This is a genomic window from Ruminococcus flavefaciens MA2007 (assembly GCF_000621845.1).
Classification (GTDB): Bacteria; Bacillota; Clostridia; order Oscillospirales; family Ruminococcaceae; genus Ruminococcus; species Ruminococcus flavefaciens_E.
The window spans coordinates 1-56521 of record NZ_JHXF01000015.1 but is presented as its reverse complement, the minus strand read 5'-3'; the positions used below and the strand labels follow the sequence as shown (position 1 = coordinate 56521).

Sequence of the window (56521 nt, the reverse complement as noted above, 5' to 3'; positions counted from 1 at the left end):
ACTGTTCTTCACCTGTTTAACGATACGCACCTCGGCGTCCTCTTCACTTTTCTCGACCTGAAGGACACTGCGTGCTGCAGCTACAACATCTATACTGCCTAATCCACGATACAGATCTTTTGCACCTTCATTTTTAGTGAAGTGACCGATAAGGACAATAGCACAGTTATATGTAGATGCCCACATACCGATACGGCGCATCAGCTTCCTCGCCTTCGAAGCTAGCTGCAGATCAGAGTCGTTGCCTATATATGATTGTATAGGATCAATGACTACAAGCCGAGGTCTCCATTCTGTAATAGCCTCTCTTATCCGTTCATCATCGAGAGTCAGTCCACTGTAAACCTCTTCATCTATAAAGGCTATATTCCTACAGTCTGCTCCCGCAGCTATTAATCTAGGTTTTATCGTATCTTTAGCTCCGTCCTCGGAACACTGATAGATAATGCGCTGCGGTGGTCCGAAAGCTCTGCCATCCGGAGTTGAACCGCCATTTGACAATTCTGCTATCAGATTCATCATCATAGAGGATTTTCCACAGCCCGGATCTCCTTGGAGAAGTGTGATTTTACCTATAGCAATATATGGATGCCATAACCATTTTACCGGTACAGCAGTTACGTCACTATACAGTGTCAATAGCTTTATTTCCACCGGAAATCGCACTCCTCTCCGCCATTATTAATACAATTATCATTATACTGTACTTAGGGATATCTTACCATGAACAACCAGTTCATAATTTCCCATTTCCTTATGAACTCATTGTTCATAAAATGGGCTAAGATGGCGCAACAGCTGGAGGAGAAATGACCACCATCTTAAATATTCCAAATTTGCTTGCTATGTGTCCTGACAGATGGTAATATATATACTGCCAATGCGGGCCTCATAGAAAGGCTGAATTTATATGGAAATAAACTATTACACTATTGGAGAAAGAATAAGACATTACAGAGAAGAAAATGGTCTCTCCCAGGAAGAACTAGCTGATATTATCGGCGTTTCATGGAGACACTTCAATTATCTCGAACATGGTGAACGCAAAACCAGTATTGATAATTTAGTCGCCATAGCCAACGCACTCAAAATATCATCTAATGAACTCCTCGTCGATTACCTTGAAACGCTCCCACAAAAGCTCGAATCAGAAGTAATCGACCTTATGAACGAATGCACTTTAAACGAAAAAACAATCCTCGTAGATATGCTTAAGCACTTAAAACAGCTCCTCTCGGAGTACGGTATCTAAAATAATAAGACTGCCCGCATAGGCAGCAGAGCATCCGCTTTGGGTGCTTCTGCTCTATAACGGGCAGTCTTATAACTTTATGTATAGCCGTCTATATTTGTAAAAAGATGCCCGCCTAGCAAGCACTATTCTTTCTTGCCTTATCATCACTGATATTCTTTGGTAGCATTAAGGCCGCTAGGCAGGCTACATATTGTTTAATTATTTATCTTCCCTTTTATCTTTCCTTTTCCATTCCCTTTTCTGTTCCCTTTTCTTTAAAGATATTAAAATCAAATATCAAAAGGTAAAAAATCGAAAAAGCACTTGATTTTTCGATAAATTTAGCCTATAATGTATATAAGGCTAATAGCCAATCTATATTTGGAGGTGCTATTATGGCAACATCAAGTATCTTCGCAAGTTTCAATATCAATGACAGAAAAACAGCTGAGGCTTTTGCAGAAGCACTTGACCAATCTGCAAAAGAGCCAAAAAGAGTGCCTACATCACCTGCTACGTCACATATTACAGACAGAGATAAGATTTTAGAATTGCTTGCACAAAGGAAGAAGAATAAAAAACATCTCCAGCTTCTCAGGTTCTTTTAATTATTATAGATTTGATCATAACCCAAACAAGCACATCACTTTTTCATTTTGAAATAAGTGATGTGCATTATTTATTAAATATTCAATTATGCGTATAATTATACCCGCCTAGCAACCTATATACTTCCTCGCCTTATCATCACTGATAATCATAGGGAGTATAGACGCTGCAAAGCGGGTAACATTTTAGGACCTTTTAAGACCTTTTAGGACCTTTTTTAGACCTTTTAGGACCTTTGTAATATTACAGCTATTAACTTAGTAACTGATTATTTCATTTCAACCTTTTCAATCTTACAGATATGTGTTCTCTCGCCTGGCTTATCATCCTTGTCATAAGTGATTCCAACAAGGATAATGTTCCGACCGTAGCCTTTGAAAGAATCGGGATAGTGACGTTTTTTTATCTGCTGAATAGCTGTTTCTGCAGTTTTTTTCCATTTCAGTTCAATCACAAGAATCGGATAGTCAGAATCATACTTTGGAAGGAATGCAACATCAGCAAAACCATCTCCAGCAGGCATCTCTTCCCACTGCACATAGTTATCTCTGTATGTGTAGTATGCAAGCTTGATTACACTGCGGAGGCTATTCTCGCTGTTATAATGTAATGAAGCAGTTTCTTCTCTATGAATTTTCTCAATCTGAGCAGCAACTGCCTCTTCGTTTCCTGCAAGCGTGTCAGCAAAAAGCTGTTCGCTTTCCTTCAGCCGATTCAGTGTTTCAGTGTGATTAACCTTACGAACAGCTTTCTGAAATTCCCTGCGGATTTCTTCGTTAGGAATACAAACTGTACTTGTATCAGCATCATACGCAAGATAGCCAAGATGAGCGAGAAGTGTCAGAACATCATCTTTTCCTCTGAATGTAGTAAGATCATTCGCAAAACCTTCCGGATCGATTTCAACTTCAATCCCTGCGATCAATTCTGCAATAGTTTTTGTCAATCCATTGTAGTCTTTACTAATGTAATCCATTAATCCTTCAGCGGCAGATGTCTCTGTCCAATAGGAAGCAAAATCATCGTTTTCAATTGCCTGCATTACCGAATTCGGATTATAAACAGAACCTACGCCCTTAAAAGAATATCCATCATACCACCGTTTCATGGTTTCAAAATCCATGTCATGCTCAGCGCAAAGCTTCTGGACTTCTTCTTCAGTAAAGCCAACATACCCAGCAAATTTTCTAGGTTTTAAAACAGTAAATTCATTGAATGCGGATACAGCTGATTGCCCCTTCTGCTTTTTGATTGGAAGAATACCAGTCATGTATGCAGCAGCAATCACTCGATCAGTAACACCAGAATTCTTGAAAATGGACCTTAAAAACTCCAAGTACTGCTCCTGAATAACAGGATTATCCTGTGCTTCTCTGATTGGCGCATCCCATTCATCAATAATAAAGATGAATTTGGTATTTGAAATAGAATACACATTAATCAGTGTAGAGGGGAAATCATCATCTACTACAGCATCAGGATATTTTGCTTTCAATTCTGCCGTCAATTTGCTAACTAAAAAGGAGCGAATGGTCTTATAATCATTACAATAAGGCTTGATGCCCGTCATGTCGATATAAATCACATCATATTTATTTATGTGTGTCTCATAAGAAATGTCCTGAGCTATTTTCAAATTGTCAAATAACTCATGCGAATCACACGAACAGTCATAATAAGCACAAAGCATCTGTGCAGCAAAGGACTTGCCGAAACGACGCGGTCTGCTGACGCAGGTCATCTTTTTAGATTTATTAATCGTGTCATTAATCAACGAAATAAGCATAGTCTTATCCACATAATTTTCATCACAGTTATTCATAAAGCTACTGTTGCCTGGATTTAAATAAGTTCCCATGATCTCACTCTCCTTTCTAACTAATGTCTTGATTTAATACTTATTATATCATCTTTAGGAGAATAATTCAAGTCATTTGAGTAATTCTTTGATAAATCGGCGGAGCTAAAGGCTAAAATAGCTGTTTTTCATATCTCCGCCGTCAATATCAGTCAATTACTCCATCTAAAGCTTTACTTTCAATCTCAGCCGTCTTTTTCCTGTGTCCCGGCTGGAAAAGCTTACTTTTCCTTACTTCCCACACTCCCAGTATCACACTAAGCGTTTTATCACTGTTTATGCGCTTGTATCCGTAGAATTGACGCAAAGTTCGCAGGTTTCCACCGCATCGCAGCTTTATTCCCAATGTGGTATCATACTCGATGACATCTCCATATACCGTTCCCTTCTTTATAAATCTCCGGTATATAAGGTCCTTAAATTCCAGCATCTCAGGCGCTGCTTCCACTTTTTCCGGTGTCAGGCGGAAGAATCCCCTGCGATAACCTTGGAGACGGTTTTCATTAACACTGCCATCTTCACATATAAAGATTGGTAGAGAATCTAGTCCATTCACTACAATTGGCTTTCCGAGCTTGTTTTCCGTAGGTAATTCTTCCAGTTCCCGTATAAAAGCCGCCAGATTTTCCTCGATCATTCCCGTGTTATATACACTTTCAAGTTCTGATTTCTGCGATTTCAGTGTCTCAAGCTTTCTCGCTATATCTCTCATAAGCTCCAGATAAGGAGTAGGATCACGTCCCTCAACTTCAGCTTTTTGCCTGCCTGCAGCCGCCTTCCTGTATACTTCTGCTGTATTCTTAAGCTCAGCATCCATCATTTCAAGCTTATGCTTTTCTGTGTCTCCCCGACTATTCTTCATAAGAATACGCTGCACACTCTTATAAAACTCAGCTTCCTTACCTTTTTCCTCATATTCTCGTTTAAGCCGGTACAGCATCTCCATAAAGCTCTGCTCAATGGAAGCCGCACACAGGTATGTTCTGTCTGAGCCCGGTATTATCTTCAGATCAACCGTTTTTGCAACCGGATTCTGAAAATAATAGCCGCTTTTCCCTTCATCATCAGTGTATCCCTTAGCAGCTGTTCGATAAGGAACACGCTCTAGACGTGTTCCATCCACCAGTGTAAGATTTGTAAACGGGAACGCTATATGTCCGTTTGTCTTGGTACATTTCTGTCTGTACCTTATCTCATCAAGCCTTTTCTCCACTCTGGATAACAGTTCCGGCTCTATAATGGCAGGATGATGGTTCTCTATAAAGTATTTTGGCGATATATCGTCATTAGGTACACATTTATGAGTCAGGAAATCCACTGTTACATTCTTCTGAAGGATAAGATTACCTGCATAGATCTCATTTCGCAGTATTCGCATAATGGCATCTGAACGCCACGGCTTCCCGATAACTGTAAGGATACCATGTGCATTAAGCCTTTTTGCTATCTCTGTTGAGGATATTCCGTCTGCGTAATTTTCATAGATATATCTGATTATGGATGCCTGTGTTGGATTAATTACCCACTCCCCGTTTTCACCGTATTCATACCCCATGGTACGATCCAGGTTATGTACAGGTTCTCCTTTCTGGAACTTCTTCTGCAGGCTCCAGCGGATATTTTCAGATATAGACCTTGATTCCTCCTGCGCTAATGCTGACATAATGGTAAGTACCAGTTCTCCCTGCGCGTTTGCTGTGTCAATATTCTCCTTCTGAAATATGACACGGACCGGTGGATTAAGTGCTTTAAGCTCTCGTATGCAGGCAAGGGCGTCTAGTGTATTTCTCGCCCATCTTGACAGACTCTTAGTCAGGATAAGGTCGAACTTATGGGCTTTTGCGTCTTCCATCATCTGGTTGAACTGTACTCTGCGCTTTCTGTTTGTACCACTTATGGCTTCATCTCCGTAAAATCCTGCGAATTCAAGGTTTTCCTGACTATTGATATAGTCGATGAAGTATTTCTTCTGATTTTCATAGGAAAGCGTCTGGCTGTCCTGCTCACTGCTCACACGGGCATAGCAGACAGCTCTGAGCTTTTCATTCTTTTTCCTATGCTCCTTTTTAGGAAGCACCTGTACATTTGATGCTGTCAGTATCTGTGAATTCATATAAATCTCTCCTTTTCGCCTATATTTCTATATCAGTCTGAGTTTCATCAAACCAGAGGACCGTAATATGTGTCGGACTATGAACCGTAATTGATATCGCCAGAGCCTTAATATGAAGGTGCAGCGTATCAAGCAGCTCCCGTTCTGTGGATAACTCCATTATCTCCACCAGTGTCTTCCGGGCATCGTAATCCTTTTCCATAAGCTCCCAGCGGCTTTCTTTTTCATCCAGTTCCACCTCAAGGGATTCTTTCTCATTTCTAAGGTTATCGGCTATTTTCTGCTTTTCTTCCAGTTTTTCCGCCATTTCGCTGATATTTATACTATCACCATTAAGCTCACTCCGCAGTCCCTGCACTTCAATATTCGCCTTAAGCCTATCACATTCTGCCTGTATATCATCATACTCAGCTTCGGCTATGGCTATCTGCTTTTTCATAATACTGCGGTCACGCTCCACATAGTCCATATCCTGCATGGTTTCAAGAAGAGCCATAAGGTCGTTGAATGTCTGGAATCTCGTAAGAACTGCTTTTCTGAACATGACATTAAGTGATTCTTCACTTATTCTTTTCGAATTACAGAGCTTTTTCCCGTTTCTCAGTGCTACTTTACAACAAAGCCAGTACACTGAGTTACCAGCGAGTCTGTGATAATTGGAACCGCAGCATGCACACTTAAGCCTGCCGGAATATGGATAAGTCATTGTTTTTTTCTCATACCCGCCCCTGCACCGTCGGCTTTTCGCCTTATTAAACATCTCTCTGGATACTATAGCAGGATGATGGTCCTGTATATATAACTGCTGCTTTTCGCCTCTGTTCTTCCGGGTTTTATGTGTTAAAAAACTCTCGGTATATGACTTGTGGGTCAGTACATCACCGCAGTATCTCTCATTTGAAACTATAAGCTGAATCTGGCTAGATGTCCATCCTGTGCCATCATTCGGTGCAGGAGCATTCTCTTCATTAAGAATACGTGCGATAGCCACCGGACCGAAGCCTTCCACATACAGTTTAAATATTCTTCGTACAGTCTCGGCCTCTTCTTCAATGATCTTTACAGTTCTGCGCTTGTAGCCGGTTTCAGTCGTCTCGTAATCTCCAAACCGGTATCCATAGAGCTCTTCATTAGGAACATCACCTCGCAGAGCAAGTTTTCCACGCCCCCAGCAGATGTTTTCTGAAATAGATCTGGACTCTTCCTGAGCCAGTGCAGCTAATGTTGTCAGTATAAATTCGCTTTTAAGATCACCTGTATCAAGATTTTCCTTTTCAAAGAAGCAGGTTACGCCGATACTCAGCAGATGTCTTACGGTTTCTATAGTATCGGCTGTGTTTCTTGAAAACCTGCTTATGGATTTGCAGATGATACGGTTGACCTTTCCCTCCTCGCAGTGCCTTAACAGTCGTTTAAGGCCGCTGCGGTTATCCTGCTTCGTACCTGATATACCATAATCAGAATACACACCAACTGAATCCCAGTCGTCATGTGAAGCCAAGAGCTTTGTAAAATACTGCTCCTGTGCCTCATAGCTGTTTTCCTGATCAAATGAGTCGGAACTGACTCGTATATAGCAGGCTACTTTCAGAAGGGCAGGCATACTTTCCTCTTTTAAATTACAGGCAAAAGAAGAAAAATCAGGTAGGTCTGAAAAATCCAGTGCTTCTGAAGAATTATACATGCGCCTTTCTCCTTTCCAAATACCTCCTGATACTTGCCTCCAACTGTTCCTTTGTTTTACGCGAAGAATTTCCTGTTAGAGGCTTCATAAGCGTCTTACGGCTTATTTTGTACTCTTCAGCTGTCATCCCTATACTGTCAAGCCATATACGCATCGCAAACTTCTCGTTTGAAAAATCGGTTTTGCTGAAGATAACAGGTCTGCCTGATATTGCTTTTTTATTAATACAGGTAATAAGGTCAATATAAGCTTGTCTATGGGTTTCATCCTTATTATCCTGCTCCGCTGTTATGATGACATTATCTTCAGTGAAAAATACTCCTTTACATCCGATTCCGTTTTTTCTCTCAAACTCTGCTACTGCCTTCAGGAAGTTCGGAACAGAGAAGGTACAGCGATCATCCTTAAGGAAATTCATAAATGAGTCAGTTACTTCAATTCTGGCTCCTGTAGACTTTTGTATCAGTACTGCCCTGATATACAGTATCTTTACAAGGTTTCTCAAGGTAACGCCGGTGTATTCCCCCATCGGCAGGTAAATACTGTTTTCATTAGGTTCTTCGTGTTCTAAAGCCCCTTGTTCAGATATCTGTTCCTCAGTAGCTGCAGGCTCTATAAGCCCTTCATCAGTCAGCATTTTCAGCATATCGAAATCTGCATCATCAGGGACAGTAAGTGTCTTGTTACATGAAATAATATATCTGTCGATCTTATACGAGGATGTTCTGCCCGGCTGGAATCTTGCCCGTATTCCTGTAAGCTGCTCCATCCTCGTTACAAGTTCCTTTCTGTCCATAACCAATATCTTGTATTCCATGATAATCTCCTTTCAGTCTTGATTTGGCTTGTTTTCGGCATATCACCGTCTCCTTTCGTGTTACATATTACCCTGTATTCCACTCAAAGTCAACGAATAATATGCCGTTATATAGCCGATTTAAAGCTTAATAATTGTCAGTATTATGTGATATTTTCGATTGAGACATATCCTGTAACATAATACCCCACTGGAGTGTTACCGCATTTATCAGGTGAATTGGTTATACGCACTCGACCATTGAAGTTAACTCCGTCATAAAGGTAGTATGTACCATTAACGGTATTAGATGGCTGATCCGCATCAGATGATGCATACAGAGGTGCGTTAATAAGTGTAATTGTAGCGCCTCTCTGCAGTTCTACGGCCTTAGTGCTTATAGGTACTCCCGCATTATCATATACGGTATATCCTACAGGACAAGCCTTCAGAGCGTTTTCAAGTACTTCAAATGCGCCTACCTGTGACTTGGCATCTTTCCATGACTTCCTTACACGATAGAGTACCTTCTTTGCTGCAGTTTTAGGTTTGGGTGCAGGAGCCGTTTCACCCATATACAACTGTACCTTAGCTTTGAATTCGTTCCAGTGCGGGAGTATATATGCCGGACACATCTTATAGCTGTTATACATAACATTGAGCTCATCGACAGAGCCTCTTTTGCCGTCACGAACGTTAAGCCAGTATGTATGGGTATAGAGATTATCTATACTGAGGTTATACATCTTAAGCAGTGCTGCAGCAAGTCTTGCACAGTTATCCTCAGACTTTTTATCGGTATCGTTATAGGCAGAAGACATAATACACTCAATAGCTATAGTACGTCTGTTACCGCTGCCGTCTCCGTCAGCTGCATGCCAGCCTGAGAGTGTTAGAGGCAGGTTCTGCCATGCACAGGTGTCGTCGCAGTAATAGTGAACACGCACGTCCTTCATATTGCCGTTTACAGTAGCTCTGGTATACTGCTCAGCAGGCGTTGTGCCTTCTATTGTAGTTATCCAGTCTGTATTATGAATGGTTATACCTATAACTTTGCCCTCCATAGAAGCGGAGGGCATTTCGATATTATTGGGATTATGGTTTGTGAGCATATACTCATTGACCGGAACTCCGTTTATAACATTATTAGAATCTGCCTTCAGAATCATTGTCATCATTATCATCCTTTCTGCCTGCTTTTTCCTGCAGGATCTCAATAGCATTTTTCAGTGCGGGTGGATATGGAATACCCATAAGACTGGTGTTTTCGATAATTGAAAGCACCTCATTAGCGCAGAAGCCTATGCAGACTGCGTCACGGACATAGTTGGTATTCAGAAGAATATCAAGTCTTACCGCTACAATAATCAGCATAAGGATACTGCACTTCTTTGCCAGTCCAAGCCATCCGGCTTTACTGCTGAGTTTGCCTGTATCAGTGTGTTTGGACCTTCCCATAGCTGCTGTTATCATGCCTGTTGCAAAGTCAATAGCCATAAAGATTATGAGAGTTGCAAGAGCTGAATCCCAGCCTCCGAACAGTGACGCGATAAATCCGCCTATTGCGCCTATAACCATACATATCGTCTCTTTCATGTTGTCACCTCCAGTATTTTTATGAGTCTGATATGCGGATGTGTATTATCAGTAACTGCCTTCCATGCAAGATAATACTCATCGGCAGATAAGTCTTCTCTTGAAAGCAGCACCGTAATATATCTGTCTTCGGATTGCAGCCATCTGAATGGTATTGATATAGCACTGCCATTTATGATCTGTTCGTGAATATATCTGGCTGTTTCTGCTGCAGAAAGCTCAGTACTCGCTTTTCGTACAAGCCACACTTCTCCGTCTTCATTGAAGCCGCATTTATAGCTGAACAGTACGTTCGACGAAGCTGACATTCTCACAGGCGTTATACACATGGTGTATATCTCAGCTCCCCAGTTGAAGTCCGGCTGGTTATATGAAATGGCATAGTCGTTTTCTTGGCTGCAGAAATTATGGTATGTATCTGCAAAGCCTGAAAGAGAGCGGTAGCCGTCAACATAGAAGGTATAAAGCTTTTCACCGTATTCAGATAGAGCTGTATTACCGGATTTAAACAGCGTTACTGAGCTATCGATTGCATGCAGATTATCTATCTGAGCCTGCAGAGAGGCAAGTGTATTCTGGATACCCTGACGTTCCTCTGTAGTATAGCTGGCGGTGATTGCATCAAGTAAGGCCTTGTTATTATGTGAATGTCCATTATCCGGCAGCTGCTCTATCATCTGCCGGACTATTGCGGTTATTTCTGATATATCAGGCGATATGCCGTCCTTACCATCGATACCGTCCCTGCCGTCCTTTCCGTCTATGCCATTTATGCCGTCACGACCGTTTGTACCATCAGTTCCGTCTCGTCCGTCTTTACCATCAATACCATCTCTGCCGTCAGCTCCATTCTTACCGTCAGCTCCGTCTTTGCCGTGCAGACTTTGCAGCCATTCAGACAGTGATCCGGTAAAGCCTTCCTGAACTGCCAGTTCATATGCAGACTGACCTGCTGTGCCAGTATTCATTTGCCTTATCTGCTGAAGCAACTGAACGTACAGGTCAGGTGTCGGCGGTATAGGAATATCATCATCGCCTGTAAATCCAGAGGAGCGAATATTAAGTGTTACAGGAACAGTGGTTGCACGGACGGTAGTATCACTTTCCGCGTCATAACCGAACAGAGACATTTTTACAGCACCTGCATGAAGCTCTGCAGGGAGATAACAGCTTGTCCCGTCATATCCGAGAACAATACTGTATGTATCGTCTCCCTGACTGAACTGCGCTACCTTATGGAACCGCTTCCAGTCGCCTTCAAAGGTGAATTTAAACTGGACATACCTGATCTGGTGGTCTGCAAGCACTTCACGTTCAAGAACTTCTATACTCTGGTTCCTTACAAGGAATTTCCACATCAGTTATGTACCTCCCTCCATTCTCTGCTTTCAAAGTCGTATTCCATATATCCGTCGATACACTGTATCTTTTTAAGGCCTTTGTTTCCTGTATTACCGCTATGGCCATCCCAGCCGCTTGATTTGCGTATTGCAGCCCATGCCTCAAGGCTTCCTTCGTATGTAATAAGTTCAAGATTATCACAGTAGTTGAAGCTGCCTGCAGATATTTCCTCTACAGTTGCGGCAATAGTGAACTCCCGAAGTGCAGTACATGAAGCAAACATTCTGTCTCCTATGATTCTGCCTTCATAACGGACGGTTTCAAGAGCCTGACAGCCGCTGAACACTTCAATACTCACATTTGTTACAGTAGCAGGGACAAGAAGAGCTGTTATAGCTGTACCGCTGAATGCATACCTGCCAAGTTCTGAGATATCTGGCGGCAGTGTAAGAGCTGTCAGACCATTAAGCACATGATGCTCAACATACTCGTCTATATGCGGCATAAAGCCGTTTCTGCCTATACGTGTCAGGCTGTTAGGCAGGGATACATTTTTGAGTTCATCACAGAATGTAAAGGCAAAGGTACCGACAGAAGTAATACCATCAGAGATAACAACCGACTTTATATCATTACGATTAAAAAACGGCGATAAATTGGCATCCGGATTATTATCACTTTCATAATCATACATATCACCTGAACCGCTGAGCAGCAATGTTCCGCCTGAGAATAAAGCATAATGTACATCATCGCCGCATTTACCATACCCGACTATATCTCCTGAGAAGTTATTTACCTTGGCATTAAGCTCGATTACTGTATTTTCAAGCGCATTTATTTTTCCGTTGTATCCTTGCATTTCTGCTATGAGCTGCGCTATCTGAGCCTGCATATCTGTAACCTTGCATTTACCCAGTATGCACCTGCAGTAACCGCACACATTGTTATCGTCACGATAATCCAGAATATCCTGCGCCGTTAATGCTATAGCTTCTGGAGCTATCCTTACAGCATACAGCAATAACCTTGTCTTATTCCGTTCTGCATCAAAATTAGGTAGGGCAGGTAATTCTGCAGGTGTTCCCGGTACTACCTCAAGAGATACAGCTCTGACAGATTCAGAAATATCACACAGAATAGAAACAGCCACAAATCGCGGAAGGGACTCATCCTGATACTGACTCAGGTCAATGGTATATTCTGCGTCATTAATGAAGTAATGACCGTCTATCCATGCCTTTCCTGTACCTAAAGCTACCTTCAGGCCTGACGCAGGCGTCAGACTGAAGTTACTGCCGTAGGTGTCAAGTATGCCATTGCAGATAATACTTGACAGATATGCTGTAAAGTCCTCTGCTGTATATGTTCTGTCAAAGCCATTTGAATTAAAGAATCCGCTGTAAAAAGCCATTATTGTTCCTCCTTTTTGAATGTAGGTGTGAGGCTACGACCATTGCAGTCAAAGCACTCTATCATACCTATTAATTGTATTTTCGGCTTAATCATACCGAAACGTTTATGCTGCACGGTCACATAGTCGCCGACAGCATAATCCTTGTTATACTGATACTGCGAATTATTAGCAGCTATTTCGGATTCTGATACCGTTTTAGGCTGTACCAGCTGTTCCGAGCCTCTTGTTTTAAGCAGTTCAATATATTTATCTTCAGGTATAGGCACTGTTTCTCCATCAACATCTTCTGTTTCAGAGATATCATCCGCATCCACATACACCTCATATCGGGAAAGATATGAAGGCTCGTCACCGTTATAGTAAGTGGTCCGTTTACGTTCATCGCCCTTGCCCTGACCGAAGATATATGCGAAATTGCGTTCAACAGAAGCATCCTCTGCATAGCTGAATGACAGAAGATTGCTGTATGTATCGGAGAAGATAATATGAGGATTATTCTCCTGCATTATGCTGCGGTCGCTGCCTTCAGATAGGTCAAATACCATGCGGTACAGCTCTCCGGTATCCTTCACAAGCCGGATATTTGCTGTTCCTCCGATCTTCTCACAGATCGTATACACCCATTCCATAAGATTGGCGTATGATACCTGCAGTGTAGCCGCCTGCTCCCAACAAGTACCTGAGACTGTTCCAAGTGATAGTCCCGGAATACGTCGATTATTATTCTGTATCACATTAAGTGTAACCGAAGATCGTACGATTTCGCTGTATGCCGTCGTCTTCGTTATACTTAGTGTTGGATGAATGATTCGCCGTTCAAGCAGGCACATTAGGAAACGTCCGCGTACTGTAAGGTAGTCGCCGTTCTCGGTATCCGTGTCTATCTGCACCGACTCAATGATGCCGAAGTGCTCTTTATCATCATCGCGCCCTACAATGCGTCCAGTCCTGAAGATGCTTATATTCAATGGACTTGCTGCTATATATACCTCAAAGCTGCCACATTTATAGTATTCAACGTCCCATATAAGAGAGGAAAAGCTGTCGCATATGGCTTCAAGGGTAATAACGAGTGAATCGCCATCGGGTTGCATATTGTAAATCTCAATCTGCATGCTACACCCCCAGATAAGCATTTGTGTGGATAATTCTTACTTTCAGGTTTTCAAGTCCTGTTCCTTGGAGAAAGAAACGATTGTTTCCTTCACGCAGAGTAAGCCATGTCGAGCCTGAAACAAGCCTGTTGATGATATTACTCTTAACACCACCGCGATCAAGAGTTACGGTCTTATTGCCCGTCTTGGTTGTGACTGTGATAACATCGCCTGCTAGGATATCGCCTGTGATCTGCAAGTACTCATCCGTGTCTGCGTTATACAGTGTGGGAGACCGTGCGTCTGCAGTAGCTTCAATAACCAGCGTAAAGCCGGTCTCATCGCCTTCGTTGACAATATTCATAGTATTATCCCTGTTGTATTTACCCAGCACAAAAGGCTGAGGATTTGTTTCAGAAGGAAACGAAAAGGTAAATGCACCGACAATATGGCTGTATTGAGCTATGACCGGCTTTGTTGAGTACCAATAAATATCGGGGCAGAGAACGGAGATCTGTCCCGTTGTAAGCTGTTCAAAATTACTGACCTCGCATGTCTCGACGTAGCCTTCGGTATACACTTCAATGCCTGCGGTTTTATAGTAGATCTTTATATATCTAGAAGGCTTTACTACGTTGTATAGCTGGTGACGACGAGCTTCTATATCAATACCACGCATCTCAAAGTGAATTACTACATTCCGCTTCTCAATGAAGGCATTGTTCAGGTGGCTGCCGTCCATGCCTGCGTAGGATGAGGTGCTGATAGTTCCGGGCGGAGGCGACAAGCCCTCTATCTGAGAGGTCATATATTGGTTGGCGGTCGTTGTCATGTCGATGCGATCGCCGTTGGCATTTTCAAGAATAAGTGTAAAAAACATGGTTGCATCACCTTTACTTTTTAGGTTTGAGTGTGGTATAATAGAAAAAACGGAGCGCGGGCTCTCTGCGCTAAATCGGAATTTGAAGGAGTATCACTATGTGGTTTTTATTAGCGCTTGGTTCGGCAATCTTTGCCGCACTGACATCAATATTGGCAAAGATAGGAATTGAAGGTGTCGGATCGAATCTGGCTACTGCGATCCGTACGATGGTTGTTGTTATCATGGCATGGGGAATGGTATTTATTACTCATCAGCAAGCCGGAATAAAAGACATTAGCCAGAAATGTTGGGTTTTCCTGATTCTGTCCGGCCTTGCTACTGGTGCCTCATGGCTTTGCTATTACAAGGCCTTGCAGATGGGAGACGCTTCAAAAGTCGTCCCGATTGATAAGTTGTCCGTTGTCATTACGCTGATACTGGCGTTTGTTTTTCTGCATGAAGAATTTACTTTTAAGTCAGTGATAGGGTGTATCCTGATTGGAGCCGGAACATTGCTGATGGTTCTGTGATACAAATTCTGATTTACCGCAGTAATGGGGCTGGAAAATCCCCCATCACACATTCAGCGCATTGCGCGTCATACGATAAATCTCCAGCCGTGACAGCGATTTCGGACTATTGTTTGTCTGATTCACTGTGCGGCTGTTGTCGTTGTTGTAGTAGTTATTGACCACACCGCCGCTGCCGCCGTTCATCATCGCACCGGAGATGCCGTCCATATCGACATTCAGCCCGGACTGCATCGTCAGCGTCATGGCATCAGCCACACCGGATACAGCCGCCTCGACATACTTCTTGCTCTTATTGATGCCCTTTGCCAGCCCCTTCATGAAGTCCGGCATCCAGCTCTCAAAGTCAGTAAGAGGACCTTCATCCGGTACTGAGAAATGCAGGAAGGACTTTATCTTATCGGCAACACTCTTAACTGCGTCACCAACTTTGCCTATACAGCTCTTGATACCGTCAACAATACCGTTGATTATATCTGCGCCCCACTGCCAAGCCTCTTTTCCAAGGTTCTTAACAAAGTCTACAGCTTTGTTGAAACCGTTAACGATGGTATCCTTGATACCGCCAATAGTTGAAGATATTGCCGATTTGATACTGTTCCATATATTGGAGACAGTATTTTTTATTGCATTCATGATGTTTGTGACCGTGTCTTTTATTGCATTCCATACATTCGAGATAACTGACTTGATTGTATTTACAATTCCGGATATAAAGTCGCTAATAGCATTCCAGACTGTAGTAACAACAGCCTTTATCGTATCAAGTGTATTTTTTATATGATCTACAATGAAGTTCCACGCACTTGATATGGCATTTGAGATCGCATCGACTACAGTGGATATAACTGTAGATATCGCATTCCATACCGTTTCTACCGTATTTTTAATTGTTTCGAATACAATTGTAAATACAGCTTTTATCATTTCGAGCTTCTCGGATATATTATCATGAATCCAGTCCATGACGCTGCTGATAACTGAGTGGATAGCGTCAAATACTGCTCCTACGGTGTTCTTTATGGCATCAAATACGATTGTAAAAACAGCCTTGATAATCTCCAGCTTTTCAGTTATATGTTGGTGAATCCAATCCATAACAGCGCTTACAATGGTATGAATTACGTTGAACACAGTTTCAACTACAGTCTTTATCGCGTTAAGGATTGGAGAAACAACGCTGTAAATGGAGTTCCATACCTTGCTTATGACATCCTTTATCGCATTGAGAACTGTACTGATGACAGAGTGAATAGCATTCCAGACAGTAGTTATAACGAGCTTAATGAACTCGACTTTCTCCTTGACCTTGTTACTGATAGCTGTCCAGATATTTACAAAGAAATTCTTTATGGCTGTAAGGACATTTACCACAACATCCTTGATTTTACTGAGTGCTCCACCGAATATCTTGTCGAGCGTATTGAAAACGTTCTTTATGGTAGATACTATGAAGTCCCAGATACCTGTAAATATCCCCTTTATACCTTCCCAGACTCTGCTCCAGTCGCCGGTAAAGATACCGATGAATATATCAAGTATGCTGAGAATGGTGTCTGTTATGAATTTGAATACATCGGCAATTTCTTTAAATACGCCTTCAAACAGAGGTTTCAGGAACTTACATAGTCCGTCCCAGATTGCTTTAATTACCTCGGATATGTTTTTGAAGTTAAATCCCAGTGCATTAAGTCTGTCAACTATACCTTGTGTGAAGTTATGGAATGTATCCTTTATCTGAGTCCATATTGCAGTTATGTTGTTTCTGAATTCTTCATTTGTTTTCCATAGGTGAGTAAATGCGGCGACTAACGTACCTATCACCGCTACAACAGATATTACTGGAGCACTGATACCGCCTATGGCAGCACCAAATGTTGAAAAAGCTGTTTTGGCACCTGCTATAATAGTGGGGATATTTGAAACAAACTGCATCAGCTTACCGACGGTACCTATAGTTTTACCGACGACAATCAGAAGCGGTCCCAGTGCAGCTGCGATAAGTGCGACCTTAACAATGGTTTCCTTTGTCGCAGGCGACAGCCCGTTGAATTTATCGATAAGCCCCTGAATCTTGCTGACGATTGCACGGATTGCAGGCATCAGGATTTCACCGAAGGAAATGGCAAGCTCCTGTAGCTGTGATTTCAGTATGGTAAGCTGTCCTCCAAGGTTATCCTGCATAACTGCAGCCATCTTTTCCGTGACACCGTTATAGCCGTCAATCTCATCGGAACAGGTGCTGATCGCACCTTCCAGCTTCTGAATATCCGAAGGTGCAGCTTTCATGAGTGCAAGGAAACCGGACATCGCATTCTTTCCGACCAGAGCCTGCGCTGCCGATGCCTGTTCCGATTCAGACATCTGTGCAAAAGCCACACGGCAGTCCGCCAGGATGTCATTCAATTCACGCATCGAACCGTCGGTATTGGTAGTTGCAATTTCGATTTCACCGAAAGACTCACCGCAGAACTTGACTTCTCCTGCGAGAGCGTTCATCATGGATCGGAGAGCCGTACCTGCCTGAGAACCCTTTATACCGCTGTTTGCCATCAGGCCGATTGCCTCTGCTGTATCCTCGCAGGAGAATCCCAACGCACCAGCAACTGGCGCACAGTATTTGAAGGTTTCGCCCATCATAGACACATTGGTATTAGCGTTGGACGATGCCGCAGCCAGCACATCAGCAAAATGACCGCTGTCGGCAGCAGATAAGCCGAAAGCGGTCAGAGCGTCTGTTACAATATCCGAGGTTATCGCCAAGTCCTCACCGGAAGCAGCAGCGAGATTCATGATGCCCTCGATACCCTCCAGCATATCTCCGGTTTTCCAGCCCGCCATCGCCATATAGTTCATGGCATCGGCAGCCTCGGAAGCGGAAAACTTGGTCTTTGCGCCCATCTCACGAGCCTTATCCCGGAGTGCGTCAAGTTCATCACCAGTCGCACCGGATACAGCAGCGACCTTCGACATAGCAGAATCGAAATCCGCAGCCGTCTTCACAGCAGCAGTTCCGGCAGCCATGACGGGAACGGTCACATGAGTGGTCAGTGTCGTTCCGACATCGGCGATTTTGTCACCGGCTTTTTCAAGCATTTCTCCCGCCTGACCGAGCTTTGCAAGCGCAGTGCTGGAAGCCTCCGCTTCACGCTGGAGGTTCTGCAGTTCCTGTTCTGTCTCGATGATCTCACGCTGCAGGGCATCGTACTGCTCCTGTGAGATGTCGCCGTTGGCGAGAGCCTGATTTGCTTGCTCTGCTGCTGTTTTCAGGGTTTCCAGCTTTTCTTTGGTAGCCTTCACCGCATCAGCGAGGAGCTTATGCTTCTGCGACAGCAGTTCCGTATTGGTCGGGTCGAGCTTCAGCAGCTTTTCCACATCTTTGAGCTGCGTCTGCGTGTTTTTGATATTCTTATTGACACCTTCCAGCGCCTTCGACAGCTTGGTGGTATCGCCGCCGATCTCAACGGTGATGCCCTTGATTCTGTTTGCCATACGGTTTCACCTCCTCATTGGGGCATGAAAAAAGCAGCCCCGAAGGACTGCTCAGTGTATATTCAGTTACTAAGCTAAATCAGAATTTATATTATTGAAACCATATAGGTCCAACGATAAATATCCCCCAAAAGAAAACAGTAACCAGAACAAACATTTCGGAAACACACCAGTAGATTATTTTTGACTTTTTTACAGTAAGGGGACGAATAAAGTAGACAACAATGACCGATAGTTGTAAAAGAATAAATAGTATGGTTTCCTCTACTGTCGGAGATATGAAAAAATCAGCGCTTCCTTTCGCAGCCCCCTTAAACACAAGCCAAAGATTCACAACTAAAAAAGCTATAAATGAAAGTATCAGCTTAACATTTGTTTTTTTCATATCCTACCCCTCCACAAATTCCGATTTAGCGAAGGAAGCTTCATGTTTCCTTCACAACAGAATTATAACACAGAAGGAAGAAAAAGTCAATCAGAAAGCATCGAAGTCCGCCTGTCTAGCGACCTCCGACCAGCTTGGTAGTATCGCCGCCAATCTCAACGGTGATGCCCTTGATTCTGTTTGCCATGCAGTTTCACCTACTCCTCCGTGAGGGCATGAAAAAAGCAGCCCCGAAGGACTGCTCAGTGTATATTCAGTTAATGAACTAAATCAGAATTCAAATCTACAATTAACACGGATAAGTTTCTTTCAGATATTCTATCAGCATTTCGGGAATGTACTGATAATGATGGGATTCATACAGCTTGTATGTCAGGTCTGCATTATGTGACTCAAGACGCTCTTTCAGCTTTGCAGCGCCTTCCAGCGTTGTATCATCTCCCTCACGATAATTGTCGGCATAATCGGGATCTTCCTGCGAACCTGCACACAGGAATACGGTTTTGCTCAGCGTTTCGTTTCTGACATAATAGTCGTAATCATTCATATATATGTCATTGCTGATGCCTTCATATTCATTATAATGCTTTAGCCCCCACAGTGCAGGGCTGCCGATGATGTAATGTCCGAAGGGCTGATTCTCGTACTGATCTGAATTGAACAGTGCATAGTGTGTGAATACGCCTCCGTCCGAATGACCGTACAGCGTGGAATTTCCGCAGTCGATGTTGTAATTCTCGCAGAGATACGGCATCAGGTTGTCGGTGATAAAATCCAGCAGCTCACTGCGATTGATGACAAGATCCTCATAGCGCAGTTCCCCGTCAGGGTCGGTGACATCGTAGCTGTAATACAGGCTGACAAGGATCACCGGTGCAGCCTCTTTGTTTTCTATACATTTTCTCAGTGCGGGACAGTTGCCGAAGCGCCAGATACCATCCGTCAGGAAGAATACAGGATAGGTCTTATGATTGTCATAATCAGGTGGGAGCGTCACATGGACAGTGAATGACCTTTGCAGTTCTTCATCGTAAATGTAAATCTCGTCAACTGAATCCTTGATCTCCTCTACTTCTTCGCGATTGTATTCCCAATCGCTTCTGTAATTGTGAAAATAGCTCCATAGATAAAGAGATTCATCGCTCCTGTCGACCGAGCCCTCGGGGAGTTCCTCGTAATCGCCTGAGCGAAGCGCATCGTAAGCAAGCTGCATAAAACAGATATCAAGGTCTGTTTGCTCTTCGGTGAAGCCCTGCTTGGCATCTTGCTCCCGGATATAGTCCAGATACTCCTCAAACGAAGCAAATGAAAGGTCTTTGACCTGCCACTCGCCGTTTTCGTCTATAGTGGAAGTCGTAAACTTATATAAACCGCCGTCCTCAAATACATCTGCCTCAGGGACAGAATTTGCAACGATATAGCCGTCTACAATTGGTGGGAGCGGATACCGCAGGCCCTCTCCAGTTTCTTCAGCCTTTTGTATCTTTTTCATTGCTTCTTTATATTCGTCATCGGTCATCTCATCGCGGTTCTCATTGATCGAGGAGCGCCAGTTTTCAAGGTCTATCGTCTGAAACTCGATACTGACCTTGTGTTCGGCATTCGGGTCTGAACTGAGTTTTGGCGGCTCGTCCAGCAGAGTGAGAGCGTGTTTTGTCACTGTGTCAAGTTCTTTCTCTGTCATTTTATTCGTGAGCTTTGTGGGCGATAATGACTGTGTTTGTATTGGTTCAGCAGTACTGTTTTCTGTCTGCGCCGTGGTGGGACTGCTATCGGCTTGTGAAGTGCTTTCCTGCTTGCCTGCGCAGGCAGTCATGGATAAGGTCATTGCAAGGATCAAAAGAAGTGTGACTGTTTTTTTCATTATTATATTTCCTTCTTCACTAAATTCCATTTTTGCAGTGAAAGAATCATACATTCACCATACCAAAATTATAGCACATCAGGGAGCAAAAGTCAATCAGAACGCATCAAAGTCCGCCTGTCCAGCGACCTCCGACCAGCCATCATATTAGTCGTTTTCCTTTTCGGTGAACACATCATTCACGACTCCGATTGTGAGCAGACAGATCGTCTGCAGCGGGATTAAAACTCTGTTTTCTGAATAAGTCACAAAATTTGCTTGCAAATGCTTGCATTTGCAAATAATATGTGGTATAATAGCATCAAAGGAGTGTGATCATTATGGCAAACACAACTGCTGTATATGCACGTATTGATACAGGCTTAAAAGAAAACGCCGAGGCTATTCTTGCACAACTTGGAATTACGCCTTCCAGTGTAATTCAGATGTTGTACAGCCAAATTGTTCTGCAAAATGGTATTCCGTTCGATCTTCATCTTCCAACACCACAGCCTACAGCTATCGGAGGCATGACACAAGCCGAACTTGACGCTGAACTTGCAAAGGGAATTGAATCCATAAAAAGCGGAAAAACCTATTCCACCGAAGAAATTGATAATGAGCTTGCAGAGGAATTCGGTATATGACAGAGTATACAATCGAATATTCACCTGCTGCAAGAATTGATTTAAAAGGAATCTACTCATACATTGCTTTTCATTTGAAAGAACGTACTACAGCAAGGAATATAATAAACAGAATTCGTAAAGAAATCAAAGATCTAGACGTGTCACCTGATAGATATCCCTCTGTGGAATGGGAACCATGGAGTTCAATGGGAATGCGAAGGTTTTCTGTCGGTAATTATGAGATATTTTATCTTGTCAATCATGATAAAACCATTGTTACCGTAATTCGTATCTTTTACGGCGGTAGAAATATTCAAAATATGATTGATACCAATAAGGATTAAAACGCATCCATATCGCTTTGAGAAGCCACCTCATGCCAACCCTCATAATCATCATTTTCACGCTCGGTGAACATATCGTTGATTAAACCTATCGTAAGCATATCCAGCTCGGTCATTGTTAGGCCGAGCTGTTTGCATCTCAAGAGAAACAACGGCGTTGTCATCGGGCGGTCAGTTTTGCGATGTTTTTTTTAGACTCTGCCTGTGTCTCCACGTTAAGCCCCCACAGTTCAATGAGCTGCGGCAGCACCTCGTAAATGGAGAACGTGTTGAACTTCTCCAGCCAGTCATCGGGATTGTCCGGGACGTTCTCCGGATCAGCGTGTTTCGCCATGATGTATGCAATGTTCTCGAATACCTCAAGGCTCTCGATGTCGAGGTTAGAGCCTTCCTCGTCGCCTTCCTGAACAGAGATCTGAAGCGCAGCAAAATCCTTGTAGATATCCCTGCGGAACTTGATGCGGTAAAGGCGAGGCACGGCGGCACTCGCCTTGAACGGAACTTCGATACCGTCAACGGTAATCGTCTTTTTGATAGCCATTCTGTACCTCCTTACTCAGCCGTGCTGCCGCCGGACTTAGTTGTTGTGGAACGTGTGCCGGTGCTGTTATTGGTTGCAGCAGTCGGCATATAAACCGCATTGTACCAGTTGTCGTAGGTCGTCTGGTCAGTGCTTTCGCAGGTCTTGGACTTCACCAGACCGTTCGGCAGCGCCGATGCCTTGAGGGAGAGCTTTTCCGTCTTGACGGACTTGCTCTCCTCGGTAGTCTCGCCCTCAGTCGCAGGACGGGAAGCCGAGCAGCAGTAAAGCACATGGCGGATGTGGTTCTTGTCCCCGTCGAACTCGAACATGATTGCGAACTGCGATGTTTCCGCATCGTTGCGCTCCACCAGAACGCCCTTTGCATCAAGCTGTTCGCCGAGAATCGCTGTTGCAAAGTCGGTGGTGATGAGTGCGACCTCCAGATCGCCGTCGTAGCCTGCGTTGTTGTTGATGACATAATAAACGCTGTTGTCAGCGTAGAAATTCTCGTTTTCGCCGTTCGCGTCAATGCTCAGGGAAACTGCACCGGGCAGACGTACAGGCGTTGCGAAGGTCGGAACACCATCATCGCTCCATGCTGTGATCTTTGCCCAATGCACCTTGTTCAGACCGAATTTTACCTTATTCTTCTGCAGTGCCATTGTTATACCTCCATTTCGTAAAGCACCTCGTAGAGCTTCTCGCTCTCGATGTAGCTTTCAGTTTTCGTGTAATAGATATTGTGCTGCGTCAGCACTTCCTCCACACGGCTTTCCGTATCGGGCGACTTTTCATCCGTATACAGTTCAATATCAAGTTGCTTGGAACTGTGATACATCAGGTTATCCGCGCCGAAGGTGTCCTCGCCGGGTGAGAGAAAAATAACAAAGGGCGGTTTCGGATACTCGCCCTCTGCAAAATGATGATAGGCGAATGGCAGCTCAATCTCCTGCATCATTTCATTGATTTCTTCATAGGTCATTTTTTCCCTTTCAGTAATTGATTTTTCTCCTTTAATCGTATATAATGAAAAAAAGGAGCTGATTATAATGAGTGTTGGACATGGTGCATTTTGCAAAAAGCTATATGAGAATGATGAATACGTAACATATGCCTATTCATCATTTAACTATAATAACAAAAAATATCTTAATGACGAGCGTATATGCGATGGAAAAATAATTATCTCAAAGAAAGTTTTTTCTGATAGTTGGGGCGTTCCGAATGATTCTTTTGCCGAACTTTATGACAAGGGTGATATTGTCATAGAAAATTGTTCTAATACGTGGTTGAAGTGCTCAATTGGCTATGATGTTATGGCAGTCCACCTTTGGTGTAAACTTCTCAGACAAATTCAGAAATTACAATGCTTTCCTGATAAATGCAATTATGAGGTATAAGCCATAATCATGACAGCGCCTCCTCGATTAGCTGCGTGAGCATTTCCTCGCCGTGCGCTTCCGCAGGGGCAATATGCGGTTTGCCGGATACACGTCCGCCGTTGCGCTTTGCATGACCTTTTTCAAGCAGGTGCGCAAGCTGGTAGCGGTCTTTCGAGTGAACGGTCATTTCGAGTGTATGACTGTTCTCCTTCGTTTTCTTGGTCGTCCAGCTCTTGCGGTACTTGCCGCTGCGCTTCGGAGCATTTGCAGATATTTCCTTTTTAACGTTTTCAGCTGTCTTTTTGACAGCCTTTTTCATTTCCGTATCAGCAAGATCTGCGTATTCAGCCAGACCTTTCATAATTACATCTGCCATGTCGTCAATAGAAGTCATCCTGTTCACCAGCCCTTCGTGTGCCTGCCGTTATTTTCATATAGTTCATAGACTTGTAATTCGGCAGTATACTGTCAATGTTATATGATAGCCCACGGAACTGAAGCCTGTGCGTTGTCGGATTAATCCGCATAGTATCAGCGGTTTGCCGCACTATGAATTCTATTGAGTAGATTTCCTTTGTGACACCGGCTTCTGTCGTTTCAGTTGATGACTTTGGAGTAACGGCTGCCCAGCAGGAGAAAGCCTCCTCCCACTGAGCCTTGTGATTGCCGATACTGTCAGTTTTCGTATGATGCTCGAGGAAGGATATCCTCTGATTAAGCATTCCTATTTCCATCATATAATGCCCTCCCTCTGTGCAAATAAAAGCGCCCTCAGTGTAAGAGTCAGCTTATGGTAATCTGCAGTATTGCGGTTTTCGTAGAGGTATGATACAGTATACAGCATAGCCTGCCGTGAGGTTCCCTCATTTACCGCAAGTGCAGCATCATCCATTCTGCCCACATCTTTCACAAGGCGCTTTGCCGTATCTATAAGCGATATGATGAGCTTGTCATCTTCGCAGTGGTCTACACGGAGATAATTCTTGGTTTCAGCAAGTGTTATCATGCCTTCATAGTCAGCACCTTTACAGCTTCAGGAAGTATAAGCTTGCCGTCAACTCGCTGTGAAGCAAGGAAGCCTATCTGTCCGTTCATGGCAAAAAGCTCGTTAAGTCGTTTCATGCTGCGTCCCTGACGGTCTGCTATCCAGTAATAGCTGAAGTCTCCGAATGCGATAGCCTTACTGCCTGCTTCTATTGTAGGTGCGTAAACGGAAGTTACATAGGGGCGATTGAGTATAGTATCGGGAATACCGTTGGAAACACTGGGCTGCCAGATATAGTTGCCGGTGTTGTCCTTGATTTTACGGAGAGCCTTGACGGTCTGCTCGTTGAGAAGCCAGATAGCCTTCTTACGGTATGGACTCTTGATAGAATAAAACAGCTCTATCATGTCATCAAAGCTGATTGTAGCTCCGCTTGAGGTTGCACCTTCCTGAGCGCCTCCAGAAGCCGCGAAAATGCCCGTAGGCTTGCCGACACCGTCGCCAGCGACAAATGCTTCCTCTTCCTTTGCACCGATTCTACGGGCGAATTCCTTTGCAATATAGGCGGGTAGGTCAAAAACGGAGTCGTTGAGAAGTTCCTCGGAGATCTTGATAGCCGTGCCGACCTTGTAAGCAGAGAGTGAGAGCTGACCGAAGGAGTCATCGGAGAGAGTATATGCCTCTTCCTCCTCCATCCATACCGCTTCACCCTTTGATGTTACAACCGGTATCTTTCTATCACCGCTTGAAGTCTGTATTCTTGTGGCAAGTGGACGGAATACGTTTTCCTCCTCAAGGGCTTCAATGAGCTTTTTCTCAAACTCATCCGGTACGAGATAGCCGCCCTCGGTATCTTCACCTACCTGCAGGTCGTTGCGGACGTCGATCCAGTTACGGTTACGGACACTGTTCCAGAATGCCTTGCTGTATTCCTCAGTGCCTGTAGAGTGCTTGGGAGTATCAGTGATATGAGCTCCGGGAGTTCCAACAACTGGTGTTGTAGTAGCAGCTGAAAGCTCCTGTCCGATACGCTCGGCTCTTTCCATACGCTCGATTTCCTTACCGAGGTCAACTATTGTCTGTTCCAGTGTATCATATGTTTTACTGTTCTCCTCTGAGAGAAGTCCGCTTGCGTTACGCTTTGAATCAAGGAAATCACGGGCTGTATCCCATGCCTTTGCTCTTTTTTCTCTGAGTTCCTGAATAGTCATTACACATTCCTCCTTAGTGTTTCAACAGAGACAATCTCTTGTCCAGCTGGTCGATTGGTGTACCTGTAACAGGTGTATATGATGCTGAGATCTTCTTCATAAGCTTGTCCATAGCAGAAGCAGCTGAATATGACATAGCAGCAATATCGTCAGTTTTACGTCGCTTGAACTTACCACCGTCCTCGTCAGGTTCTTCACTTTCATCCTCATCAGGTGTATTTTCATCCGGATCTTCTTCAGCCGGAGAGTCATCTGCAGCATCATCTTTAAAAAGGATGCCGTCAACAAGTCCCATGCTGAGAGCCTTTTTTGCATTGAGCCATGTCTCTTCGTCCATCATATGGGCTATCCTGGCACGTGACTGATGAGACTTCTCTTCGTAGGCGTTTATAATGCTTTCCTTAACCTCGTCAAGAAGTCGTATAGCCTGTTCCATATCGGATTTATTACCGACGGCTATAGTAGCGGGATTATGTATCATAAGCATACCAGTTGGAGCTATAAGTGTTTCATCTCCTGCCATAGCAACCACAGAAGCGGCGCTTGCCGCAATACCGTCTATTTTTACGGTTACCTTACCCTTATGATTGCGAAGCATGGTGTATATCTGCGAAGCTGCAAAAACATCTCCGCCGGGAGAGTTTATCCATACGGTAAAGTCTCCGTTTATCTTAGAAAGCTCGTTTCTGAATAATGCGGGAGTTATCTCATCTCCGAACCATGTATCCTCCGAGATAGGCCCGTTGAAAATGAGCTCTGATTCGTTGGTTTCTTCATTTTTAACCCAGTTCCAGAATTTGTTATTCATCAGTATTTTCCTCCTTTTGTGCGTATGCTGCGCCTGCGTCCTGTAATTTTGTGAAGCTGCCGTTACAGAGATAAAGATCTCCGCCCAGTTCTGCGGGAATAGCATTCATGTCCTCAAGCTCTCGGATATCATTTGCAGACATCCAGCCGTTCTGACGTGCAGTAGCATAACCCTGCATACGGCTCGCATAGTCGCCTCGCAGCAGTCCCTCAACGTTGAACTTAATAAAATAGCGCCCCTTCTCCGAATCGGAAAGAAGCGCTTTCTGCATTCCCTGTTCCCAGCGGACCAACCACGGGTCCAGTGTATACTTAACGAATTCTAGTGACAAGTGCTCAATGTTGCTGAATGTAGCATGGTCAAGGTCTCCTATCATATGCAGCGGTACGCGATACAGTCTCGCAATCTCCTCAATCTGAAATTTTCGGGTTTCAAGGAACTGTGCATCATTATTCGGAATGGAGATAGGTGTGTATTTCATGCCCTCCTCAAGAACAGCAACTTTATGAGCGTTACCATTTCCATAAGCTCTGTGCCAGGCTTCCCTGATACGTTCCGGATTTTTGATAGTACCCGGATACTCCAGCACCGCCGAAGGTGCTGCGCCGTTTGCAAAGAATGATGCCCCGTATTCATCACAGGCAACTGCAAGACCGATAGCATTCTTCGCCATTGCAATGGGACTGTATCCGACCAGACCGTCAAAGCCGAGTCCGGGAATATGCAGCACCTGTTCCATCGGCAGAATGATCTCGCCCTGCTGCTTGAAATTTGGGTTGTGTTCGTCATATCGGCTATAGCGGTAAATGAGCCTGCCACGATCATCTCGGTCAACACGCACCTTATCCGGTATCAGCGGATACAGCCCGATAACATCACCTCTGCCGTTCCGGATGATCTGGGCATAGGCGTTGCCGTAGATCAGCAGATGTGCCATCAGCGTTTCCCGGAATACGAACGATGTCATTTCCGGATTTGGCTGGTCGTGCAGCAAAATATACAGCGGGTGCTTCGGCACTCGCTCTTTTCCGCTATTGGTATATTGATAAACGTGCAGGGGCAGCTGCGCGATTGCTTCCGACAAAACTCTCACGCAGGCGTAAACTGCGATGATCTGCATAGCCGTGCGGTCGTTGACTCGCTTGCCTGCGTGTGTCCGTCCGAAGAAATAACTGTAGGACGGGCTGTCGTAGCTGTCCTTCGGCTTGTCCCTCGACCGAAACAGTCCGCTGAAAATGCCCATGTGCATCAGCTCCTTTCGGTTGACTTTTTTTATGGGCTTTGGTATAATTATAATGTAGATTTATACTTAGATTTTACTGGAGGAAACCTCTTTATGTTGAAAAATGTATTCGACTCTGATGAACTAATTGTGTGCCGCCCAAATCCAGAGCTTTTGGAACAAATCACAAGACATAATCAAAAGATCGAAAAGATAGAAAAAAATACAAAGTGGATCGCTATTGCCTTTGTCGTTTTCATGGCAATTCTATGGATCGGCGGCGATCTTGCAGGTTGGAATTCAGGCTTAATCTTTTTATTCGGATTGCTTACAATATTCGGATTTCCACTTGTCTGGGCAATATGCGCGATATGGATCAGCAGGCCGTCTGTAAAGCGACGCTCAGAAGAAATGTGTACAAAGGCTGTATCCGAAATGAATATTCCCGATGACAGTGACGAAATAGAACTGTTATTTCCAAAGCCATTACAGGATGATTTCTACCGGAAAAAGGATCATCCGTTTACGAATGGTATGTACCTCACTTACACTGACAATGAGGCATTATATTTTGTTGATGTTACCGGAACAGTAAGGATACCATACTCACTTATGAGCCCATGGACAGAGTCGGATAACAAGGCTAAAACTCGTCATTGGATACGCAGTGGATCTCCGTCATCATATTCAAAAATCGGAGTTAAGAAGAAAAGCAGCCTCTTTTCTCTGATACCCGTTATAGGTAGTTTTATACTGGATCACTACTTGATACCGTATTCATATTCTGTTATTCGCACTGTAAATGCGGAGTATGTGTTATGTATTCCTTCATATGAATTAAACAATCTCCCGAAACTTTAATTGATCATCACACCCCGTTATCGGTGTTGTTTATGTTGCGCTTTTAATTAACTTTATCTATTGGCTTATGATCTATAATGAAGAGAAAAAAACTATTGAGTCAGACAACATTCTCAAAAATACAAAATCAAATTATAAGCTGGATAATGAATATGTAAGCTTAACCGTGACCGATAACAGGTTTCAATAACTTCAGATTTACCTCAGCAACTACAACACTAACAAATCCCTCTCGTCATAAATGCTGTCGCCAGTGTCGTTTCCACAGCGGATCGCACGGTCGAGCGCCATAATCGTGGCGACCGTTCCGTCAATCTTTTCCGTGGATTTTTCCTTATCCGGCTTGATGTTCCCTGCGGGATCACACTTGATGAAAATGTTGTCCATATTCCAGCGGAGAACCGGATGCCCGTTGTGGGCAATCTTCTGCTCCAGCGTCAGCTTCATCAGCTCTTTGGTCGGCGGCGACATATCACGGTAGCCCTGACCGAACTGTACCAGTGTGAAGCCCAGCTCTTCAAGGTTCTGCGACATCTGCACAGCACCCCAGCGGTCAAATGCGATCTCCCGGATATTGAACCGTGTACCCAGTTCGTCGATGAAGTTCTCAATGAAGCCGTAATGGACAACGTTGCCTTCGGTAGTCATCAGGAAGCCCTGCCTCTGCCAGAGATCATATGGCACATGGTCACGCCTTACACGCAGGTCAAGCGATTCCTCCGGCAGCCAGAAGTACGGCAGAATATAATAATGGTCGTCCTCATCGGTCGGCGGAAACACCAGCACGAAAGCAGTGATATCCGTCGTGGACGAGAGGTCGAGACCGCCATAACATACACGCCCTTCCAGCAGCGATTCGTCGAAATCGACCTTGCAGGCGTCCCACTTGTGCATCGGCATCCATCGGACGGTCTGCTTAACCCATTGATTCAGACGAAGCTGCCGGAAGGCGTTTTCTTCGCCGGGGTTCTGCTTGGCGGATTCGCAGGCGGCTTCCACCTTGTCCATGCCGATCGTTTCACCGAGGGAAGGGTTTGAATTCTTCCAGACCTCCGGAGAAGTCCAATCGGCATCGTCCGGTGCGCCGTAGATGACCGGATAGAAGGTCTTGTCGATCTTGCGCCCTTCGAGAATATCCTGCGCCTTCTGGTGCTGCTCGTAGCAGATGCTGTTCGTGTCCGTGCCTGCTGTGGTGATTAAGAAATACAGCGGCTGCATTCGGGCATCGCCGGAGCCTTTTGTCATAACGTCAAAGAGCTTCCGGTTAGGCTGGGTATGCAGTTCATCGAATACGACTCCGTGGATGTTGAAGCCGTGCTTGCTGTACGCCTCAGCGGAAAGCACCTGATAGAAGGAGTTGGTCGGCACATACACGATGCGCTTCTGCGAGGTCAGGATCTTCACTCGCTTGTTCAGGGCGGGACACATCCGCACCATGTCGGCGGCGACATCGAACACGATCGCAGCCTGCTGTCGGTCGGCAGCGCAGCCGTAGACCTCGGCACGTTCCTCACCGTCGCCGCAGGTCAAAAGCAGGGCGACCGCAGCGGCAAGCTCAGACTTTCCGTTTTTCTTCGGAATTTCGATGTATGCCGTGTTGAACTGCCGGTAGCCGTTGTGCTTGATAACACCGAACAGGTCACGGATGATGCGCTCCTGCCAGTCGATCAGCTCGAACGGCTTTCCCGCCCATGTGCCTTTGGTATGGGCAAGGCACTCAATGAACCGCACCGCATAGTCAGCGGCGGCTTTGTCGTAATGGGAATCCTCCGCCATGAACTGCGTCGGTGTATAATCTTTCAGCTTTCGCAAGCGCCTCACCTCCTTGACATTTTGCGTTTTTTCGGTTATGATAATAAAAAAGAACACGGGGGTGTTTCCATGCACTTTCTATGTAAATGTGGATATCGGTTTCATGATAGCACAGATTGTCTTTCTTATAAAGGAAGAATCATTGCAGATCAGGATTGGAATGAGTTCTGGGACTGCATAGAAGAACTTGAAAAGCCACATGAAAATAGTCATGCAATTTATGAGCGTATTGATGATCTGTTTCAGTTGAATTTATATCAATGCCCGTCATGCGGGAGAGTATTCATAGAGAATCCGGAAAATAGATCACAGTTGATAAGATTCACACCATGTTTAGATGGAGAATCAGAGCCAGATGTCAACAAGAGATTGCTCATTTCTTCCTATGGTGAAAAGTGGAAAGGGCACCTTTATGCCGACTGGTATGATAACAAGCCTGAATGGTGCGATAATCGTGGTATGATCTATCCGATATTAAACATCCAGTTAGATGATCTGGCTTTTGATGATTATGAATCATTTGAAAAACGGTTTTATGAAGTATTTGAGCATCTCAAAGGCCTACACCTCATATCCTATGCTATTCTGAATGTGAATCATAAAAGAGCATTCAGGTGGAGCGAAAAGGATAATGAATGAGATTGAAAGGCGGCTGCCCTCCGGTAGCCGCCTTCGTGTTTTTAGTTGTATTCGTACATCAGGATCGCCAGTGCCTTTTCAGCTGCCTCGGTCTGCGGCGAGACATCAAGCCCTCGGTCGAAGTTATAAACAACCTTGCCATTGATTTTCAGCGTTGCCTTACTGATCCTTCCACCGTCAATTCCGTACCTGCTTTTCTTTTTGTAGACCTTTGCGCAGTAGTGAACTACTGTGTAGCCGCCTTCCTTTTTCGGAATTCCAATCGTGCCTTCCTTCCACATAATACTGCACCTGCTTTCTTATTCGGAAATTACAACCTGTATCATTCCGTCAGGTGTCGGGATAAGCATCTCAGGATTCCAGAAACGTTTTTTATAGCGTTTTATCTGCTCATCGGTAAGGTCGCAGAAGTCGTCAAAGTCCAGACCGCATATGAAGAAGGTTCCTTTTATGGGACCGTATTTCTCAACTACTCTGTTCCATTCAAGGTCGAGGAAAATTCCGTCTTCGTTGCAAATAACTGCGACCTGTTCATCGTAAGGGTAAATTGCCTGGATATATCCGCCGACAATTTTCTGTAGGTTCTCAAGGGTGTGTTCAATGTCCTTTTCGTATGGATGCTTGCCGGGTTCGCATATTAAGATTTTCATGTGAATTGCTCCTTTGTGGCTTTATTCCGCTGTTCTTGCGGTACACACATATTACCTCTGAACTGGTGATATATCAAGCCGCTAAAACTACAGAATAATGCCTCGAATACAAAGGGGGCAGTTGTGTAATAATTCCTTTTTGTATATGCAAATTGCACAAATAGAAAAATTCTCTTAAATAATAATATAATATATAATAATATCTATATTATTATTTAAGTTAAAACATTTATTATATAATCCTCTGAACTTTTCTCAAAACTATTGCCAAACTGCAATCACGGTGATATAATAGCGCCAAGAAAGGGGGGAAATGACATGGACATCTATGAGAATTTTATCTATCTGGAAATGCGCAATTACAATTGTATTAATCTGAACAAGCGCAAAAATGGCGACGATGATGGCGGCGATTCTGTAATGGAAAAAGAGATAATTTGCGATTATAATCCTGAAAAGCCGCCTGACACATCAGGTCTCGACAAGTAAAAAGCCAACTGTGGGTCAGCAGATTATTATCTCTGTCCCACAGCGGCACCAGAAAACTTTATCATGCGTCGTATTTTGTATGGATAATTCCCAGTATCTTGTCCTGTTCCTCGCGTCCTACACCTATGCTTTCAAGTGCTTCCCTTGTTCCGCAGTCCGGACATATAAGAGTAGCGTTATCTATCCTTGAAAGCGCCGGATGTGCTCTGAAGCTCTGCCCGCATATGGGGCATATGCTTGGTTCTCTGTTCTGCTCTTTCATTTCTGTACCTCCTTTGCGCTGATCTCATATGCTTCATCAAGGAACTTATTATCAAAGCCGAAGTTACGGTAGCCTTCCTCGCAGGTTCGGATATATGAAGTTGTGGGAACTCCCAGCTTGCGCTCCTCATGCATGATGTAGACAAATGCGTCAAGCTCTTTGGTCTTGCTGTTCCTAATGAGCTTTACCGGCAGACGAACATTCTTCTTGTAGTAGAAGTCGGGGAAGCCTTCGTAGATGTCAAGCCTTGATTCGTCAGCGTCGGAAACTTCCCATACCGCAATGGGAACAAGGCTTCCTTTTTTCTTTTCAATGGTAAGGTAAGCGCCGGTCTTGCTTCCCTTGTAGAGAAGCTCGTAGTTTTTGATGACGCTTATACCGACAATGCGTGCTTCCGGACAACGGTACCGCATCTGGCGGACATTGAGGTTTGAGCCATAGGCAAGGTAATATTTATTCATTGCATTCATTCCTTTCCGAAGGCGACTGCCTTCACCACCTTAAGCCGCACAATGGCGGCGGTGTTAGGCTTTTCCGTTCCGGTAGTCAAATATTAACTCTTTACAGGGGATATATCAAGTGTCTGAATGTACAGAATATCCGTTGCAGTTTTGCACAGCTTCTTGTGTAATATATGGCTTCGCTCAGGATTGCTCAGAATGGCTTTTAAGGCTGCTCTGTTTGAAGACGGTAAAGTTTGCGAGTGATATGTCTTGGCGGCCTTACAGGGCGTTGTGGAGACTCCTGTGTGGGCAGCAGACCTTTTTCAAGGTCTGCCGAAGCGGAATGCGTTGTCGCCGGTAAGGTTCTTTGTGAGAACATCTCTTGCGGTCGCAAATTCGTCCCCGATGAAGCCCATTCTCATAAGCCAGGTTCTCATTGCGAAGGTTGGGTTCTCGTGCTGCTGAGGCTTGGGACTTGCAGTTCTCAGATCCTTTGCCATTTGACTGAGTGCAAGGCAAAGCTGAATGTAGCTCTTGAGGCGACCTGCGTGAAGTCCGTTTCTTCTGCCGTTTGCAGGCTTCTCAAATTCAAAAAGTCGGAACTCAATGGTGCCCTTGGTGAAAACCGCATGATAGTTTGTCATGTGGTAGCGGCTGTCGTTGTAGTGCTCGTTTCTGCCGTATGTTGCGTGGTTTGCTGTGTACCAGATGTCTGCAAGCTGAGCCATTGTTCGGGGCTTCTTGGCGTTTATAAGTCTGACGAATTCTGGATTAATTGTGCGGCAGTATCTTGCCATGCGGTTTGCGTTGAGCTTCAAGGCTTCCGCGATAAGCTCCTCGTGGCTCGCCATGATGTTTGCAAGGTTGCGAAGCGTCTGCGGTGTGTGACCGTTTGCGCCGATGTGAATGTGTACTCCTGCGCCAACTCCTGCGTGGCTGATTGCTCCGGCTTTTCTCAGGCGGCGTATGAGCTCCTGCAAAAGCTCGATGTCTGCGTAGGTAAGTATTGGCGTTACCAGTTCGCATTTTTCATCGTCAGGTCCGGAAATGCTGACGTCTTTCTGGAACTTCCATTCTCTGCCCTGTGTGTCCCATGCGCTCCATGTGCAGTAGCCGTTGCGACCTGCGGTGTTTTCGTATCTGCCTGTTCCGAAGAAGTCTGCGGCAAGCTTTGCTGCTCTGTTCCTTGTGATGTTGTTCATCTCAACTTCGCATCCTATTGTCTGCTCCTTCATTTTTGCTATCTGCCTTGCTGTTTTCTCAGTCATTTTTGTATCCTCCAGTGTGGGTGTTTTCCCTTTCGGCATGTACATATTAACTCTGAACGGAGGATATATCAAGCCGCTAAAACTACAGAATATAGGCAAATACACGACTTTGATGATTGGTGTATTTACACACTTGATATACTTGCAATCCTATGGTAATATGGGATACAATGGAATAGGTGCTCTCTTATTTCGGAGCTGCCGGTATTACTTCAAAGCTGTCAACGCCGGCGATAAGTGAGAGCCCTCTGCCGCATTCCCATTTCATGTTTATGTTGCCGGCGTCATCGACAAGTTCAACTTCGCCGATACTGCCCGGCGGAAGTGGATACGGCTCCGCAGACATGAATATAAGGCGTATGCGAGTGCCAGGTGGATACATCTTCCGCAGGCGCTCTATCTCGGTTTTACTTGGAAGTCTCATTGTTTGCACCTCCATGGCGGAATGCCGAACTTCCGGTCAACCTGTGTAGCAGAACTCGGCGTGCGGACTTGTATTCATCGCCTATCATGCCTATCCTCAGCAGGAAACATCGCAGGGAATACTTCTCGTTATCACTGGTGTCGGGCTTGTTGTTGACACGTTTCTGGTTTTTGGCAAACTCGCAGAGCATTGTAATAAAGCGTGTGTATGCGTCGGTATCCTCTGCGCCCGTAACCGTGAACCATGGGAAATCAATGGTTTCCACACTCTCTGTGATTTCAAGAGAAACTGCGTCAAATGCCTTCTTGAAGAGCTGTTCCTTGTTGGCTATGATTCGGCGCAGATTAAATAAGGCTTCGTCATTGAGCATATTCTTGGGCATGGATACTGTAAGTGCGTCGGGAGCGCTGTTGTAGCCAGCTTCGTGAAGCCCCTCCAGCACCCTCTCTATGATTTCTGTGTTCTCTCTGTCGGGGAAGGAAAGAACTGCGTCTTTGTCCAGCGTAAAGAAGCCGATTTCGTAAGCACAGGTGGGAACTCCGCAGTAGTGAATGTCAAAGTCTGCAAGCTCGCCGATTTTTTGTGCCAGTGCTTTTCGCTGGTCCTTTTCAATGTTGCATTTTATCTCCATAGTGACCTCCTGTGTACCGCTGATGCGGTGTTTTATCGTATTCACATATTAACTCTGAACTGCACAGATAGCAATACTGTAATACGGAGAATATGTGAATAACATGAGGCGTTGATTTGTGCATATTACAAGTTATATATTGACAAATAGGTTGTTATATTTTATAATTTTAAATGAACAGAAAAAACAGGAGGTTTTATCGTGCGTATATGTATTCTTTGTAAGAAGATGAAAGATGATTCTTTTTTTAATGATGAACATATTATCTTAAAGTCACTGGGCGGTAAAAAAAAATTTAAATGTGTATGTGAAGATTGCAATAGTAATTTTGGCGACTCTGTTGATGTATTTGCTTCTGATACATTAGTTGGAATCAGATATTTGTTAAATATAGCTGGTAGGAAAGGAATTCCGAATCCATATAAAGAATCTAAAACAGAAACTTTTTACCCTTTAGAGTTCAAAGATAATCCAGGAATTGTTACGAATGTTAAAGTACTTATGGAAATGGATAAAAAAGGATATTTCAAAAAATGTACCGCAATTCCGGGAGTATATGACTATGCCGAAGGAAAGCTTATAGTAAGTGACGAAAAAAACTTCAGAAAATTTTTTGAAAAAACAATTGACAAACTGTCTGAAAAATACAAGCATGTGTCCGTATCTGCTTTGTATATAAAGAAAGATTCTCATTCGGATAATAGCGGTGAGGGGGCTTGTTTTGTTGAAAAAAAACAATTTTTAGAAAAAAAACCTAGGATTTTGTTCCTCTCATATGGTAAAGAGGAACTTACTTATTTGATAAAATGCTGTTATCCTTTGGCATTGAAAATGGCATATGAGTATATTTGTGTAATAACAGATTTGAAGTATTTAGATGATGATTTAGCAGAACCAATAAGATTATTTTTGAAAAACTTTGATAAAAAAGGCGATAACATTTTACCAACTAATGCTACTTGTGAACCTCTGTATAAAAAAATGGATGATCAGGAATGGGAACAATGGATGAATTTACCTGACCATAATATTACTATAAACATAGAATCGAAAAATGATAGAATAATAGCTAAAGTGGATATGTTTCATTTCTTTAATTATGAAATAACAATATCTGAGAATCCTTCAAGGTATCCTGAAATAAATGAAACTCTTTGCAATAAAATTGAATCAAAAATAGAGTCTTTTTCAAAAATAGCTCCAAATTTTAAATTAGATATTATTCCGATATATGTAAAACTGAAAGAATGATCATATTATACTTCCTCGGTATTCTTCATCATCTCTGCATATGTAATCTGCTCACCGTCACGAATAAGATACACATCATCAGACCTGCCTTCGTGGAGCTTTATGTACCTTTTCACAGCGACATCAACGAACTTAGGCTCCAGCTCTACGCCGTAGCAGATACGGTCAAGCTGCTCGCAGGCGATGAGCGTTGAAGCAGAGCCGAGGAAGCAGTCCAGCACCAGTCCGTTTGACTGGGTGCACTGGGAGATAAGATAGGCAATAAGCGGTACAGGTTTGGAGCTTGGGTGTCCGCAGCCGTCGTCTTTGCTGTTCTTTATGCGGTCGAATTCAAAGACAGTGCGCTGTTTCTGGTCCCCGTACCATATATGCTTTCCGTCCTTGCGCCAGCCCCAGATTATCGGCTCGTGTATGTATTTCCAGTCGGTGCGTGTGAGAACAAGTCGGTCCTTTTTCCAGACCAGTCCTGCGCCAACCTTGAAGCCTGCGTCCTCGTATGCGTCATGGAATACCCGAGCTTTTGAAGTTGCATAGAAAACGTAAATACTTGCGTCCTTTGCCATAGCGTCGTGAAGTCGCTCAAAGGCGGATTTCAGGAACTTATAGCCGGCCTCGTCATCGAGGTCGTCATTTTTTATCCTGCCGGAGCTACTTTCAAGGTTTACCAGGTAGGGCGGATCCGTGCAGACCAGGTTTACCTTAGTGTCGCCGAGAAGAGCTGTGTATGTCTCCGGGAGAGTGGAGTCTCCGCAGATAACAGTGTGCCTGCCAATATGCCAGATGTCGCCGGGCTTGGAGCAGCAGGGCTTTTCAAGCTCAGCCTCAAGGTCAAAATCGTCCTCATGGGCTTCACTTCCGTCAGTGCGGAACAGGTCGGCGAGCTCCTTGTCGTCAAAGCCGGTGAGACCTATGTCGAAAGCCTCAGCCTGCAGGGACTCAATCTCAATACGGAGCATTTCTTCGTCCCAGCCTGCATCAAGTGCCATGCGATTATCGGCCAGTATGTAGGCTTTTTTCTGTGCCTCGGTAAGGTAGTCCACAAGGACGCAGGGGACCTCCGCAATGCCCTCATCTTTAGCGGCGGCGATACGTCCATGACCTGCAATTACGTTGTAATCCTTGTCGATGATGACTGGATTTATGAAGCCGAACTCCCGCAGAGATGAGCGGAGCTTGGTAATCTGCTCAGGGGAGTGCGTTCGGGCATTGTTGACGTAGGGTATGAGCTTCTCGGTAGCGACAAGCTGGAATTCAGTGGTTGTTTTCATCGGGTATTCCTCCGTTTCATTACTCTTTTCAGGCATTTACGGGTGTCAGTGATGTTGCGGTAATTCTGCTGGGGCTTGTAAATCTGTCTGGGATTTGAAGCTTTCTTCATAGGAACTCCTTTCTATTTGCGACCTGCGCGGAGAAGCCGCTCCATAGCGTCGTCCATAGGATTTGCACCTGTTGCATCGACTGAGCAGTTCTCCTTGACAACCTGAAAAATCTGGTACCATGCATTGTTGGTCTGCTTCATGTAATTCTGTGACATGGCGACATATGGACTTTGAATAGGCGCATTTGAGGTCGGATGCTTGCCGAGAAATCCATACCTGCTGATAGCCTCCTCGCACTGTATCCATCGGGCAACGCTCATGGCGTATTGCTCGATAAGCTGTGGATTTACCATTTTTTCGCAGCCCAGCTTCTTAAGCCATGCGGCGGTATGGTTGTATATTTCAGCGGCGCAGAGCTTCTCGCCGTCGCGCTGAACTGCGGAAAGGTATTCTCCCGGAGGCGGCATATCGACCCCTTCCATATCAGCTCCCAGTGTTTCGGGAATATCCAGGACAGTAAGCTTGCGACCGCCGGGATTGCCGGCGTCTAATTTCTCCTTCAGAGCCTTAGGCTTGCGCCCTGCACCAGGTCTAGCTCCGCCGCGCTTTGTACCGTCTTTTGCCATGAGTTCACCTCCTTTGAAAAAAATCAAAGAAATCAAATAACGTTTGAAAAAAGCTCCGCAGAGCATAAAAAATCCCGACGTGTTGTCGGGAGAAATTTGCAGTATTCAGCCATTTGCAGGCATGGTTTGATTATTGTCTGAGCCGGGGTTATTCCCCCTTTGAAAATGCTGTTTTTGTGCGTGAGAGGGGGCGCCGGTCTTCCTGAGAGCAGTTCGCAGAGATTTTGATACCCCCCGGGGCTTAGTATGTGTATTCCGGTCTGCTGTCCTCAGTTCCGGTTTTCTTGTCGTGACATGACTTACATAATGCCTGCCAGTTGGATTCGCTCCACATAAGTGAGTGGTCGCCGCGGTGGGGAATGACATGGTCGACGACGGTAGCGGTTACGAAACGACCTTCTGCAAGGCACTTGACGCAGAGCGGGTGCTTGCGGAGATAAGACCTGCTTAATCGCTGCCATTTACTGCCGTAGCCTCGCTTTGAAGCAGAGGGTCTGTCAGGGTGAAGGGGGAGATGTTCTGCGCAGTAGATCCCCTCAGTAAGTCTCGGGCAGCCGGAGTGTCGGCAGGGCTTCATAGCTTTTCGAGGCATGTTCTAACCTCCATAGGAATTAAAAAAAGCAGTCACGAAGACTGCTTATATTTTTATTCAGTTACTGATAAGAATTTGCAGCGTGACACTGCAACCACTATATGAAATCCCAATTAGGATTCATTTCTTCTGTTGTTTTCCAATCTATATTATATTTTTCCTTTAATATTCTTTTTTTCTCTCTTTCAATGAATGAAAATCTTCCGAACCTTATTTCAGGATCAACTAAAGATTCAGCTTCTTTGTCAACTTCTTCAATAATAGATTTAAAGTATTCTGTATCTTCAATAGGATCATGCTTTAGCGGTTCAGTTTTGGGTAAGAGTTCTCTTTTCCTTCTTTTCATAATCTAAACTCCTATGAATTCCGATTTGAATATCAAGTAAATTATATCATATCCCAGATACGAAAGTCAATATCATAGTTCCTGTATTTTAAAGTATATCACAAAGCAGGCGTATCATCAAGTATTATGGCGTATCATGGAGTATCATCTTTCTGACCGCAATTGCGTGGAGCCGCTTTGTATGAGATTCGCTGTAGCCTATTTCGTCAGCAACTTTCCGCCAGCACTTGAACTCAATATAGCGCTTGTAGAGCAGGTCGCGCTCATCGGGATTGTCGAGAGCTTCAAGGGAGCTGAGGAAGGAGCGTTTCAGCTCCTCCAGCTCATCAAAGGCAAGGTCTGCTTCATGGTCGAGGTCAATGGCACGGCATATTCTTCGGGACATTCCGTCTTTATCATGGCTTGCAGTTTTCGGCATATCGCTGAGGACAGGCGACGAGGGAGAAGCCTCTGCAATGCGTATTTCTTCGGCTTCACGGCGTTTGCGTTTAATGCGGCGGAGCAGTATATTTGCTCGGTTCATGTATTCTCGGGGTGTCATGGAAGTGCCTCCAGTTTCGTTTTTATTCGCGGTGCAAAGGAGTCGTCGCCCAGCATAAGACCGATGACTGTGCAGGCGAGCTCTGCGATTTTCTCGGTGCTCTCGGACTTGTTTATCTGCGCAATGAGAGTGCCTGCTCTGCGGAGATTGTCCTGATATTCCCTGTAAACTCTGCGGAAGTTCTCGTACTCTGCAACGGCTTCATTATAGCGCCTGAGAAGCTTTCTTTTGCGGTTTTCTGCGTCCTCTTTTGAAAGCTCATTGAACTTGAAATCATAGTATATCTTGCGAAGCTCCGAGAAGTACATATACTCCGCAGGAGGGAAGTCCGCAACGTCGATAGTACCGTCGTAAGCTTGACGTTCAAGGCGTTTTCTGGTATCGCTGTCATTGAAGTTTATTTGTGTTTTCATAATACCTCCTGGTGACCTAAGTGACCTATAATTATGAAATTCCATATAAGTCTAATATATTTGGTTTTCTTAAAGAGAAGTAAGAAAATGATGATTATGGGTCACTTCCGTCACCCTATAGATAATCCAGAGAGTGAAATGCCGATATAAGTCCAGCCATTTTTTCTATGGACTTTATTGTACCGTTTTACTAGCTCAACACCAAACTTTCGGCTCGACATCTTATACTCATTGCACTCGGCTGCCCACTGACAGTAGACCGCATACAGCGCCGAAGCCTTGACCTCGCCGCCCTCTGCAACGTAATCGGAGTCCAGAAACGCCGAGATAACGTCCATTTCATTGCGGTACTCCTTAACGGCATCAAGAACTACCTTCGGCTTGTTCAGACCTTCGTGCCGCCACAGGCGATAGCCCTCCAGCATCCATGCGAGAATATCAGGCAGTTCCTCGGTAAGCTTTTCACCAAGGTTCTTATCAACCTTTTCTTCAGGTATAGTAACCGTAAATGGAATAATATGTATTCTGCGCCATATACCGATGTCAGTTCCACGGATAGTTGGCTTATGGTTCGTAGCCATCCACAGCTTGAACTCGGGACGGTACTCAAACTCGTCGCCGTACAGCTTTCGCGCAGTTACAACGTCGTCACCTGTAAGCTGCTTGAGGAGACCTTCATTAAGTCTCATACCCTCATTTGGCTCAACTGAAGTTACAAGGCGAGCGCCTTTTAACCTGGCTATATCCGAATTTGCGTTAGTTGTTGTTGATTTCATCATAATACTTTCAGGCTGTATATTTGTCGCATATTCTCCCAGGATAGCTCTGACAACTTCAAGGAAGGTGGATTTTCCGTTTCTGCCTGTTCCATAAAGAAAGAATACACACTGCTCTGAGGTAAGCCCGCTTAATGAATAGCCAAGAGCTTTCTGCACATAGCGGATAAGCTCCTTGTCACCGCTGAATATATCATCAAGGAAGCGCAGCCATAAAACAGGACGTTTCGGATGCAGAGGCATTGAGGTTCCCAGCATACGAGTCATATAGAATTTGTTATTATGTGGCGCGATAGAACAGTCATCCAGATTAAGTACACCGCTCTGGGAATTTACAAGGGTCTTATGGGTGTCAAGCTCTGCAGGACTAATAGCGACGATATGCTCAAATTCCTTTATCATAGCTCTTTTAGCAGCATTTGAACGGGTACGCTTCATATGCTTCTGATAATCCTGCAGGAACTTTCCGTTTTCATGGGAAGCCCACGTCTGCAGCTCACGTTTCATCTGATCAAGTACAAGGTCAGCGTACACATACACCATACCACGGACATCATACTGCCATTTTCCGTTTTCATAATATAGCCAGCGTTTATCAACATAGCAGTAGCGGAGTATATTACCGCTGAGTTCCTGCATACGTTGAGCGTTTCCTGTATCATCAAGAGAATACATTTTTGGCAGCGGCTGAGACTTCTGAGCCGGTGAATCGCCTATGGATATATTATAGTCAGATCTGTGCTGCGGATTATAGAAGCTTTTACAGCTGGCAGCTGCTCTCGTAAGGGTGATCATTCCGTATGTACTGCCACTCTGCTTCCTATCCCATTTATCACGCATGAGACCGGATTTCCGGTATATGCTGTCCATAAGCTTTGTATCTCCACCGCACCAGAATGCAAGCATGCCGCAGAATGCCATGTCTGCTTCAGACTGCGATGGGAAGCCGGATATATCACCACTGTACAGGGCTGCAAAGCGTTCACTTCCTTGTGAGGTCATAGCTTTGCTTATTATCTCCTGCTCAGTCAGGTTTGTTGGAGTCAACGGAAGCTGATCAGGCATAGTACTAGGCTTGCTGCCGCCTATATATTTGCTATGGAGCGGCTTTATTCTTTCAGTACAGTCAGTTATTTCAGCGAATTCAGAACAGATATCGCCTGTCATAATAAAGAATCTGCCTTTATCATACATCTCTATCTTTCCTTTTCGTCTGCCGCCTTCAGGCAGACTTCCTTTGCAGATAATATGTATTCCGTTACCTGACTGAGAAGTCTCGGCATATGACTGAAGGCCATTAATAAATTCGGATATTATGTTTTCTGCTCCGTCGTAGGTATAGTCCTGAATGGCATCATGACAGTCATCAATATCTACTCCAAAGAAACCACTGTCCGTAAACATGAAGCCGATGCCGTTGTATTTAGCAGATTCACGTACTGCAGTATCATAGTCGGACCAGGTCTGCGGATTGTTTGACATAGCCTGTCCGCCTGTTCTAGGATTTACAGGGATTTTTTTGATACCCGAATGGGAAGCTGCATTAGGAACAGCCTTCCAGCATACCCAGTTAGGAACTGATTTCATTTCGTTTGGTATGTATTCGTACATATTGTTTCTCCTTACATGTAGTTATTAAACTCAATTTCTGGGAAATATCGTATATTTAGTTTTTTACGCCTTGCTAGCTTTATTTCACGCTGCATTCCCTTTGAGAATATATTACCGAATATCCATATCTCGTCGCATTTAGCAAGGATAATACGGTTCATAAACAGTGCCAGCTCACGCTCGGCTGGTATGTCGTCATTAAGAAAAAGCGGAAAAAGCAGATGCGGAGCAAAGGGTATAGCATGATTCTCCACTGCAAATTTGCAGTATTGCTTGGCATTACGTATATTCTCCTCCCTATCTCCCAAAGAAAACGGAGAACAGATATACACGAATGGACGGTATTTTCTCTTTATTTTATCAGCTCGTTCCTCACGCTGGATACGGCTGAGTGCTTCATATTCTGTTGGGCTTGCATAGCCTTCGCTGTTTCTGTAGTTCATTTTTTACTCCTTTCGCCCGTAATGTGGGACAGTGTTATCTGTCCCACGGGCATATATTATTTAGAATGGTACATCGCCGTCACTGAGTATTTCTTCAAAGTCGCTAAGATTCCCCATATCCACAGGTGTTCCTGCAAAAGCCTCTGCAGGTTTCTGCGCCACGGTATCTACAGTCACGGTGGGCTTATCCTTGTAAACGTGCCTGCACTCCGGAAATTTGGATTCATTCATGAATTTCACTATTTCACGCATCTGTCCGTTATACTCGTCATGCCCTACGGTCACACGCATTGCATGACCAATCAGCTCATCACAGAGCGCCTGCACATTTTCGTAACTTTTACCGCTTGGTAGTGCCGCCGCCTTTGCCAGAGACATGACCTGTTTGAAGCTGTATCCCTGTACCTGCATATCAGCCGGTGACGGCTCACGGCGCTTCCACAGAGTATAGAACAGTAAACGGTTCTGATACTTATGCTCAACGTCATTACGAATTACCAGTGTCAGATTCAATCCTGTTGCGCCGTTCTGAGTAGTTCTTTCCTCGATGGTTTTTATGATAACTTCATACTCCCCTTTGGGAATGAGATCGAAGCTGTTAACCTCGGAATAATCCGTTGAAAATCCCATATTATTATTGTCCTCCTGTTACAAGTTGTACTGCTTCCTCGGGACTTCTGCAAACGCCAGCGATTGCACCGTTTTTACGCATGGTCTCGAGGAAGTTATTCTGTTGGTCCGTTGGTCTGCCTTGTGTAGTTTTTACCTCGATGAACACGGCTCTGCCATCGACTTTGCGTACTCCGAAAAGATCTGAGAAACCTTTGGGAACTCCCGTATCGAAGTATCTGCCGTCTGGAGTATAGCCCTTGCCTACGTTAATTCTGAACATCACGCAGGTATCCGCAAGTGCAAGCCGTATTTCATTCTGTATTCTGTGTTCCTCTGTCATAACCATCCTCTATTCTTTGCCTGATAGTAGACCCATCCCTGCTTATATCCGTGTCGTTTGGCATATACTGAAAGCTCCTGCATATTCCTGCACTGAGCTGCGTCCTCATATTCAAGTATAAAGCCTGATATTTTCTGAAGTTCGGCATTATCTTTTTGTTCTATCCTGCGCTCATGTTTTGAGAACTGGTATCCGCAGGCGGGACAAACAGATCTCCCGAATGATGGAGGCTCAAATGTATAATAGCACTGCGGACACTGCTTGACCTTTACATCAGATACAGCTTCAGACTGCCCGCGCTTTGCCTTTTTTGCATTCAGATCCCATTTCCGGTCTGCATCTGGCATTCCGAAGCGGGCATAATTACCGACATGATCAATAATTATAGCTCTTTTTCCCGGCTTATACCTCATGCACCGCATTGACTGCTGAATGTACAAAGTGAGACTTTTCGTCGGTCGGAGCAGTATAGCGCAGCTGCAGTCAGGAACGTCGAAGCCCTCAGATATCAGGTCTACGTTACAGAGTATCTTTATATCTCCGCTTCTAAAGGCTGCTATTATTCTATCTCTTTCTGCTTTGGGTGTACCTCCGTCGATATGAGCTGCGGTAATACCTGCGGCACTGAATTCATCAGCCATAGTTCTGGAGTGGTTCACGGATACACAGTAGCAGATAGCCTGTCTGCCTCCTGCAAGCTGCATATAGTGACGTATTGCATCTCCGAAAACAGCTGTTTTCAGAAGTGCCTTTTCCGCTGATTTTGTCTCGTATTCGCCATGGAGTATCCTTATTCCGGTAAGATCTGCTATAGTAGGCGCATAATAATCGTAGGGAGAGAGATAATGGTTTGCGATAAGCCACTTAGCTGATACACCTTCGATAAGAATATCGTTGACATCACCAAGACCACTACCGTCAAGCCGAACAGGTGTTGCTGTCACTCCAAGCCTGCACACATCGGGAAAAGCGTCGTAAATACGACGGTATGTTGCTGCCTTGGAATGATGGTTCTCGTCTGTTATGATCAGGGATGGCTTTATAAGCTTTGAAACTCTTCGTGATGCTGTCTGTACCATCATGACCTCCGTTTTACTCATATCCACGCCCCATCTGCTAAAGGTCCGCTGTATCTGCTCCACCAGTTCACGACGATGGACCAGAAACAGAACATTGTTATTCTTCGCAGTTGTACGTTTTGCGATTTCTGCCACTATTATTGATTTGCCGCCCCCGCATGGGAGAACCACGCATGGTGCCTTATAACCGGTAAGAAACGCTTTACGAACACGGTTTATAATATCATTCTGATAGGGCCTGAGCATTTTCTCCATCCTTGCGTTTCTTTATTTCCTGAGCCATGCAGCTCCAGCATAGCTTTCTACCAAAGTTTTTCATTGTACCGTCAGCTATCTGTTCAGCAGATCTGCCCTGAGCTGATACAATCAGACCTCCGCAGTCAGCGCACCTGTCAGGTTCAACACCTCCACTTAGCCATTCCTTGAGCTGCCTACCAAGTTCAGGAGTTATTATACCTGTCCATGAATCGAGGAACGTTGTATCCTTTGAGGTTGAGGCTGTATGGCTTCTGGCAATATTGAAAACTATATCGAACTCGTACTCCGTATTTTCGCGCTGTACAGGGGCAAGTCCTATTTTTACAGGAACTGTTTTGCCACGCTCATTCTGCTCCATAGCGTATGCCATTTTTGAGCGCATAGTTACGATAATATGGCAGTCTGCAGACAGCAGCGTATTCACAAGGTGGTTCTGTATTTTGCCTGCCTCATTCCAAACTGTAAAGCTGTTTTTATTCTGTGTCTGCTCTAGTTCTGTCTTCAGATCCAGGACGCCGCCCTCATTATCCCAGGCATGACTGAAGCTATCCACGATTACTACTCCGTCAGGTCCTACTGCAGCAGTAGCCTCCTTGACCTTGTCAATATACCTGTCAGGAGAATATGGTGGAGCCAGCTCGTCATACAGAAATGAGCCTGTTTCGAGATCACTCCTTTCAGCGTAAAACTGAGCTCTTCCATGTTCCGTATCTATAAGAGCAATTTTACTCCAGTCACCTGTAACGCCGTAAGCAAGATATAATGCGGACAGTGTTTTTCCTGCACCGCTTGGACCTGCCAGCGCCACTCGCATTTTTGCGGCTTTTCGCTGAGCTTTTTTGAATGCCATATATTTCCCTCCTCACTTAATCTGTATATTTTGACGCTCAACAAGCTGTGCGCCTTTTATTACCTCTCCTGCAAGCAAAGCAGCTTTAATTGCAGCCTTATCAGGAGTATAGGTAACCTTTTTCACGTTCCACTTTTTTGGAAGAAGTTCCGCATTTATCTCCGTAGCAGTCGATCTGCGGAAGCTGATACGCACCCTTGCAGTTTCAAACGACTGGGTACAGAGTGCATTTGACAGCCAGTTTCTTAGAGAAGCTGCCTTATTCTCGGCTATCTTCATGCGCTTGTCAAGTGCATCACGCTCGGCTTTTATTGCAGCTGCATCCGACTCAAGATTTTTCACCCACAGCGCCACATTCTCGAGCTTGGCATTGCGCTCCATGAACAGAGCACTGAGCATTTCCTCGTTGATTATTTCGCCAGTATCAGCGTCCACACAGCCGCTTATAGCAGAATCGATCTCATACAGCGTCGACATCTTTGCAGTCCTCCTTCATATTTGTCATGTTTATCGGCGGCATTTTAGAGTTTTCCTGCTCGATAAGGCATTGCTTTGCCATTTCATCCGCGACTGCACTTATAAAGATGAGCGCGTCTGCCATGTACTTTCTCTGTTTTTTGTTCATTTCAATTCCTCCATTTGTAGTGTGATTAATAACGATGTCCTTTCGTCCGAAGAGTAATTACAGGATAAGCCTAACACTGCAAAAAAAGAGCGTACACAGAGAAAGGCTATCACAGTGACAGCTGACAATAGAAAATATATATCAGCTGTATGAAATATCCTGCACCCTCTATGTACACTCAGGGCAAGTTATTCTTTTCTCAGTCGTTTGACTGTGTATATATCATATCATTTTCAAAACAGCATTAACATAGATAATAAACCGACCATATTTTTTGTTAATTATGTCCTAATACAAGCAAATCTAATCGTTAAACGAGTAATAATGCACTATTTATATTAACATACTATTAACAAAATATTACCTAACTATTTCTACATCTTAAACATGGTCGGTTTGCATCCGACCAACGACTAGGCATAAAAAAAGAGACCCAAAGATCTCTGTAATTATGATGTGTCGTCTATCGTTATATGGAAAATCATTTAAAGGATAACCGTATTAAATACAAAACTATTTTTACACAAGTTGTTGACGTATCCGACTATATATGTTATAATATATTTCGACTAAATGAAAATTAAATATCCAATATTAACAATTAAAAAAGGAAGGGGGAGGTATTATATTTTAATGATATTTTTTATTCATTTGGTCTTTGAATAATTTATTAAATAAGGAGTATGTTAAAAATGAAGAATATTTCCAAACCATTCATAAGTGTCTTCATAAGTATTTTAATGATCTTAACAGTATTACCTGTATCTGCTTCTGCAGCGAACAACAGTTTTCAATATTGGGATCATTCTGAGCCAACTCGTCAGCTTTATTACAACGGAGGTTCACAGCTGTACGGAGATGACGTAATGTGGTTTCAGTGTGCTATAAATGACCTTGTTATGAATGGAGATGTCAATGGCATTCATCTTAATACTTCCCAATTAAGTGTTGACGGATATTTTGGTCCGGCATCAAAAACAGCACTTCTGAAGTTTCAGAGCAGTTATGGTTTAACAGCAGATGGTTATTTTGGAACTAATTCCAGAAATAAAATGAAGGCTGTACTTAGACCTCATACTTCTTCATCATCTTCATCATCTTCATCTTCGTCGTCATCATCGTCATCTTCTCAAGCAAGCTATGGCCCTGTACCGTATGTTATATATGATGGTATTTATTACATTCGCAATAAGAAATCCAACAAATACATGGATGTTGAATCAAATGGTACTCAAAATGGCGCAAGAATAATACAGCATTCATTACATGGTGGTGCTAATCAGCAGTTCAGAATTAAATATGAGAGCACAGGCTTCTATAAAATTTATCCAATGAACTGTGAGAATATGTGTTTTGATCTGTGGAGTGCAAAAGATGCAAATTCAAATGGTACTGATCTGAAGATTTACTATGCTTTAAATTCTTATACAGAACAGAACTTCAGATTCAGACCTATGATTGATGGCAGTGTTGAAATTGGTTCAGCAAATAGTTATGGTGAAAAAGTACTCGAAGTTACAAATTCTTCTATGGATAATTGTGCTGGTGTTCAACTTTGGCAAAGAAGTGATTCAAGAGATAATGATAACTGGTATCTAGAACGTGTAGACCGTCAGCAGCCTAATCTTCCTAATAAGTATGAAGCAGGAAACAGCACATATCCCCTTGGTTCTATTTGTTATGGAGGCTATAGATATAAGATTGTAACAACTGATGATATTCGGCCAAATGGTCTTACTATTGAACATAAATTAACCAAGAGAGACTCTAATTTTAATTGGACTGAATTTTTAAGTCTCGAATTAGAGGGTGAAGATTATCATTCATATGGAGTTGTTAAAACAGGTTTGGCTCTTCAGACATTAAGTGCAGCTGCGAATGCTCGTGATACTGTCGATGTAACTGTAACTCTATATAAATCTCAGGAAAATGTTAGAACTGCAACTATAACAATTGCTGATTCACAGATTAGAAAACTAATGGATAAATACGCAGATTTGACACTCCCTTATAAAGAAATGAAAGATGGCAGAAAAATGCAGATGCATTTTGATAGAAATCACATAGGTTATAGTCAGTACCATTATAATGGTTATATAAATAGAAATGGAGCTTTCTGCATAGCATTCCGCGGATATACTGAAGATTATATAAAAGTAAGTGAATCTTCAGCTTGGGATTCAAAATTCAACGTAATTCCTTGGTATGGTTATGGATATGATATGAAGCACCAAACTCCTTTTGAAGCAATGCAAGCACCTTCCGGTTACTTAAATCTTCTCAATGACTGTCTTAAATGATAACTGCTTTTCCTCAAAACTATAGATGACATCCTCGATAATTCAAGCTTTTCAACGTTTTTTGTACTTTTGCTTGCACTATTATTATATCACTTAATACATTTTTATTATTTCAACGAATGTTTGCGTTTTGAGGAGAAACATCGAATTAACAGTCACACATAAGAACATAATACCCTCGCCTAACATGTTGTCACATTAGGCGAGGGTATCTTTATCTTTTATTCCATTACATTCACAATACAATTTTCCGTATACAAACGAAAAAACAGTAATGTTATACTGCTTCTTTTTTCTTTCTCGCCTTTCTCTTTGGCTCCTCATTCTCTCTGGTCCATGGAGTAAAGCCTTCTGATCTCAGCAGGTCATTTATCTGAAAAACATTTGCTTCCGGCAACAGATCCAGTATTGTCAGATACATTCTATGAGCAGGATTCTCCATATCGAACTCAACTCTTGCCTTATGCATCAAATCAACACGGAAAGCTTCCTCGAGCTCGAGAGCTACACAGAACGCAAGTATTGTCTCAAGTTTGAACTTGCCCGCTGCCTTTCTGCCTTTACGAAGTTTCATTACTGTATCAACACCCATGCCGCTTCGATCGGCAACTTCGTCCACAGTAACACCACACCGCTGCATATGGAATATGACTGCACGAGCCATTTCATCCTGAACAGGATGCTCTTCAAGCTTCATACTATCGTCTGAAAGCTCATATAGCGCGAGTCGTATCTTCTTTCTCTGCTCGTCCGTAAGCACACGGTTTTCATCATTTATCGGTGTCAGGGCTTCCTTATGCAGTTCACCGTATGTATAGCTGTAGTCGAACTCAGCATAGACTCTCTTAAAATCCAGGCAGCACTCTGCCATATGATGCCTTGCATATTCTGTAAGGCCTACGCCCGTAGCATTTTCTTTATGAACGTATTTATCGCTGTTGATAACAACATGTCCGTCTACATATATGAATTTCTTTGTACGTAACAGCTTTGCAAAGATTTCGCATGAAGCATATACATCCGCTATCTGGCGCAGTGATAAAGTATAGGTGTAGTCATCAGGGAAATCATATTCTACATCATAATCCTCAACATAGCCTGATATATTATACACGTATACGCCTCGGACTTCCAGCCAGCCAAGCTCTGCTATTCTTTTCTTTGCAGTATTTCTGGTTACTCCGAATTTTCCTTTTACAAGATTTATAAGGCCCCTATAATCATTCCAGTCCGGTTCTCCCGGATGCCTGTCTAGATACGAAACTATGACATCAGTTGTCTGTTCCTCTGGCATCTGTATAAAGCGAGGAATCGCTGTCGCCTGTGTCTCCATCCATTTAAGACAGCTTTTCTGAGACTTAGAATAGAAGTAATCGTTGAACTCAGGCATCTTTCGTCCGACCATTTTCCTGTAATAGCTCTGAAGCTCATAGAACAGGTTATGAAGATAAAAATGAACGCACTCATGAATAATAGCGTTCTGCGCCTCGTCATTATCAACGATGTTATCTATAAAGATAGTTGGTCCTGTTACATGGAGCTTTTTAGCTCTTCCCTGCTCATTATACACCATTGTATCTCCTTTTTCAAGAATAAGCTTTGATCTTACGCTGCCATTCTTAGATAAACGGGCATATCTGATATCCAGTCCCATAGCTTTGGCAATAGCTGTAGTATTTACACGACATGGATAATTCGCCTTATACGGATAATACTTATCAACTATTTCATCCGCAATACTTTCAAAATCCTTCTTTGAAAGTATTGGCACAAGGTATTCATCCATCGGATTACACAGCCGTATATATTGGTCGTTATATAGCTCTGCATCAAGTAAAAAGTCTGATCTGCCTCCTGATACATATACACCGTGCACGATATATTTCTGGCAGCAACGATATGATCCTTCTGCAAAGACTACATTACAGATAACATACATAGAAAACGACTCTTGATCAATACGGTCATATCTGCCGTCCTCTATGATAACGGTTTCAATATCAGCCTTATCTGTTATACCCCATGGAAGAGAAAGCTGTCTGTAAAAATGCAGTTCACGTATAAAGCAACCATAGTCTGCAGTATAATTCCATCTGAGAAAATCTGTAAAAGATACTATCTCCGGTAGCTCACCGTTCCATTCTGGATTTCGTATAACCTTATACTGTCCCGGATGAACCTTATCCGGAATATGAAGAAAAGATCCTCTATTAATATATATTGTCATTTACGCCCTCCTATTTCGCAACTTGTATTCTGACTCCATTCTTTTGTTATTCCCTATATCTTTCTGTAGCGAATTGGGTTGATGGCGAAGTGTACCGGTATACTCCCCTGCCCTCTGCTGCACACACCCTACAGCAAAAGGCTCATTTATATATAGACAGAATACCAGCAACTATATTATATCACACTGAATTTTATTTTGCAAGCAATATTTTCTATTGACAAATCATTTTTAGTGTGTTATAGTATATATAAAGACAACGTAATAAGGAGTTTTTTAAGACTTAAACCATTATCAGTGTTGAAAATGGCTTGAAAAACTTTGTAGACATTCACAGTTTCTTATTTAACTATTTGTTATCCGAAAGGAGTCTGTTATGAAACAGGAGGACAAAAAGCCTAAAATATCAAAAAGCAACAATAAAAGCAATATCACGAATCCTGTACATCTGAAGGATGCGCACGCTGTCGGAAAGCGTATTAAATATTACAGAGAACGTCTCGGCCTTGAGCAGAAGGCTGTAGCCAGCGTAGTAGGTATAACTCCTAATGCTGTCAGCAACTGGGAAAGCGGAAGAACAAGGCCTGATTTCAGCGTCGTTCCCACATTATGTGACCTGCTCGGAATATCCCTTTATGAGTTATACGGCATCGATAATCCCACAAATATATATACTGAAAAAGAGCAGATGATGATAGAAGACTATCGTGGTATGACTCTTGGACATCAGCTTGCCGTTGACAATCTTATCTCTTCGCTAAAGACGGCAGAGTTTACAGGCAGATGCCCGGAAGTTATCAAACTCACATTCTGTGACAAGGGCCTCGCTGCAGGTTTTGACAGCGGCGTAGAATTTGAGGATGAAGGCGAGCCTATCTACCTCTACCCTCATACAAATACAGCTATACGTCAGGCTGATCTTGTATTTGCTGTAAACGGTGATAGTATGGAACCCGAGTATCATGACGGCGATATGGTTCTTGTTGAAAAGTACCCCGGTTGTCCCGAACTTCAATATGGTGAGGTCGGCGCTTTCATGGTCGGTAATAACACATATATTAAGGTATTAGAGGAAGACGGTCTTCATTCCTATAATAAAAAATACCCGCCCATGCATTTCAATGATGATGACAGCGTATACCTCATTGGTCGTGTACTGGGTATTCTGGATCCTGAATCTATCGCAAGTCAAGCAGATGCAGACAATTACGAGGCTTTACAAGGAGAATTGTAATATGGAAAAGTTAGACAATTCCTTTTTAACATACGCTTGCAGTATTCTTGCTGATACAAATAACGGATTAAGCGGCCATAAAATTGTTGAGCTTTGCAATTCATACGCCGTAGACTTTAATAAGATTATTCCTCATGCTTCTTATCCTTTTGAAGCAGCTAATAAACGTACCGCTTTGAAGGAAAATCTTCAAGTTTTTAGTGCTCCAGAACAATTTAGAATTATCAAAGAATTATGCGAAATATTTCCATCAGATTATAAAGAAATATCAGAATTAAAAAATAAACTATACTTAAGATATGGAATACTAGCTACAGAAAAAATCAGTGAAACAGAACTCATCCAAAAAACAAAGCACTGGCTATCTGGACATCCATTAGCATTAAAACAATATGACAGTGCTTTATCCAAGTATGAAGGTGGCATTTTTGAGAGAAATACCCTAGACGATTTACGTTTATCATTTGAACTGTTAGTTAAAGAGTTACTTTGTAACGACAAAAGCCTTGAAAACCAAATAAATGGTATATGTAGTATTCTTGATAAATCAGGTACTTCTACGGAACTGAAGAATATGGTTCCCAAAATAATCGACTATTATACAAAGTTTCAAAACAATCACGTTAAGCACAACGACAAAGTCAATAAAAATGAAATTGAGTATGTTATAGAACTTACTAGCATAATAATGAAGTTTTTAATAAAAGTTAATGAAAATCAGGCGTAAAGATTAACGCAAAAACATGATGATTATGTACATACTTTAATATTATCATAAAGAAGGAGGTCTGAAGTATGAAACAACCGGTAATAAGAATGGAACGTGTATATGTGAAGGTCAATTCTGATTTTGACTCTACAGGATATATGCAGCCAAGATCCATAACATGGAGTGACGGTCGTGTATTCCAAATTGAAGCCGTCAAGGATTTCAGACCTGCCGGCACTCATCATGACAGCCCAACCTGTGACTGCTATACTGTGGTAGTAAAAGGCGAAACAAAGTATCTGTACTTTCAGAAATCCAATAATCAGCATGCCAGCAGAGTCGGAAGATGGTATGTGGAGTGTCCGACTGTTATATAGCGGCACGTATTAGAAGGAGCGTGTTAATATGGACAAGGTATATATAGCTATCGACCTGAAAAGCTTCTATGCGTCGGTCGAATGCGTTGACCGTGAGCTTGATCCGCTTACCACAAACCTTGTCGTAGCAGATGAAACACGCACCGAGAAAACAATATGTCTGGCAGTTACACCATCACTGAAAGCTTATGGAATACCTGGTCGAGCCCGCTTGTTTGAAGTCATACAGGCAGTAAAGGAAATCAATCAGAAGCGCTTTAACTTGGCTTTTCGTAAAAGAATACTGCCAAAGAACGAGAAGGGACGTTATTGCTTCAGCTCATCATCATTTGATGCAGATGCTCTGGCAGCAGATCCGTCGCTGGAGCTTTCATATATAATAGCTCCTCCGCGAATGAGGCTGTATGAGGAGATAAGCACAAAGATATTCTCAATATATATGCGCTACATAAGCCCTGAAGATATACACGTTTATTCCATAGACGAATGCTTCATAGATGCTACAGGATATCTCAATACATATCGCATGACAGCCCACGAGCTTGCTATGACAATGATAAGAGAAGTCCTATATGAAACAGGTATTACTGCTACAGCAGGTATCGGAACTAACCTCTTCCTCGCAAAAGTCGCAATGGATATCGTTGCAAAGCATGTTCCTGCAGACAAGGACGGAGTCAGAATAGCGGAACTAAATGAGACCTCCTATCGTGAGATTCTCTGGTGCCACACTCCCATTACAGACTTCTGGGGTATTGGCGGAGGAACTGCAGCCAGTGTCGCTTCTCTCAACTGCTTTACTATGGGAGATATAGCGAGGCTGAGCACCATTAATGAAGACCTGTTATACAAATCACTTGGTGTAAAAGCTGAGATAGTAATTGATCACGCATGGGGCTGGGAACCGACTGAAATAAGTACTATAAAGTCATACAGGCCATACACAAACTCTCTTTCATCAGGACAGGTATTAAAAGAGCCGTATAACTGCAAATTAGCAAAACTGCTGGTTAGAGAAATGACAGAATTGCTTGTACTTGATATGGTAAGAAAGTATGTTGTCACAAAAAAGATTACTCTTACGATTGGTTATGATAGAAGCTCCCTACAACTTCTGATGCATGGAAAAACACCTAAAGAAGATGTCTACAAGATAACAACCACCGGAAATGTATATGAGGGTAAAGTCTCAAAGGACGGTTATGGTCGCATTATTCCGTACCACGCACATGGTACCGGAAACCTTGAGCAATGGACATCCTCAACAAATGAAATAGCAGACTGCATGATGCAGCTATATGACAGGATAATTAATCCGGATCTCTTGGTTCGCCGCATCAGCATATGTGCCTGCAATCTGATATATGAGAACAGTATTCCACAGGATGACGGTCCGGTTCAGCTTGAGCTGTTTGTAGACTATGAGGAAGAAGAACGAAAGAAAGCCCAAAAGAAGGAAAAAGCTGAAAAAGAACGGGCATTGCAGCGGGCAACGCTGCTCCTACAGGGCAAATACGGTAAGAATGCTGTTCTGAAAGGCATGAATCTTATTGAAGGCGGTACAACAATAGAACGTAATGGTCAGATCGGTGGCCATCGCGCAGCTGGTCCGGAGGTGAAGAAGAATGGTAAAAAATAACGACGCGAGAGTCGTTTATGCAGACATATTCGATCTTCCCCACTGGCGATCACATAAACACCCGCCGATGTCAGCATACGAAAGGGCAGCACAGTTTTCAGCCTTTAACGCTCTTGAGGGATATGAAGACATGGTAGGTGAAGAAGCACGTATTGTAGGAGAGCAAGAGAAACTTACGGAAATGGAGATGGAGATATTGAATCAGAAGATAAACCTTATTGCTGATGTACTAGAAGACGGACATCACCCTATACTGACATTTACATATTTTTTAAATGACAGAATGAAGCAGGGCGGCTCATATGTCACCATGACCGAGCGCGTCAGAAAAATAGATGCTGTAAACCGTAAGATTGTGCTATACAAGACCGTAGGTACCAGTCAAAGATACATGGAACTTGATATGGATAAAATAAAGGATATATCAGGTGATCTTGTAAGCCATATCTTTGAATCCGCATAATACGGAGGTGTATATATGACCAGCATTAATATACCCAGAGAATTACTGCCTGAGGGAATAAAGAATCCTGCTATATTTTTCGCTGAGAAACGCCCTAATCTCCCAGACTGTGGAATAGATACCGGAGATATTGTTGTAATCTGGAATTGTCAAGAAATGTGCAGTCGGAGAACACCCAAAATCTTGGATAGGCAGGAGTCAGGCAGCATGATGAGCCGACTTGGTTGAAGTTCTTAATGTCACAGGTGGGAGACCGCCTTCGTTGAAGCTGTTGATCCTTTGTGTGTTGTAATAGCCGAAGATATATCTGAAGATGACAGTTTTGACCTCTTCACGCTTCATTCTGTAGGTCGGTATCTGATACAGCTTTTCTTTTTTCAGTGTGGCAAAGAAGCTCTCCATACGAGCGTTGTCATAGCAATGAGCAGTGCCGCTGAGGCTTTGAATGAGCCC

Annotated in this window: 63 protein-coding genes (1 of these 63 cut by a window edge); 16 read left to right on the top strand and 47 right to left on the bottom strand. The window is 43.6% G+C overall.

Annotation, left to right across the window (positions count from 1 at the left end):
* Positions 1–654, bottom strand: the 5' portion of a protein-coding gene (locus T497_RS0108520) for an AAA family ATPase (RefSeq protein ID WP_196243029.1). Its footprint begins 330 nt before the window's first position; only the first 654 of its 984 coding nucleotides appear in the window; it begins with the start codon at positions 652–654; its stop codon lies beyond the left edge, outside the window.
* Positions 655–910: 256 nt separating this feature from the next.
* Between T497_RS0108520 and T497_RS0108515 the strand changes: the two genes are divergently transcribed.
* Together T497_RS0108515 and T497_RS16315 are read left to right on the top strand one after the other, a co-directional pair.
* Entirely contained in the window at positions 911–1252 is a 342-nt protein-coding gene (locus tag T497_RS0108515) for a helix-turn-helix domain-containing protein (RefSeq protein WP_028515251.1), read from the top strand.
* 377 nt (positions 1253–1629) lie between these two features.
* A complete protein-coding gene (locus T497_RS16315) occupies positions 1630–1842 on the top strand; it encodes a hypothetical protein (protein ID WP_037324694.1) in 213 nt (70 codons plus the stop codon).
* Between the two features lie 269 nt (positions 1843–2111).
* Here T497_RS16315 and T497_RS0108505 read toward each other — a convergent pair whose 3' ends face one another.
* The 10 genes from T497_RS0108505 to T497_RS0108460 all read right to left on the bottom strand — a co-directional run bounded on the left by T497_RS0108505 (position 2112) and on the right by T497_RS0108460 (position 14622).
* Positions 2112–3701 carry an AAA family ATPase gene (locus T497_RS0108505; RefSeq protein ID WP_028515250.1) on the bottom strand — a complete coding sequence of 530 codons (1590 nt, stop codon included), beginning with the start codon at positions 3699–3701 and terminating at the stop codon, positions 2112–2114.
* A 148-nt stretch (positions 3702–3849) separates the two neighbouring features.
* Positions 3850–5814, bottom strand: a complete 1965-nt coding sequence (locus T497_RS17505) for a recombinase family protein (protein WP_051530590.1) — start codon at positions 5812–5814, stop codon at positions 3850–3852.
* A gap of 19 nt (positions 5815–5833) precedes the next feature.
* The gene (locus T497_RS0108495; protein ID WP_028515249.1) at positions 5834–7498 is read right to left on the bottom strand and encodes a recombinase family protein; all 1665 of its coding nucleotides are present in this window, start codon (positions 7496–7498) and stop codon (positions 5834–5836) included.
* Complete coding sequence (locus T497_RS0108490) at positions 7491–8315, bottom strand: hypothetical protein (RefSeq protein WP_028515248.1); 825 nt, start codon at positions 8313–8315, stop codon at positions 7491–7493. The genes T497_RS0108495 and T497_RS0108490 overlap by 8 nt, the downstream gene beginning before the upstream one ends.
* Before the next feature lie 143 nt (positions 8316–8458).
* Entirely contained in the window at positions 8459–9469 is a 1011-nt protein-coding gene (locus tag T497_RS17500; protein WP_028515247.1) for a peptidoglycan recognition protein family protein, read from the bottom strand.
* A complete protein-coding gene (locus T497_RS0108480) occupies positions 9441–9890 on the bottom strand; it encodes a phage holin family protein (protein WP_028515246.1) in 450 nt (149 codons plus the stop codon). Before T497_RS0108480 ends, T497_RS17500 begins: the two co-directional genes overlap by 29 nt.
* Positions 9887–11248, bottom strand: a complete 1362-nt coding sequence (locus T497_RS18660; protein WP_028515245.1) for a hypothetical protein — start codon at positions 11246–11248, stop codon at positions 9887–9889. The genes T497_RS0108480 and T497_RS18660 overlap by 4 nt, the downstream gene beginning before the upstream one ends.
* Positions 11248–12645, bottom strand: a complete 1398-nt coding sequence (locus T497_RS0108470; protein ID WP_028515244.1) for a leucine-rich repeat domain-containing protein — start codon at positions 12643–12645, stop codon at positions 11248–11250. The genes T497_RS18660 and T497_RS0108470 overlap by 1 nt, the downstream gene beginning before the upstream one ends.
* Positions 12645–13763 carry a siphovirus ReqiPepy6 Gp37-like family protein gene (locus tag T497_RS0108465; protein WP_028515243.1) on the bottom strand — a complete coding sequence of 373 codons (1119 nt, stop codon included), beginning with the start codon at positions 13761–13763 and terminating at the stop codon, positions 12645–12647. Before T497_RS0108465 ends, T497_RS0108470 begins: the two co-directional genes overlap by 1 nt.
* A 1-nt stretch (position 13764) precedes the next feature.
* The gene (locus T497_RS0108460) at positions 13765–14622 is read right to left on the bottom strand and encodes a phage distal tail protein (RefSeq protein ID WP_028515242.1); all 858 of its coding nucleotides are present in this window, start codon (positions 14620–14622) and stop codon (positions 13765–13767) included.
* Between the two features lie 98 nt (positions 14623–14720).
* Between T497_RS0108460 and T497_RS0108455 the strand changes: the two genes are divergently transcribed.
* Positions 14721–15134 carry an EamA family transporter gene (locus tag T497_RS0108455; RefSeq protein ID WP_028515241.1) on the top strand — a complete coding sequence of 138 codons (414 nt, stop codon included), beginning with the start codon at positions 14721–14723 and terminating at the stop codon, positions 15132–15134.
* Positions 15135–15179: 45 nt separating this feature from the next.
* Here T497_RS0108455 and T497_RS16300 read toward each other — a convergent pair whose 3' ends face one another.
* The 3 genes from T497_RS16300 to T497_RS0108440 form a co-directional block, all read right to left on the bottom strand.
* Positions 15180–18626 (bottom strand): phage tail tape measure protein, encoded by a 3447-nt coding sequence (locus T497_RS16300; protein WP_051530589.1) that lies wholly within the window; start codon positions 18624–18626, stop codon positions 15180–15182.
* A gap of 91 nt (positions 18627–18717) precedes the next feature.
* The gene (locus T497_RS0108445) at positions 18718–19011 is read right to left on the bottom strand and encodes a hypothetical protein (protein WP_028515240.1); all 294 of its coding nucleotides are present in this window, start codon (positions 19009–19011) and stop codon (positions 18718–18720) included.
* 289 nt (positions 19012–19300) lie between these two features.
* Positions 19301–20875, bottom strand: a complete 1575-nt coding sequence (locus T497_RS0108440; RefSeq protein WP_028515239.1) for an alpha/beta hydrolase — start codon at positions 20873–20875, stop codon at positions 19301–19303.
* A 320-nt stretch (positions 20876–21195) separates the two neighbouring features.
* On the opposite strand from T497_RS0108440, the gene T497_RS0108435 reads away from it, so the two are divergent.
* Positions 21196–21501 (top strand): type II toxin-antitoxin system RelB/DinJ family antitoxin, encoded by a 306-nt coding sequence (locus tag T497_RS0108435; protein ID WP_028515238.1) that lies wholly within the window; start codon positions 21196–21198, stop codon positions 21499–21501.
* Positions 21498–21827, top strand: a complete 330-nt coding sequence (locus T497_RS0108430; RefSeq protein WP_028515237.1) for a type II toxin-antitoxin system RelE/ParE family toxin — start codon at positions 21498–21500, stop codon at positions 21825–21827. The genes T497_RS0108435 and T497_RS0108430 overlap by 4 nt, the downstream gene beginning before the upstream one ends.
* A gap of 160 nt (positions 21828–21987) precedes the next feature.
* Here T497_RS0108430 and T497_RS0108420 read toward each other — a convergent pair whose 3' ends face one another.
* The 3 genes from T497_RS0108420 to T497_RS0108410 are packed head-to-tail and all read right to left on the bottom strand — an operon-like array spanning position 21988 to position 23332.
* On the bottom strand, positions 21988–22368 hold the full coding sequence (locus T497_RS0108420; protein ID WP_028515236.1) for a hypothetical protein: 381 nt from the start codon (positions 22366–22368) through the stop codon (positions 21988–21990).
* Positions 22369–22379: 11 nt separating this feature from the next.
* Positions 22380–23012: a major tail protein gene (locus T497_RS0108415; protein WP_028515235.1), complete on the bottom strand. Its 633-nt coding sequence runs from the start codon at positions 23010–23012 to the stop codon at positions 22380–22382.
* 2 nt (positions 23013–23014) lie between these two features.
* On the bottom strand, positions 23015–23332 hold the full coding sequence (locus T497_RS0108410; RefSeq protein WP_028515234.1) for a hypothetical protein: 318 nt from the start codon (positions 23330–23332) through the stop codon (positions 23015–23017).
* 67 nt (positions 23333–23399) lie between these two features.
* Here T497_RS0108410 and T497_RS0108405 point away from each other — a divergent pair, with 67 nt between their 5' ends.
* A complete protein-coding gene (locus tag T497_RS0108405) occupies positions 23400–23750 on the top strand; it encodes a hypothetical protein (protein WP_028515233.1) in 351 nt (116 codons plus the stop codon).
* A 7-nt stretch (positions 23751–23757) separates the two neighbouring features.
* Here the strand turns inward: T497_RS0108405 and T497_RS0108400 are convergent, their stop codons facing one another.
* From T497_RS0108400 to T497_RS16295, 6 genes are read right to left on the bottom strand one after another with little or no spacing between them, the layout of a single operon-like run.
* Positions 23758–24126, bottom strand: coding sequence for an HK97 gp10 family phage protein (locus tag T497_RS0108400; RefSeq protein WP_051530588.1), 369 nt, complete (start codon positions 24124–24126; stop codon positions 23758–23760).
* The gene (locus T497_RS0108395; RefSeq protein WP_028515231.1) at positions 24113–24469 is read right to left on the bottom strand and encodes a phage head closure protein; all 357 of its coding nucleotides are present in this window, start codon (positions 24467–24469) and stop codon (positions 24113–24115) included. The genes T497_RS0108400 and T497_RS0108395 overlap by 14 nt, the downstream gene beginning before the upstream one ends.
* On the bottom strand, positions 24466–24738 hold the full coding sequence (locus T497_RS0108390; protein ID WP_028515230.1) for a head-tail connector protein: 273 nt from the start codon (positions 24736–24738) through the stop codon (positions 24466–24468). Before T497_RS0108390 ends, T497_RS0108395 begins: the two co-directional genes overlap by 4 nt.
* Positions 24735–25928: a phage major capsid protein gene (locus T497_RS0108385; RefSeq protein WP_028515229.1), complete on the bottom strand. Its 1194-nt coding sequence runs from the start codon at positions 25926–25928 to the stop codon at positions 24735–24737. Before T497_RS0108385 ends, T497_RS0108390 begins: the two co-directional genes overlap by 4 nt.
* A 13-nt stretch (positions 25929–25941) precedes the next feature.
* Positions 25942–26736: a head maturation protease, ClpP-related gene (locus T497_RS0108380; RefSeq protein WP_028515228.1), complete on the bottom strand. Its 795-nt coding sequence runs from the start codon at positions 26734–26736 to the stop codon at positions 25942–25944.
* Positions 26729–27979, bottom strand: a complete 1251-nt coding sequence (locus tag T497_RS16295) for a phage portal protein (RefSeq protein ID WP_037324692.1) — start codon at positions 27977–27979, stop codon at positions 26729–26731. Before T497_RS16295 ends, T497_RS0108380 begins: the two co-directional genes overlap by 8 nt.
* 93 nt (positions 27980–28072) lie before the next feature.
* Here T497_RS16295 and T497_RS0108370 point away from each other — a divergent pair, with 93 nt between their 5' ends.
* Positions 28073–28819 (top strand): hypothetical protein, encoded by a 747-nt coding sequence (locus T497_RS0108370; RefSeq protein ID WP_028515227.1) that lies wholly within the window; start codon positions 28073–28075, stop codon positions 28817–28819.
* A gap of 210 nt (positions 28820–29029) precedes the next feature.
* On the opposite strand, the gene T497_RS0108365 is transcribed toward T497_RS0108370, so the two are convergent.
* Positions 29030–30631 (bottom strand): terminase large subunit, encoded by a 1602-nt coding sequence (locus tag T497_RS0108365; protein WP_028515226.1) that lies wholly within the window; start codon positions 30629–30631, stop codon positions 29030–29032.
* Positions 30632–30700: 69 nt separating this feature from the next.
* Between T497_RS0108365 and T497_RS0108360 the strand changes: the two genes are divergently transcribed.
* On the top strand, positions 30701–31270 hold the full coding sequence (locus T497_RS0108360; RefSeq protein ID WP_028515225.1) for a hypothetical protein: 570 nt from the start codon (positions 30701–30703) through the stop codon (positions 31268–31270).
* A gap of 41 nt (positions 31271–31311) precedes the next feature.
* Here T497_RS0108360 and T497_RS0108355 read toward each other — a convergent pair whose 3' ends face one another.
* Together T497_RS0108355 and T497_RS16290 are read right to left on the bottom strand one after the other, a co-directional pair.
* Positions 31312–31551 (bottom strand): DUF7678 domain-containing protein, encoded by a 240-nt coding sequence (locus T497_RS0108355; RefSeq protein WP_028515224.1) that lies wholly within the window; start codon positions 31549–31551, stop codon positions 31312–31314.
* An 18-nt stretch (positions 31552–31569) separates the two neighbouring features.
* Positions 31570–31920, bottom strand: coding sequence for a DUF3846 domain-containing protein (locus T497_RS16290; RefSeq protein ID WP_037324690.1), 351 nt, complete (start codon positions 31918–31920; stop codon positions 31570–31572).
* Positions 31921–32238: 318 nt separating this feature from the next.
* Here T497_RS16290 and T497_RS18280 point away from each other — a divergent pair, with 318 nt between their 5' ends.
* Complete coding sequence (locus tag T497_RS18280) at positions 32239–32409, top strand: hypothetical protein (RefSeq protein WP_155266873.1); 171 nt, start codon at positions 32239–32241, stop codon at positions 32407–32409.
* Between the two features lie 61 nt (positions 32410–32470).
* Here T497_RS18280 and T497_RS0108340 read toward each other — a convergent pair whose 3' ends face one another.
* From T497_RS0108340 to T497_RS0108320, 5 genes are all read right to left on the bottom strand, one after another.
* On the bottom strand, positions 32471–32671 hold the full coding sequence (locus tag T497_RS0108340; RefSeq protein ID WP_028515223.1) for a hypothetical protein: 201 nt from the start codon (positions 32669–32671) through the stop codon (positions 32471–32473).
* The gene (locus T497_RS0108335; protein ID WP_028515222.1) at positions 32668–33132 is read right to left on the bottom strand and encodes a gamma-glutamylcyclotransferase family protein; all 465 of its coding nucleotides are present in this window, start codon (positions 33130–33132) and stop codon (positions 32668–32670) included. The genes T497_RS0108340 and T497_RS0108335 overlap by 4 nt, the downstream gene beginning before the upstream one ends.
* Positions 33133–33437: 305 nt before the next feature.
* Positions 33438–34382 (bottom strand): amidoligase family protein, encoded by a 945-nt coding sequence (locus tag T497_RS0108330; RefSeq protein ID WP_028515221.1) that lies wholly within the window; start codon positions 34380–34382, stop codon positions 33438–33440.
* A gap of 187 nt (positions 34383–34569) precedes the next feature.
* Positions 34570–34806: a DUF4314 domain-containing protein gene (locus tag T497_RS0108325; RefSeq protein WP_028515220.1), complete on the bottom strand. Its 237-nt coding sequence runs from the start codon at positions 34804–34806 to the stop codon at positions 34570–34572.
* Complete coding sequence (locus T497_RS0108320; RefSeq protein WP_028515219.1) at positions 34790–35437, bottom strand: hypothetical protein; 648 nt, start codon at positions 35435–35437, stop codon at positions 34790–34792. Before T497_RS0108320 ends, T497_RS0108325 begins: the two co-directional genes overlap by 17 nt.
* 201 nt (positions 35438–35638) lie before the next feature.
* On the opposite strand from T497_RS0108320, the gene T497_RS0108315 reads away from it, so the two are divergent.
* Positions 35639–36688, top strand: a complete 1050-nt coding sequence (locus T497_RS0108315) for an HNH endonuclease (protein ID WP_207640330.1) — start codon at positions 35639–35641, stop codon at positions 36686–36688.
* Between the two features lie 5 nt (positions 36689–36693).
* Here the strand turns inward: T497_RS0108315 and T497_RS0108310 are convergent, their stop codons facing one another.
* The 14 genes from T497_RS0108310 to T497_RS18275 all read right to left on the bottom strand — a co-directional run bounded on the left by T497_RS0108310 (position 36694) and on the right by T497_RS18275 (position 47119).
* Positions 36694–37956, bottom strand: coding sequence for a site-specific DNA-methyltransferase (locus T497_RS0108310; RefSeq protein WP_028515217.1), 1263 nt, complete (start codon positions 37954–37956; stop codon positions 36694–36696).
* A 122-nt stretch (positions 37957–38078) separates the two neighbouring features.
* Positions 38079–38633 carry a P27 family phage terminase small subunit gene (locus T497_RS0108305; protein ID WP_028515216.1) on the bottom strand — a complete coding sequence of 185 codons (555 nt, stop codon included), beginning with the start codon at positions 38631–38633 and terminating at the stop codon, positions 38079–38081.
* 241 nt (positions 38634–38874) lie between these two features.
* Complete coding sequence (locus T497_RS0108300) at positions 38875–39225, bottom strand: HNH endonuclease (protein ID WP_028515215.1); 351 nt, start codon at positions 39223–39225, stop codon at positions 38875–38877.
* Positions 39226–39322: 97 nt separating this feature from the next.
* The gene (locus tag T497_RS0108295) at positions 39323–39571 is read right to left on the bottom strand and encodes a hypothetical protein (protein ID WP_028515214.1); all 249 of its coding nucleotides are present in this window, start codon (positions 39569–39571) and stop codon (positions 39323–39325) included.
* A gap of 124 nt (positions 39572–39695) precedes the next feature.
* Positions 39696–40112, bottom strand: coding sequence for a hypothetical protein (locus T497_RS0108290; protein WP_028515213.1), 417 nt, complete (start codon positions 40110–40112; stop codon positions 39696–39698).
* Positions 40109–40525 carry a hypothetical protein gene (locus tag T497_RS0108285; RefSeq protein WP_028515212.1) on the bottom strand — a complete coding sequence of 139 codons (417 nt, stop codon included), beginning with the start codon at positions 40523–40525 and terminating at the stop codon, positions 40109–40111. The genes T497_RS0108290 and T497_RS0108285 overlap by 4 nt, the downstream gene beginning before the upstream one ends.
* A gap of 110 nt (positions 40526–40635) precedes the next feature.
* A complete protein-coding gene (locus tag T497_RS0108280; RefSeq protein ID WP_028515211.1) occupies positions 40636–42912 on the bottom strand; it encodes a phage/plasmid primase, P4 family in 2277 nt (758 codons plus the stop codon).
* 11 nt (positions 42913–42923) lie between these two features.
* Positions 42924–43355 carry a DUF4406 domain-containing protein gene (locus T497_RS0108275; protein ID WP_028515210.1) on the bottom strand — a complete coding sequence of 144 codons (432 nt, stop codon included), beginning with the start codon at positions 43353–43355 and terminating at the stop codon, positions 42924–42926.
* Between the two features lie 60 nt (positions 43356–43415).
* On the bottom strand, positions 43416–43985 hold the full coding sequence (locus tag T497_RS17495; protein WP_051530587.1) for a DUF669 domain-containing protein: 570 nt from the start codon (positions 43983–43985) through the stop codon (positions 43416–43418).
* A gap of 4 nt (positions 43986–43989) precedes the next feature.
* On the bottom strand, positions 43990–44307 hold the full coding sequence (locus T497_RS0108265; RefSeq protein WP_028515209.1) for a VRR-NUC domain-containing protein: 318 nt from the start codon (positions 44305–44307) through the stop codon (positions 43990–43992).
* Positions 44304–45632, bottom strand: coding sequence for a DEAD/DEAH box helicase (locus tag T497_RS0108260; RefSeq protein ID WP_207640328.1), 1329 nt, complete (start codon positions 45630–45632; stop codon positions 44304–44306). The genes T497_RS0108265 and T497_RS0108260 overlap by 4 nt, the downstream gene beginning before the upstream one ends.
* Positions 45610–46494: an AAA family ATPase gene (locus T497_RS0108255; RefSeq protein ID WP_028515207.1), complete on the bottom strand. Its 885-nt coding sequence runs from the start codon at positions 46492–46494 to the stop codon at positions 45610–45612. Before T497_RS0108255 ends, T497_RS0108260 begins: the two co-directional genes overlap by 23 nt.
* 12 nt (positions 46495–46506) lie before the next feature.
* Entirely contained in the window at positions 46507–46971 is a 465-nt protein-coding gene (locus T497_RS0108250; protein ID WP_028515206.1) for a siphovirus Gp157 family protein, read from the bottom strand.
* The gene (locus T497_RS18275; RefSeq protein ID WP_155266870.1) at positions 46955–47119 is read right to left on the bottom strand and encodes a hypothetical protein; all 165 of its coding nucleotides are present in this window, start codon (positions 47117–47119) and stop codon (positions 46955–46957) included. The genes T497_RS0108250 and T497_RS18275 overlap by 17 nt, the downstream gene beginning before the upstream one ends.
* 692 nt (positions 47120–47811) lie before the next feature.
* Between T497_RS18275 and T497_RS0108240 the strand changes: the two genes are divergently transcribed.
* Positions 47812–49419 carry an RICIN domain-containing protein gene (locus T497_RS0108240; protein WP_028515205.1) on the top strand — a complete coding sequence of 536 codons (1608 nt, stop codon included), beginning with the start codon at positions 47812–47814 and terminating at the stop codon, positions 49417–49419.
* 277 nt (positions 49420–49696) lie between these two features.
* Here T497_RS0108240 and T497_RS0108235 read toward each other — a convergent pair whose 3' ends face one another.
* Positions 49697–51646 carry a helix-turn-helix domain-containing protein gene (locus T497_RS0108235; protein WP_028515204.1) on the bottom strand — a complete coding sequence of 650 codons (1950 nt, stop codon included), beginning with the start codon at positions 51644–51646 and terminating at the stop codon, positions 49697–49699.
* 376 nt (positions 51647–52022) lie between these two features.
* Here T497_RS0108235 and T497_RS17490 point away from each other — a divergent pair, with 376 nt between their 5' ends.
* The 5 genes from T497_RS17490 (at position 52023) to T497_RS0108210 (ending at position 56068) form a co-directional block, all read left to right on the top strand.
* Complete coding sequence (locus tag T497_RS17490) at positions 52023–52880, top strand: XRE family transcriptional regulator (protein ID WP_051530586.1); 858 nt, start codon at positions 52023–52025, stop codon at positions 52878–52880.
* A 1-nt stretch (position 52881) separates the two neighbouring features.
* Positions 52882–53607, top strand: a complete 726-nt coding sequence (locus T497_RS0108225) for a hypothetical protein (RefSeq protein WP_028515203.1) — start codon at positions 52882–52884, stop codon at positions 53605–53607.
* A 68-nt stretch (positions 53608–53675) separates the two neighbouring features.
* Positions 53676–53966, top strand: a complete 291-nt coding sequence (locus T497_RS0108220; RefSeq protein WP_028515202.1) for a hypothetical protein — start codon at positions 53676–53678, stop codon at positions 53964–53966.
* Positions 53967–53994: 28 nt separating this feature from the next.
* On the top strand, positions 53995–55605 hold the full coding sequence (locus tag T497_RS16275) for a DNA methylase (protein WP_051530585.1): 1611 nt from the start codon (positions 53995–53997) through the stop codon (positions 55603–55605).
* Positions 55592–56068 carry a hypothetical protein gene (locus T497_RS0108210; protein WP_028515201.1) on the top strand — a complete coding sequence of 159 codons (477 nt, stop codon included), beginning with the start codon at positions 55592–55594 and terminating at the stop codon, positions 56066–56068. Before T497_RS16275 ends, T497_RS0108210 begins: the two co-directional genes overlap by 14 nt.
* A 198-nt stretch (positions 56069–56266) precedes the next feature.
* Here T497_RS0108210 and T497_RS16270 read toward each other — a convergent pair.
* A partial coding sequence (locus T497_RS16270) for an IS3 family transposase (RefSeq protein ID WP_242839993.1) occupies positions 56267–56521 on the bottom strand: 255 nt, incomplete at its 5' end.

Excerpts from the sequence above, each read along its gene's own strand:
- T497_RS0108515 (WP_028515251.1), top strand. The coding sequence starts at position 911 with ATGGAAATAAACTATTACACTATTGGAGAAAGAATAAGACATTACAGA.
- T497_RS16315 (WP_037324694.1), top strand. The coding sequence starts at position 1,630 with ATGGCAACATCAAGTATCTTCGCAAGTTTCAATATCAATGACAGAAAA.
- T497_RS0108505 (WP_028515250.1), bottom strand. The coding sequence starts at position 3,701 with ATGGGAACTTATTTAAATCCAGGCAACAGTAGCTTTATGAATAACTGT.
- T497_RS17505 (WP_051530590.1), bottom strand. The coding sequence starts at position 5,814 with ATGAATTCACAGATACTGACAGCATCAAATGTACAGGTGCTTCCTAAA.
- T497_RS0108495 (WP_028515249.1), bottom strand. The coding sequence starts at position 7,498 with ATGTATAATTCTTCAGAAGCACTGGATTTTTCAGACCTACCTGATTTT.
- T497_RS0108490 (WP_028515248.1), bottom strand. The coding sequence starts at position 8,315 with ATGGAATACAAGATATTGGTTATGGACAGAAAGGAACTTGTAACGAGG.
- T497_RS17500 (WP_028515247.1), bottom strand. The coding sequence starts at position 9,469 with ATGACAATGATTCTGAAGGCAGATTCTAATAATGTTATAAACGGAGTT.
- T497_RS0108480 (WP_028515246.1), bottom strand. The coding sequence starts at position 9,890 with ATGAAAGAGACGATATGTATGGTTATAGGCGCAATAGGCGGATTTATC.
- T497_RS18660 (WP_028515245.1), bottom strand. The coding sequence starts at position 11,248 with ATGTGGAAATTCCTTGTAAGGAACCAGAGTATAGAAGTTCTTGAACGT.
- T497_RS0108470 (WP_028515244.1), bottom strand. The coding sequence starts at position 12,645 with ATGGCTTTTTACAGCGGATTCTTTAATTCAAATGGCTTTGACAGAACA.
- T497_RS0108465 (WP_028515243.1), bottom strand. The coding sequence starts at position 13,763 with ATGCAGATTGAGATTTACAATATGCAACCCGATGGCGATTCACTCGTT.
- T497_RS0108460 (WP_028515242.1), bottom strand. The coding sequence starts at position 14,622 with ATGTTTTTTACACTTATTCTTGAAAATGCCAACGGCGATCGCATCGAC.
- T497_RS0108455 (WP_028515241.1), top strand. The coding sequence starts at position 14,721 with ATGTGGTTTTTATTAGCGCTTGGTTCGGCAATCTTTGCCGCACTGACA.
- T497_RS16300 (WP_051530589.1), bottom strand. The coding sequence starts at position 18,626 with ATGGCAAACAGAATCAAGGGCATCACCGTTGAGATCGGCGGCGATACC.
- T497_RS0108445 (WP_028515240.1), bottom strand. The coding sequence starts at position 19,011 with ATGAAAAAAACAAATGTTAAGCTGATACTTTCATTTATAGCTTTTTTA.
- T497_RS0108440 (WP_028515239.1), bottom strand. The coding sequence starts at position 20,875 with ATGAAAAAAACAGTCACACTTCTTTTGATCCTTGCAATGACCTTATCC.
- T497_RS0108435 (WP_028515238.1), top strand. The coding sequence starts at position 21,196 with ATGGCAAACACAACTGCTGTATATGCACGTATTGATACAGGCTTAAAA.
- T497_RS0108430 (WP_028515237.1), top strand. The coding sequence starts at position 21,498 with ATGACAGAGTATACAATCGAATATTCACCTGCTGCAAGAATTGATTTA.
- T497_RS0108420 (WP_028515236.1), bottom strand. The coding sequence starts at position 22,368 with ATGGCTATCAAAAAGACGATTACCGTTGACGGTATCGAAGTTCCGTTC.
- T497_RS0108415 (WP_028515235.1), bottom strand. The coding sequence starts at position 23,012 with ATGGCACTGCAGAAGAATAAGGTAAAATTCGGTCTGAACAAGGTGCAT.
- T497_RS0108410 (WP_028515234.1), bottom strand. The coding sequence starts at position 23,332 with ATGACCTATGAAGAAATCAATGAAATGATGCAGGAGATTGAGCTGCCA.
- T497_RS0108405 (WP_028515233.1), top strand. The coding sequence starts at position 23,400 with ATGAGTGTTGGACATGGTGCATTTTGCAAAAAGCTATATGAGAATGAT.
- T497_RS0108400 (WP_051530588.1), bottom strand. The coding sequence starts at position 24,126 with ATGACTTCTATTGACGACATGGCAGATGTAATTATGAAAGGTCTGGCT.
- T497_RS0108395 (WP_028515231.1), bottom strand. The coding sequence starts at position 24,469 with ATGATGGAAATAGGAATGCTTAATCAGAGGATATCCTTCCTCGAGCAT.
- T497_RS0108390 (WP_028515230.1), bottom strand. The coding sequence starts at position 24,738 with ATGATAACACTTGCTGAAACCAAGAATTATCTCCGTGTAGACCACTGC.
- T497_RS0108385 (WP_028515229.1), bottom strand. The coding sequence starts at position 25,928 with ATGACTATTCAGGAACTCAGAGAAAAAAGAGCAAAGGCATGGGATACA.
- T497_RS0108380 (WP_028515228.1), bottom strand. The coding sequence starts at position 26,736 with ATGAATAACAAATTCTGGAACTGGGTTAAAAATGAAGAAACCAACGAA.
- T497_RS16295 (WP_037324692.1), bottom strand. The coding sequence starts at position 27,979 with ATGGGCATTTTCAGCGGACTGTTTCGGTCGAGGGACAAGCCGAAGGAC.
- T497_RS0108370 (WP_028515227.1), top strand. The coding sequence starts at position 28,073 with ATGTTGAAAAATGTATTCGACTCTGATGAACTAATTGTGTGCCGCCCA.
- T497_RS0108360 (WP_028515225.1), top strand. The coding sequence starts at position 30,701 with ATGCACTTTCTATGTAAATGTGGATATCGGTTTCATGATAGCACAGAT.
- T497_RS0108355 (WP_028515224.1), bottom strand. The coding sequence starts at position 31,551 with ATGTGGAAGGAAGGCACGATTGGAATTCCGAAAAAGGAAGGCGGCTAC.
- T497_RS16290 (WP_037324690.1), bottom strand. The coding sequence starts at position 31,920 with ATGAAAATCTTAATATGCGAACCCGGCAAGCATCCATACGAAAAGGAC.
- T497_RS18280 (WP_155266873.1), top strand. The coding sequence starts at position 32,239 with ATGGACATCTATGAGAATTTTATCTATCTGGAAATGCGCAATTACAAT.
- T497_RS0108340 (WP_028515223.1), bottom strand. The coding sequence starts at position 32,671 with ATGAAAGAGCAGAACAGAGAACCAAGCATATGCCCCATATGCGGGCAG.
- T497_RS0108335 (WP_028515222.1), bottom strand. The coding sequence starts at position 33,132 with ATGAATAAATATTACCTTGCCTATGGCTCAAACCTCAATGTCCGCCAG.
- T497_RS0108330 (WP_028515221.1), bottom strand. The coding sequence starts at position 34,382 with ATGACTGAGAAAACAGCAAGGCAGATAGCAAAAATGAAGGAGCAGACA.
- T497_RS0108325 (WP_028515220.1), bottom strand. The coding sequence starts at position 34,806 with ATGAGACTTCCAAGTAAAACCGAGATAGAGCGCCTGCGGAAGATGTAT.
- T497_RS0108320 (WP_028515219.1), bottom strand. The coding sequence starts at position 35,437 with ATGGAGATAAAATGCAACATTGAAAAGGACCAGCGAAAAGCACTGGCA.
- T497_RS0108310 (WP_028515217.1), bottom strand. The coding sequence starts at position 37,956 with ATGAAAACAACCACTGAATTCCAGCTTGTCGCTACCGAGAAGCTCATA.
- T497_RS0108305 (WP_028515216.1), bottom strand. The coding sequence starts at position 38,633 with ATGGCAAAAGACGGTACAAAGCGCGGCGGAGCTAGACCTGGTGCAGGG.
- T497_RS0108300 (WP_028515215.1), bottom strand. The coding sequence starts at position 39,225 with ATGCCTCGAAAAGCTATGAAGCCCTGCCGACACTCCGGCTGCCCGAGA.
- T497_RS0108295 (WP_028515214.1), bottom strand. The coding sequence starts at position 39,571 with ATGAAAAGAAGGAAAAGAGAACTCTTACCCAAAACTGAACCGCTAAAG.
- T497_RS0108290 (WP_028515213.1), bottom strand. The coding sequence starts at position 40,112 with ATGACACCCCGAGAATACATGAACCGAGCAAATATACTGCTCCGCCGC.
- T497_RS0108285 (WP_028515212.1), bottom strand. The coding sequence starts at position 40,525 with ATGAAAACACAAATAAACTTCAATGACAGCGATACCAGAAAACGCCTT.
- T497_RS0108280 (WP_028515211.1), bottom strand. The coding sequence starts at position 42,912 with ATGTACGAATACATACCAAACGAAATGAAATCAGTTCCTAACTGGGTA.
- T497_RS0108275 (WP_028515210.1), bottom strand. The coding sequence starts at position 43,355 with ATGAACTACAGAAACAGCGAAGGCTATGCAAGCCCAACAGAATATGAA.
- T497_RS17495 (WP_051530587.1), bottom strand. The coding sequence starts at position 43,985 with ATGGGATTTTCAACGGATTATTCCGAGGTTAACAGCTTCGATCTCATT.
- T497_RS0108265 (WP_028515209.1), bottom strand. The coding sequence starts at position 44,307 with ATGACAGAGGAACACAGAATACAGAATGAAATACGGCTTGCACTTGCG.
- T497_RS0108260 (WP_207640328.1), bottom strand. The coding sequence starts at position 45,632 with ATGCTCAGGCCCTATCAGAATGATATTATAAACCGTGTTCGTAAAGCG.
- T497_RS0108255 (WP_028515207.1), bottom strand. The coding sequence starts at position 46,494 with ATGGCATTCAAAAAAGCTCAGCGAAAAGCCGCAAAAATGCGAGTGGCG.
- T497_RS0108250 (WP_028515206.1), bottom strand. The coding sequence starts at position 46,971 with ATGTCGACGCTGTATGAGATCGATTCTGCTATAAGCGGCTGTGTGGAC.
- T497_RS18275 (WP_155266870.1), bottom strand. The coding sequence starts at position 47,119 with ATGAACAAAAAACAGAGAAAGTACATGGCAGACGCGCTCATCTTTATA.
- T497_RS0108240 (WP_028515205.1), top strand. The coding sequence starts at position 47,812 with ATGAAGAATATTTCCAAACCATTCATAAGTGTCTTCATAAGTATTTTA.
- T497_RS0108235 (WP_028515204.1), bottom strand. The coding sequence starts at position 51,646 with ATGACAATATATATTAATAGAGGATCTTTTCTTCATATTCCGGATAAG.
- T497_RS17490 (WP_051530586.1), top strand. The coding sequence starts at position 52,023 with ATGAAACAGGAGGACAAAAAGCCTAAAATATCAAAAAGCAACAATAAA.
- T497_RS0108225 (WP_028515203.1), top strand. The coding sequence starts at position 52,882 with ATGGAAAAGTTAGACAATTCCTTTTTAACATACGCTTGCAGTATTCTT.
- T497_RS0108220 (WP_028515202.1), top strand. The coding sequence starts at position 53,676 with ATGAAACAACCGGTAATAAGAATGGAACGTGTATATGTGAAGGTCAAT.
- T497_RS16275 (WP_051530585.1), top strand. The coding sequence starts at position 53,995 with ATGGACAAGGTATATATAGCTATCGACCTGAAAAGCTTCTATGCGTCG.
- T497_RS0108210 (WP_028515201.1), top strand. The coding sequence starts at position 55,592 with ATGGTAAAAAATAACGACGCGAGAGTCGTTTATGCAGACATATTCGAT.